The following is a 56,034-nucleotide window of genomic DNA, read 5'->3' on the forward strand; positions in this document are numbered from 1 at the left end:
GCTGGCCTGGCGCTGGTTTGGCGGACCTGTTCACGACGTCGCGCACGCACTGGCCTTCGTCAACCAGGTCCATGCTCAGCCGCAAGGGGGCTATGCCTGGGTGCTGGACTGGCACGGCGGCCGCGCCACGGTGCTCGACGGCACCAACCATTGCTACGGCCTGGCCTTCGTGCTGTTGGCCAACTCGCACGCCACGGAAGCCGGCGTGCCCGGCGCGCGCGAAGGCATCGCCGCCACCTTCGAACTGATGGACCAGCACTTCTGGGAACCCGCCCACGGCCTCTACGCCGACGAGGCGACGCCGGACTGGGGCATCGGTCCCTACCGCGGCCAGAACGCCAACATGCACGCCTGCGAAGCCATGCTGGCCGCTCACGCCGCCACCGGCGAATCTCGCTACCTCGACCGTGCGCTGACCCTGGCCACGTCCATCGCCCAACGCCAGGCGGCGCTCGCGGGCGGCCTCGTCTGGGAGCACTACAACACCGACTGGACACCCGACTGGGACTACAACCGCGACGACAAGACCAACATCTTCCGGCCCTGGGGCTTCCAGACCGGCCACCTCACCGAGTGGGCCAAGCTGCTGCTGATGCTGGATCGTCGTCTGGGCGCAGCGGCGCCCGGCTGGCTGGTGCCGACGGCGCGCCACTTCTTCGACACCGCCATGCAGCGCGGCTGGGACGGCGTTCACGGCGGCCTCGTCTATGGCTTCGCGCCGGACGAATCATGGCGCCCCCCGCCCGCGGGTACGCAGCCGTCTCCCCGAGGGGGACACGTCGGCCTTGGGAGCGGCCCGGCGCCCGACATGAAGGTGTGCGACGCCGACAAATACTTCTGGGTCCAGGCCGAAAGCCTTGCCGCCGCCGCCTGGCTGGCCGTACGCACCGGCGACGACGCCTACTGGGCCTGGTACGACCGGATCTGGGCCTACGCCTGGCAGCACTTCGTCGACCACAAGCACGGCGCCTGGTATCGCATCCTCGCGCCCGACAACAGCAAAGTCACCGACGAGAAAAGTCCCGCCGGCAAGACCGATTACCACACCATGGGTGCCTGCCAGGACGTGCTGGCCGCGCTCCGCGTGCAACCGCCGGCACGGAGCTGACGCCATGACTCGCCTTGCCACTGCCCTGCTGATCGCGCTGCTTGCCGCCTGTGGTGGCGGAGGTGGTGGTGCCGCCGCCGAACCGGCACCGTCCACGCCCGCAGACCCCTGGGCCGCCTACCCGATCACGCCGTCCGGGACACCGCCCGGCGCCTCGGCACAGGCCCGCACCGCCGCCGCGGCGCTGGGCGGCGGCATCAACTTCGGCAGCATGCTGGAAGCGCCCAGCGAAGGCGCCTGGGGGCTGAAGGTCGAAGACGAATTCATCCAGCTCGTCGGCCCGAGCGCCAGCCCGTCTTACAGCCAGGCGGTGCGCCTGCCGGTGCGCTGGAGCAACCACGCCAGCCTGGATGCCGCAGCCACCATCGACGCGGCCTTCATGACCCGCGTCGAAGGCATCGTCACCAAGCTGCTCGCGCGCAATGTCACCGTCGTGCTGAACATGCACCACTACCACCAGCTCGATGGCGATGCCGTCGAGTCGGGTGAAGCCAGCGTCGCGGCCGATGTCGTGCAGTTGCGCTTCCTGGCCATGTGGCGCCAGATCGCTGAGCGCTTCGCCAATGCCGGGCCGGGCCTGGTGTTCGAGCTCTACAACGAGCCGCACAACAAGCTCGAGGCCGACTGGAACACCCTGGCCTCGCGCGCCCTGCGCGTGGTGCGCGCCAGCAACCCGAGCCGCGTCGTCATGATCGGCCCGGTGCAGTGGAACAGCCCCTGGGCCCTGTCCAAGCTGCAGCTGCCGGCCGATGCCAACCTGCTGCTCACCGTCCACCATTACGAGCCGTTCACCTTCACCCATCAGGGTGCGGAATGGGTCAGCCCCTCGCCGCCCGTGGGCGTGGATTGCTGCGACGCCGCCCAGCTGGCCAAGATCCGCGAAGGCCTCGACCTGGCCGCCAACGAAGGCAAGCGCCTGGGCTACCCCGTGGTGGTCGGCGAGTTCGGCGCCTACAGCCGCGCGGCACTCGGCGCCCGGGTGCGCTACCTGAAGGCGATGCGCGCCGAGATGGCTGCCCGCCAGCTGCCCTGGATGTACTGGGAACTGGCCGCGGGCTTCGGCCTCTATGACCCGCAAGCCCATGCCTGGCGGACCGACCTGGTCCAGGCGCTGTACGGCACCACCCTGACGAAGGACTGATCCATGAAGCTGCGACACCTCGCCACCACCTGCCTGCTGGCGTCCCTCGTCCAGGGCGCCTGCGCGGCCGAACTGCTGCCCTGGCGCGGCATCAGCCTGTCCAGCGCCGAATGGGGCGAGAAGCTGCCCTTCCCCGGCATCTATGGCAAGGACTTCGTCTACCCCAGCGTCGCCAGCACGGCCTACTTCCAGGCCAAGGGCATGAATCTGATGCGCATCGCCTTCCGCTGGGAGCGCCTGCAGCCGGTGTTGAACGGCGAGTTCGACCCGACGGAACTCGCTCGCCTGCGCGAGTTCGTCGACGGCACGACCGCCCGCGGCCTGCATGTGCTGCTGGACCCGCACAACTACGCCGCCTACAAGGAGGTGCATGTCGGCAAGCCCGAGGTGCCCATCGCCGCGTTTGCCGACTTCTGGCGGCGCCTGGCCCTGCAGTTCAAGGACAACCCGAAAGTGCAGTTCGGCCTCGTCAATGAGCCGCGCAACATGCCGACCGAGACCTGGGGCCAGGCCGCCCAGGCCGCCATCGATGCCATCCGCAAGACCGGCGCGACCAACCTCATCACCGTGCCCGGCAACGGCTACACCGGTGCCTGGAGCTGGTTCGAGTCCAAGTGGTACGGCACGCCCAACGCCGAGGTCATGGGCCAGGTGCGCGACCCGCTGGACCGCATGGTCTTCGAGGTGCACCAGTACTTCGACAAGGACGGCTCCGGCACCAGCCCCGAATGCGTCAGCCCCGAGATCGGCGCGGAGCGGCTCAAGCGCTTCACCGAATGGCTGCGCAAAAACAAGCGCCGCGCCATCCTGGGTGAGCTGGGCGGCGGCGCCAATGCCGTCTGCGAGCAGGCCGTGGCCGGCGCGCTCAAGCATCTGCAGGCCAATGCCGACGTCTGGGACGGCTGGCTGTGGTGGGCCGGTGGCCCGACCTGGGGCGACTATTTCCTGTCCCTGGAGCCCACCGCCGAGGGCCGCGACAAGCCGCAGATGCGCTGGCTGGCGCCTTTCCTCAGCCCAATTGCAGTTCAACGTCCCTGAGCGACTGAAGGAAGTCCTTGGCGTCGAAGGCTTCACCCAGGGCCAGCGCGCCGCTGCGCTTGAAGGACGGCTGCAGCATGCGCTCGGCCGCTTCGACCACCAGCGGCGCCGACACCGCGTAGATGTCCTGGCCACGCGCGACGGCCTTTCTCGCGCTCAGGCCCTCGCCGGCCTGCACGACCATCTCGAAGCGCTGCGCTGAACGGCCCTGCGCGTCACTGGCCTCGGGCGGCGGCGTGGTGGTGTCGCGGATCTCCTGCAGGGACGACAGCGTCAGCCACGAGCGCAGGTTCTGCACGCGCAGGTGGCGGGCGATGGTGATGACCTCGCTGAAGGGCAGTTCGACCATGGCCTGCTCGCCGTGCTCCGCACTGAAACGCCAGTCGCGCTGGGCCGCCGGCGTCGGCATGCGCACGATCTGGCCGCCTTGCAGCACAACGCGCGGCACCTGGTTGCGCTCACCGGTCTTGCGGGTGCCCTCGGTGGGCCACCAGTGGTCCAGCGCGATGGCGATGGCCAGGTCGTGCACGGCGCCGTCGCCCATCAGCGCCGTCGCCAGCAGGTCAGCCAGCCCGCCATAAAAACCCGCCGCCGGAATGATGGCGACGCCAGCCACGCGAGCCCGGGCATCGAAGTTCTCGAAGACGGCTTCAGCGCTGGCCTGCTCGGCGGTCACGTCGATATAGCCGCAGCCAGCGCGCAGGGCGGCCTCGATGACCGGCGCCGCCGTGTCGAGAAACGGCCCGGCACAGTTGATGACCACGCCGCAGCCCTGCAGTGCCGCGTCCAGCGCGGCCGCGTCGTCAATGGTCGCGACCCGCGCCTCCACGCCAGCCGGCAGTCGCGACGCATCCCGCCCGATCGCCACAACCTTCAAGCCACGCCTCAGCGCCTCGTTGACGACGAATCGCCCGGTGTGCCCGCCGGCACCGTAGACCGCGACCGCCTTCTTGCCCAAATCCTTGCTCATGATCATCCTTTTGAAACGAGACAGACCTGTCTGTTCTTTGAACGATACAGAATGGTCTGTATCGTGTCAACACCGAATCGACCGCCGTGATGAACATGCCTGCTGAAACTGCCCCCGAAGCCCAGAACGTCCGCGAGCGACTGCTGGGCGTGGCGTCCGAGCTGTTCTACAAGAACGGCGTTCGCGCGGTCGGCATCGATCTGGTCATCGAGCAGGCCGGCGTGGCCAAGAGCAGCCTGTACCGCCACTTCCGCACCAAGGACGACCTCATCGTGGCCTTCCTGGAGCGCGAGGATGTGGACTTCTGGGCGACCTGGGACCGGGTCGCCGCGGAGAACGCGAGCGACGCGAAGGCCGAGCTGGAAGCGCACATGCGCTGGATCGGCGAGCGCCTGGGCCGCGCCAACTACCGGGGCTGCCCGCAGATCAATGTGGCGGCCGAGTTCGCCGAGCAGGATCACCCGGCACGCGGCGTGGCGCGAGCCCACATGCAGGCGCTGCGGTCACGCCTCACAGTCATCGCCCAACGCCTGAAGGCACGCGCGCCGAAGGCACTCGCCGCTCAGCTGGCCTTGCTCGTCAATGGCGCCTTCGTCAGCGCCGAACTGCTGACGCCGGATGAAGCGACGGATGTGCTGCTGGCCGCGATGCGCGCCCTCGTCGAAGCCGGCCGCTAGTCTTCCTTCATCTGCGCCGCCTTGGCCACTGGTGCCAGGCGGGCTTTCTCGGCTGCCAGAAACTTGCGGAAGTCCTCGCGGCTGCCGCCCGTCGGGTCGATGGCCAGCGGGATGAGCTTGGCGCGCAGCTCGCTCGTCTTCAGCGCCGCATTCACGGCCGCATTGAGTTTGTCGAGGATGGCCTCGGGCGTGCCCTTGGGCGCGAACACGCCCGACCAATGGCCAATGAAAACGTCGTTGAAGCCCTGCTCCTGGGCGGTGGCCAGGTCGGGCAAAGCCGCGATGCGACGGTTCCACGTCGAGGCGATGGCCTTGAGCTTGCCGGCCTTCACCATCGACAGCACGACGGGGCTGGCCTCGGAGGTCGCATCGACCTGGTTACCGACAACGGCCGCCATGCCTTCGGAGCCGCTCTTGAAGGGCACGATCTGCAGCTTGGCGCCAGCCTTGAGCTTGAGCATCTCGGCCACGAAATGCGGCGTGCTGCCGGTGCCGGCCGTCGCGAAGTTCAGCCCCTGGCCTTTCCTGGACGCCGCGATCAGGCCCTTCAGATCCTTGATGGCCGAGTCGCCCGGCACGACGACGACCGAGGGGCTGACGGCCATCATGACGACGGGCACGAGGTCGTTCTCGGCATAGGGCATGCGTGTCTTGATCAGCGCATTGGTGATGACACCGGCCGCCGGCGTCAGGAAGGTGTAGCCGTCCGGCGCGGCCTTGGCCACATAGGCCGCGCCGATCATGGAGCCGGCACCGGGCTTGTTCTCGATGATGATCGGCTGCCCCAGCTGCTTGGCCGTGGCTTCGGCCACCGTGCGCGCCACGATGTCGTTGGCGCCGCCGGGGCCAAAGGGCACGACGAAGTGCAGGGGCTTGGACGGCCAGGCCGTTTCCTGGGCATTTGCGGTCAGTGCAAGCAGCAGAGCTGCGACGGGAACAAGGCACTTCGGCACGGGCGTCTCCTGAAGGTGGTACAGCCCAGCCTAACGCCCTGCGGCGCGCCCGCGAAACGTGAGAACCCGCACAGGCATGAGCTCATGACAAAAGCTTTGTTGGGTTTTGTGTCATCGGCCTGCAGACTTGCAGCGTTGCCACCCGTACCGACAGCTTCCGCCACCACCGATGTGTGAGCTTTTCGCCCTCAACAGCCGCCAGCCGGCCGCCGCCACCTTCTCCCTCAGCGGCTTCGCCGCTCGCGGCGGGCGCACCGCAGACCATGTCGACGGCTGGGGCGTGGCCTTCCACGACGGCGAGCGCTGCCAAGTCACCGTTGAGGACAGCCCGGCGGCCGAATCCGAACTGGCGCGTCATTTCGGCCACCACCCGGTGCAGGCACGCAACATCCTCGCCCACATCCGCAAGGCCACCCAGGGCGCCCGCACCCTGGAGAACTGCCACCCCTTTCGCCGCGACTGGGCAGGTCGCACCTGGGTCTTCGCGCACAACGGCGACCTGAAGGACTTTCACCCCCAGCTGGACGGGAGCTTCACGCCGGCCGGCCAGACCGACAGCGAACGAGCCTTCTGCTGGTTGATGCAGAAGCTCCAGCAGCGCTTCGGCAGCCAGCCGCCCGACTGGCAGCAACTGGCCGAAACGCTGACGCCCTGGATCCACGAGATCGCCGAGCACGGCCGCTTCAACCTGCTGCTGACCGATGGCCGCGCCATGCTGGCGCATGCGTCAACCAAGCTGCACTGGCTGCAGCGCCGCCCGCCCTTCGGCCACGTCTCCTTGCGCGACGGCGACCTGAGTGTGGACCTGGCCACCGTCAACAACCCGGCTGACCGCATGGCGCTGGTCTCCACTGAGCCGCTGACCCATGGCGAGGCCTGGCAGGCGTTCGCCGCTGGCGAGGTGCGGGTGTTCAGGGACGGCGAATGCGTGTTCGTCAGTGAAGGCGTGGCCGAACTCGCGGCTGCTTGATCAAACCGCAGCCAGCGCCTCATCCACCACACTGCGCGCCTCCTGCAGCAACTGCTGCAGATGCGCCTCGTCGCGGAAGCTCTCCGCGTAGACCTTGTAGATGTCCTCGGTGCCCGACGGCCGCGCGGCGAACCAGCCACTGGCCGTGCACACCTTGATGCCACCGATCGGCGCGCCGTTGCCCGGCGCACTGCTCAGCACCGCAGTGATGGGCTCGCCTGCCAGTGAAGTCGCCTGCACGTTCGCAACCGTCAGCGCGGCCAGCCTGGCCTTCTGCTCGCGCGTGGCCGGGCCTTCGACGCGGTCGGCGTGCGGTGTGCCGAGGGCCGCCGTCAGGCCCTGGTAATACACCCCCGGGTCGCTGCCGGTGCGCGCCGTGATCTCGGCCGCCAGCAGCGCGGCGGCGATGCCGTCCTTGTCGGTCGTCCACACGCGGCCATCACGGCGCAGCATTGATGCGCCCGCGCTCTCCTCGCAGCCCAGGCCCAGGCTGCCTTCAGCCAGGCCCGGCGCAAACCATTTGAAGCCGACGGGCGCCTCGAACAGCGGGCAGCCCAGGCGCCGCGCAATGCGGTCGATCAGCGCCGTCGTGACGACGGTCTTGCCGACGGCCGCGTTCGCGCGCCAGCCGGGCCGGTGGCGGAACAGATAGTCCACGGCGACGCTGAGGTAGTGGTTGGGCGGCATCAGACCGGCACTGCGGGTGACGATGCCATGGCGGTCATGGTCGGTGTCGCAGGCAAAGGCCACGTCGAAGCGATCGCGCAGGCTCGTCAGCCTTAGCATGGCCCAGGGCGATGACGGGTCCATGCGGATCTGGCCGTCCCAGTCCAGCGTCATGAAGGCGAACCGCGGATCCACCTCGTTGCTGACAACCGTCAGTGGCAGGCGGTAGTGCTCGGCGATCGCAGGCCAGTAGGCCACACCCGCGCCACCCAGTGGGTCCACGCCCAGCTGCAGGCCGGCTGCACGGATCAGGTCGAAGTCGATGACCTGCCCCAGCGCCGCCACATAGCTGCCGAGGAAGTCGTACTCATGGCAGGCCGACGTGCCGAGTGCCCGCTCGGCGTCCTTGCGCAGCACGCCCTTGAGCGACTGCTTCAGATGCTCGTTGGCAGCCCCCTGGATGCCCGTCGTGACATCGCTGCCCGCCGGCCCGCCATGTGGCGGGTTGTATTTGAAGCCGCCGTCACGCGGTGGGTTGTGCGACGGCGTCACGACGATGCCGTCGGCGCGCTGCCAGCCTTCGCGGCCGCGGTTGTATTCAAGGATAGCCAGCGACACGGCCGGTGTCGGCGTGAACTGGCCCGCCGGCGCCAGCATCACGTCCACGCCATTGGCGACCAGCACCTCCAGTGCGCTGAGCACAGCGGGCTCGGACAGCGCATGCGTGTCGGCGCCCAGAAAGAGCGGGCCCGCGATGTCGCTCTGCTTCCTGTGGTCGCAAATGGCCTGCGTGATGGCCAGCACATGCCATTCGTTGAACGAGCCATCCAGAGCCGAGCCGCGGTGGCCCGAGGTGCCGAAGCTGACCTGCTGTTCGGCGCAGCTCGGATCGGGCTGGCGCGAAAAATAGGCTTCGCGCAAGGCCTCGACGTCGATGAGGACATCGGGTGGCGCGGGCTTGCCGGCAAGGGGGTGGCGTTCAGCACTCATCGTTCGGGGCTCTCCCGTTCTTCGGTGAGACCATACTGCCAGCATGGCGCGACCACGGTGCCGGACATCGGCACACAGGCTTGCAGGCCCCGACCTACAGGCAACGCAATTGCCGCGCGGCGTCTCAGCGGCCAGACCGCTTCCTGATCCGCTCAATGCCGGTCTTGGCAAAACTCACCGAGCGCTTGGCCGCATCCTGGACTTGGGCTGCGGCGGGCAGCTTGTCCTGAGCCCATGAGGCGGCCTTTTGCACGGACTGCTGGACCTGCGTCGCGGCTGTATCGGCCGCGGCCTGCAACTGCTCGGCTGAGGGCAAGCGCTCACGTGTCCAGTCAGCGGCGTCCTTGGCCGACGTGCCCAATTGCTCAGCCCCCGACCTGGCGCCATGCCACGCCTTGGTCGCTGCGGTGCCGGCCGCGGCCTGCAGCTCCTCGGGCGAAGGCAGGCGCTCGCGCGTCCAGCCGGCCGCCTCCTTGGCCGAAGCGCCCAGCTGTTCGGCCGCCTTGCCCGCGCCCGACCTGGCGGTGACCCAGGCCTTGGTGAGCGGGCCGTCAGGCTCTTGCAGCAACAGCGTCAGGCTGGCTGCCAATGCCGCCTCCTCGGCCTCGGACAGCGGCCCGCCGGCTTCCAGCAGCCGGCGCAGGAACTGGCCGAGATCGGCGGCGATGGCCTTGTGGTTGCAGTCGGGGTTGGCATGCAGGAAGGCCGACAGCTCAGCGGCCACCTCCTCGACCGAGCCTTGCATCACGCCCGGCTCGATCTGCGCGATGGCCCGCGTGACGAAGCTGGCGTCCAGGCCCCAGTCGTCCACCAGGTGTTGCACCAGCGCTTGCCGCTCGGCAGGCTCGATGTGGCCATCCACCGCGGCCAGCCGCAGCGCCAGCGGCGCGATGAGGTCGAAGAGGGCCAGGCCCAGCGTGTCCAGCGGCGTGTTCAGGAACTTGGGGATCTCGATGACACGCGCGCCCTTGGTGTCACCCAGCCACCGGTACAGGCCGTAGCAGGCGCCGCCCGAGGCCAGCGCGGCCAGCGCCACCCAGCCAATGGGCGTGGCTGCGGCACCGATGCCCAGCACACCCGACTTCACGACGGCGGCGCCCGCGCCCGCGGCGCCCAGCACGTCCCAGACCTCGCGGGTGCGGTTGATCATGCGCAGGGACTTGTAGGCGTTCTCGCCGATGGCGAGCTTGGCCTTGAAGCGCAAGGGCTCGGCGACTACCTGCGTCACGCCTTCAAGCGCGGTTCCGGGTTCGGCTGGGTCCACTGTCGGTTGCTGCTGGGTCGTCATGGCGACCAAGCATAGAACGAGAGGGTGCACATCGTGGACGGCGCGGTCTTCGGGCCGAGCGCCGGGCCGCTCCCTAGCCGGCCCGGTTGGCGATGTGCTCGCGGCTCGATGCCGCGAGCATCGCCGTCCCCTCGGGGGCTGAGGCCGGACACATGGCGCCCAGTGGGCGGCATGTGCCTGCCGAAGAGCTGCGGCGCGAGCCGCAGCGCGGTCTGCAAGACCGACTGGGCTTGCCCGCGTTTAGCAGGGCAAGACTGGGCGAGGGGCAGCGTTATTTCAGGTGACAGGCGCGGGGTTGAACAGCACCAGGCTGTTGTGCAGCTTCCAGTGCTCGGCCCAGGTCTTCTTGCGGCCACTGGCGACGTCCAGCAGCAGGCGGAACATCTCCCAGCCGGTCTCTTCAATCGTCGCCTCACCATCGGCRATGCGGCCGGCGTTGATGTCCATCAGGTCGTGCCAGCGGCGGGCCAAGTCGGTRCGCGTGGCGACCTTGAYSACCGGGCATTCGGCCAGGCCGTAGGGYGTGCCGCGGCCGGTGGTGAASAYRTGCARATTCATGCCGGCGGCGAGCTGCAGCGTGCCGCAGATGAAGTCGCTGGCCGGCGTGGCGGCGTAGACGAGGCCGCGCTGGTCCTGCCGCAGCTTCTCGCCGGGCGCCAGCACGTGCGAGATGGCCGAGCTGCCGSWCTTGAYGATGGAGCCCATSGCTTTYTCGRCGATGTTGGACAGGCCGCCSKYCTTGTTGCCGGGCGTGGTGTTGGCGGAGCGGTCGACGCGGCCACGGTCGAGGTAGCGGTCGTACCAGCCGAGTTCACGAATGATGGCGTCGGCGACTTCCGGCGTCGCCGCACGGCTGGTGAGCTGATCGACGGCGTCGCGCACCTCCGTGTTCTCGCTGAACATGATGGTGGCACCGGCGCGCACCAGCAGGTCGGCGCAGAAGCCCACGGCCGGGTTGGCCGTCACGCCCGAGAAGGCATCGCTGCCGCCGCATTGCACGCCGACGACCAGCTCAGCTGCAGGCACGGTCTCGCGCCTGCGGGCGTTCAGGCGCTCCAGGTGAGGCTTGGCACTTTGCAGGATGTCTTCGAGCATGGACATGAAGCCCACGTGCACGTCGTCTTGAAGGCAAATGGTTTCGGGGCCGCTGGCCGGGTCGCGTTCGTCGGTGATCGGGAATGAGCCTGGCGGCAGCAGGCGCGCGGGCTGCAGCTTTTCGCAGCCCAGGCTGACGACCATGACCTCGCCGCCGAAGTTCGGGTTCAGCGAGATGTTCTTGAGGGTGCGGATGGGGATGACGGCATCCGGCGCGTCGATGGCCACACCACAGCCATAGCTGTGCTCCAAGCCGATGACGTCGTCCACGTTCGGGTAGCGCGGCAGCAGCTCGGCCTTGATACGCGCGACCGCCTGGGCGACGACGCCGGCCACGCACTGCACCGTCGTCGTGATGGCGAGGATGTTGCGCGTGCCGACCGAGCCATCCTTGTTGCGGTAGCCCTCGAAGGTGTAGCCGTCCAGTGGTTCAACGACAGCAGGCTTCACGGTGGCGATGGGCAGGCCTTCCAGCGCACGTGCGGCGGGCATCTGCAGCAGGCGCTCGTGCACCCAGCTACCGGCGGGAATGGCCTTCAACGCATAGCCGATGGGCACGGCATAGCGCAGCACCACTTCTCCCTCGGCGATGTCACGCAGCGCGACCTTGTGGCCCTGCGGCACCTTGTCGCGCAGCGCCAGCCCCGCGCCTGGGATGCCGTCCGGCAGCACGGTGCCTTCGGCCAGGCCGCCGTCGTTGGCAACGATGGCGACGTTGTCCTCAATGCGCATGCGCAGCGTCAGGGGCGGACGGGGGGAAACAGCAGTCATGGTTTGCCAAGGCGTTGCTACAGTTGAAGTTGTTGTACGTCGTCTAGTTGTCGTACAACTTCCGTCACTTTAGACGGCGCAATCATTTCAAAACTCCGGGAAAACCCGCGAATGCACGCCCCCCTCGCCCGCCGCCGGCCGCGCACGCTGGCCCTCGAACTGGTTGACTCGCTCGGAGACCGCATCCGGGCCGGCCAGTTGCAGGCCGGCGACAAGCTGCCGACCGAGGCGGCCATCATGGGCGAGTTCGAGGTCAGCCGCACCGTCGTGCGCGAGGCCATCTCCAAATTGCAGGCGGCTGGCCTGGTCGAGACGCGGCACGGCATCGGTACGTTTGTGCTCGGGCCTGGCGACGGGCCGTCATTCAAGATCACGCCGGAACAGTTCAGCACGCTGCAGGACGTCATCGCCGTGCTGGAACTGCGCATCGGCCTCGAGACGGAGGCGGCCGGCCTGGCAGCGCAGCGGCGCACCGCCGACAACCTCATTGCCCTGCGCAAGGCGCTGGACGCAGTTATTGCCGCCGTCGAAGCCGGCCAGGACTCGGTGGCCGCCGACTTCCAGTTCCACTTGGAGATTGCCCGCGCGACGCAGAACAGCCACTTCACCGACCTGATGGCGACGCTGGGGGCCCAGATCATTCCGCGTGCCCGGCTGGAGCCGGTGGCGGACATGAGTGCGGAGCGGCTGGCCTATATGCGGCGCGTCAACGCGGAGCACGAAAGCATCCTCGACGCCATCACCAGCCAGGATGCCGAATCGGCTCGTGCGGCCATGCGCACCCACCTCTCCAACAGCCGCGAACGCCGCCGCAGGGCCCAGGCCGAAACCGGCTGACCATTAAAAATGGTTTCCAAGGGTTATCCCTAGTGATTGTGGATTTGAACCCAGTTGTACGATGACCTACAACTTCAACCATCCCAACACCGAACGGAGACCCGCCCATGTCGCCCCAAGAACTCAAAGCCGTCCTCGAAGCCGGTCTGCTGTCCTTCCCGCTGACCGACTTCGACGCACAGCTGAACTTCGCGCCCAAGCCTTACGCCGAGCGCCTGGAGTGGCTGCAACCTTACGGCGCCTCGGCGCTGTTCGCGGCGGGCGGCACGGGTGAGTTCTTCTCGCTGGAGCCGGGCGAGTACAGCGACATCATCAAGGTGGCCCTGGACACCTGCCGCGGCCGCACGCCCATCCTGGCCGGCGCCGGTGGCGGCACGCGAGTGGCCGTCCAGTACGCGCAGGAAGCTGAGCGCCTTGGCGCCCAGGGCGTGCTGCTGCTGCCGCACTACCTGACCGAAGCCAGCCAGGAAGGCCTCATCAATCACGTCGAGGCCGTCTGCAAGAGCGTCAAGTTCGGCGTCGTCGTCTACAACCGTGGCGCCTGCAAGCTGACGCCGCAGAGCCTGCTGGTGCTGGCCGACCGCTGCCCCAATCTGATCGGCTTCAAAGACGGTCTCGGCGACATCGAGAAGTTCGTCTCCATCCGCCAGACGCTGGGCGATCGCTTCGCCTATCTGGGTGGCCTGCCCACCGCCGAGCTGTTTGCCGGCGCATACAAGGCCATGGGCTGCCCGGTCTACTCGTCCGCCGTCTTCAACTTCATCCCCAAGACGGCGATGGAGTTCTACAACGCCCACGCCGCGGGCGACACCGAGACCTGCAACCGCCTCGTGCGCGACTTCTTCATCCCCTACGTCGCGCTGCGCAACAAGGGCGAGGGCTATGCCGTGTCCATCGTGAAGGCCGGCGCGACGCTGGTGGGCCATACGGCCGGGCCAGTGCGTCCGCCGCTGTCGGACCTGGCTGCAGCCGAGGTCGACGCACTCGGCGCGCTGATCTCCAAGCTCGGCCCGCAATAAGCCATTCCACAAGACCCACTGGAGACAAGCCATGAAGAAACTGCTGACCGCCTTGCTGCTCGGCGCCGCTGCCACCACCGCAGCGCTGGCTCAGGCCTGGCCCGCCAAGCCGGTGACGCTGCTGGTGCCCTTCCCGCCCGGCGGCTCCACCGACGCCATCGCCCGTCTGCTGGGCAACAAGCTGCAGGAGACCCTCGGCGGCAGCTTCGTCATCGACAACCGCGGCGGTGCGGGCGGCACCATCGGCACCGGCATGGTCAAGCGCGCGGCGCCGGACGGCTACACCGTCCTCGTCTCGTCGCTGGGCCCGCTGGTCATCGGCCCGCACCTGCTGAAGAACCTGCAGTACGACCCGACCAAGGACCTGGACTACATCACCGTCGCCGTGCAGGCGCCCAACGTGCTGGTGGTGCCCGCCGCGTCGCCGCACAAGAGCATGGCCGACGTGCTGGCCTATGAGAAAGCCAACCCCGGCAAGATGAGCTTCGGCTCCAGCGGCAACGGCAGCAGCGACCACATCACCGCCGAGCTGTTCTGGCTGCAGACCGGCACGTCGGGCCTGCACATCCCCTACAAGGGCGGCGGCCCGGTCATGACCGACCTGCTCGGCAACCAGGTGGATGCCAGCTTCATGAACATCAACACCGCGCTGCCGCAGATCAAGGCCGGCAAGCTGCGCGCGCTGAGCATCACGAGCGCCCAGCGCTCGCTGGTGCAGCCCGACGTGCCCACCATGGACGAGCTGGGCATCAAGGGGCTGCAGGTCTACTCCTGGCAAGGCGTGGCCGCGCCCAAGGGCCTGCCCGCCGACATCAAGGCCAAGCTGCATGCCGGCATCGTCAAGACCTTGAACTCGCCGGACATCAAACCGAAGTTGCTGGAGCAGGGTTTCGAGGTCGTCGCCAACACGCCCGAGCAGTTCACCGCCTTCCAGGCGAGCGAGTTCGCACGCTGGAAAAAAGTGATCGAAGAACGCAAGATCACCGCAGATTGAGCCCACCCCCGAGGCGCTGACGCGCCTCCCCCTCAAGGGGGCGCACCCGATGGCCTGGCAGAGCCAGTTCCATGGGTGCCACTTGGTGGGGCACTACATCTTTGAAGTACTGACATGACCTCGACCCCCGTCATCAAAGAGCTGCGCGTTGTGCCCGTCGCCGGGCGCGACGGCATGCTGCTCAACCTCAGCGGCGCGCATGCGCCCTTCTTCACCCGCAACCTGTTGATCCTGACCGACAGCGCCGGCCACACCGGTGTGGGCGAAGTGCCCGGCGGCGAGAAGATCCGCCAGACGCTGGAGGACGCGCGCCAGCTGGTGGTCGGCCAGCCCATCGGTGGCCACCAGGGCGTGCTGCAGAAGGTCAGCCAGTCCTTTGCCGACCGCGACGCCGGCGGCCGTGGCCTGCAGACCTTCGACCTGCGCACCACCATCCATGCGGCCACCGCGATCGAGTCGGCCTTCCTGGACCTGCTCGGCCAGCACCTGGGCGTGCCGGTCGCGGCCCTGCTTGGCGAAGGCCAGCAGCGCGATGCGGTCGAGATGCTGGGCTATCTCTTCTACGTCGGTGACCGCACGAAAACCGACCTGCCGTACAACAGCGAGCCCGGCGCCGACAACGCCTGGAGCCGACTGCGCCATGAAGTGGCGCTGACTCCCGAGGCCGTTGTCAAGCTGGCCGAGGCGGCGCGCGAGCGCTATGGCTTCAACGACTTCAAGCTCAAGGGCGGCGTGCTGCGCGGCGACGAGGAAGTCGAAGCCATCCGCGCGCTGCACGAGCGATTCCCCGACGCGCGTGTGACGCTGGACCCCAACGGCGGCTGGCTGCTGAAGGACGCGATCCGCCTGATGCGCGACATGAGGGGTGTTCTCGCGTATGCGGAAGATCCCTGCGGTGCCGAGGATGGCTTCTCGGGCCGAGAGGTCATGGCCGAATTCCGCCGTGCTACCGGCCTGCCCACGGCCACCAACATGGTCGCCACCGACTGGCGCCAGCTCTCGCACGCGCTGTCGCTGCAGAGCGTGGACATCCCGCTGGCCGACCCGCACTTCTGGACCATGGCCGGCAGCGTGCGCGTGGCCCAGACCTGCCGCGACTGGGGCCTGACCTGGGGCTCGCACTCCAACAACCACTTCGACATCTCGCTGGCCATGTTCACCCATGTGGGCGCCGCCGCGCCGGGCAAGGTCACGGCCATCGACACGCACTGGATCTGGCAGGACGGCCAGCGCCTGACCAAGGAACCGCTGCAGATCATCGGTGGCCACGTCAAGGTGCCGGCCAAGCCGGGTCTCGGCGTCGAACTCGACATGGCTGAGGTGGAAAAGGCCCATGCCCTCTACAAACAGCATGGGCTTGGCGCCCGCGATGACGCGATTGCGATGCAATACCTCATCCCCAACTGGACCTTCAACCCCAAGCGCCCCGCGCTGGATCGGTAAGCATTCATGTTCAAGAACCTCATCAACGGCGAGTGGCTGGACGGCCACGGCGTCTCCCGCAACATCAACCCCTCGGACACGCGCGACCTGGTCGGCGAATACGCCCAGGCCGATGCCGCCCAGGCCGAGCTGGCCATCACGGCCGCCAGCGCCGCCTTCCCGGCCTGGAGCCTGTCGACACCGCAGCAGCGCTTCGACATCCTCGACGCCGTCGGCACCGAGATCCTGGCGCGCCGAGCCGAGCTGGGCGACCTGCTGGCCCGCGAGGAGGGCAAGACCCTGCCCGAGGCCATCGGCGAAGTAGGCCGCGCCGGCTATATCTTCAAGTTCTTCGCCGGCGAGGCATTGCGCCCGGGCGGCGAGAGCCTGCCCTCGGTGCGCCCCGGCGTCGGCGTGGAAGTGACGCGCGAAGCCGTCGGTGTCGTCGGCCTCATCACGCCGTGGAACTTCCCGATCGCCATTCCCGCCTGGAAGATCGCACCGGCCCTGGCCTGGGGCAACTGCGTCGTCTTCAAGCCTGCCGACCTCGTGCCGGGCTCGGCCTGGGCGCTGGCCGAAATCCTGTCGCGCTCGGGCCTGCCCGCCGGCGTCTTCAACCTCGTCATGGGCCGCGGTTCGGTGGTCGGCGAGAAGCTGCTGAACGACCCGCGCGTGGCAGCCATCAGCTTCACCGGCTCGGTCGCCACCGGCCAGAAGGTCGCGGCGGCCTGTGTGGCGCGCATGGCCAAGTTCCAGCTCGAGATGGGCGGCAAGAACCCCATGATCGTGCTCGACGACGCCGACCTGGGCGTGGCCGTCAACGCCGCCGTCAATAGCGGCTTCTTCTCCACCGGCCAGCGCTGCACGGCGTCGAGCCGCCTCATCGTCACCGAGGGCATCCACGACCGCTTCGTTGCGGCCATGGTCGAGAAGATGAAGACGCTGAAGGTGGACGACGCCCGCAAGGCCGGCACCGACATCGGCCCGGTCGTCGACGCCAGCCAGCTTGGCCAGGACACTGACTACCTCGGCATCGCCAAGAGCGAGGGCGGCAAGCTGGCGCAAGGCGGCGAGCGCATCGAGAAGAACGCCGACGGCGCGCCGGGCTTCTACCTGACGCCGGCGCTGATCACCGAAACGACGCCCGACATGCGCATCAACCGCGAGGAAGTGTTCGGCCCGGTCGTCAGCGTGCTGCGCGCCCGCGACTACGAGCACGCACTGGCCCTGTCCAACGACACGCCGTTCGGCCTGGCCGCCGGCATCGCGACAACGTCGCTGAAGCACGCCACCCACTTCAAGCGCCATTCGCAGGCCGGCATGGTGATGGTCAACCTGCCCACCGCAGGCGTGGACTACCACGTGCCCTTTGGCGGCCGCAAGGGCAGCAGCTACGGCCCGCGCGAGCAGGGCCGCCACGCGGCTGAGTTCTACACAACCGTGAAGACGGCTTACACCCAAGCCTGATCCCACCGCTTTGGCACCACCGCCCGGCAAGAGGCGGAGCCGCTGCATTGCCCGGAGACAACCGATGAATACCGCCACCGCCACCCTGGCCCACGCCGCCAGCGCCACGCGAACGAAGAAGCGCTTCGCCATCCTGACGATGCTCTTCATCGTCACGACGATCAACTACGCCGACCGCGCGACGCTGTCCATCGCCGGCCCGGCGTTGTCCAAGGACCTGGGCATCGACTCGGTGACGATGGGCTTCATCTTCTCGGCCTTCGGTTGGTCCTACGTCATCGCCCAGTTGCCGGGCGGCTGGCTGCTGGACCGGTACGGCTCCAAGAAGGTTTACGCCGCCAGCATCTTCATCTGGTCGGTGTTCACGCTGCTGCAGGGCGGCATCAGCTTCCTGACGGCGACGGCGACGACCGCCGTCGTCGTGCTGTTCGCGTTGCGCTTCCTTGTCGGCGCGGCCGAGGCGCCGTCCTTCCCCGCCAATGGCCGCATCGTCGCGTCCTGGTTCCCGGCCGCCGAGCGCGGCACGGCCTCGGCCATCTTCAACTCGGCCCAGTACTTCGCCACCGTGCTGTTCGCGCCGCTGATGGGCTGGATCACGCACAGCTACGGCTGGCCGGCCGTCTTCGTCGTCATGGGCCTGCTGGGCATCGTCGTCAGCGCCGTCTGGCTCAAGACCGTCTATACGCCCAAGACCCACCCCGGCGTCAACCAGGCCGAGCTGGACCACATCGCGGCCGGCGGTGCCCTCGTCAACATGGACCAGCCCGGCACGCAAAGCCGCAGCTTCGCGCCGGAGTCCCCCAAGCTCGGCTACATCAAGCAGTTGCTCTCCAACCGCATGCTGATGGGCGTCTACGTGGGCCAGTACTGCATCACGACGCTGACCTACTTCTTCCTGACCTGGTTTCCCGTCTACCTGGTCAAGGAACGGGGCATGTCCATCCTCAACGCCGGCTTCGTCGCGGCGCTGCCGGCCATCTGCGGCTTCGCCGGCGGCGTGCTCGGCGGGCTGATCTCTGACGGGCTGCTGCGCCGCGGCAAGACACTGACCGTGGCACGCAAGACGCCCATCGTCATCGGCATGCTGCTGAGCACCAGCATGATCCTGTGCAACTACGTGGACAGCGCCGTGGTCGTCGTCGCCATCATGTCGCTGGCCTTCTTCGGCAAGGGCCTCGGGGCGCTGGGCTGGGCCGTCGTGTCGGACACCTCGCCCAAGGAAATCTCGGGCTTGAGTGGCGCGCTGTTCAACACCTTCGGCAACACCGCCGGCATCACGACGCCCATCGTCATCGGCTACCTGATCAAGGGCACGGGCTCGTTCAACGCGGCCCTGGTGTTCGTCGCCGCGAACGCGCTGGTGGCCGTGTGCTGCTACCTGTTCGTCGTCGGCGACATCAAGCGCTTCGAGCTCAGGAAGGACTCCTGACCCACTTGGCGGCCCAGGCGTCGTAGGCCGCGAGCGTCTTCAACGGCCAGGTCCCCCACCAGGTATAGCCGTTGCGCCGCTCCAGGCTGAGGTCGTTGACGTCGTCGTGCAGGCTCTTGTCGCGGTCGCCGAACACCGGCTTGAGCGTGGCCGGGTCGTAAAAGCGCGACCACAGCGGGCCGGCGCCCGGCTGCACCACCAGCCGGCGCGCGTCGTCCACCTTGACGAAGGCGCGGTCGCGCACGGCCAGGGCACGCAGCATGACGATGCCGCCCTTCACCGCGGCGACGACCGCCGGCGACGGGTCGGGCAGGCTCATCAGATAGCCCAGCGCCCGCGCGCTCTCGCCGCTGCTCAGTGCCGGCGGCTCGTAGTTGCGCGCCGAGGCCGGCGCCAGCGTCAGCGCGTCGTGCTGCTGGGCCCACAGCGTCGGCTTGCCGTCGACGCGGATCTGCGTGGCCAGCAGCAGCTGCACGGCGCGCGCCTGTGCCGCCGCGGCGTCGGCCTTCAACGCGGCTGGCAGGAAACCCAGGTCGAGCTCACCGCGTGCGGCGGCCCCCATCAGCTCGGCCACTTCGACGACGGCGTCGTCGTTCAGCGTGATGGCGTCGTGGTAGCCGCCCTGCAGCGGCCACACCTGGGGCCAGCCGCCGTTGGGAAACTGCGCCGCCAGCAGGTAGCGCAGGCCGCGCTCGGTCGCCTGGCGGTAGGCGGCACCAGGCGCGCCGGGCTGCTGGGCCGCCACGCGGGCGAGGAAGCGGATCTCGGTGATGGTCGCGTCGTTGTCGATGGTGCCCACATAGCTCCACTGCGCGTCCTGGGCCAGGTCGAAGTCGCCCGGCGTTGCCCGCTTGGAGTTGTTGTCGGCCACAAACGCCTGGCCGGGCAGGCGCGGCGCGCGGTCGCGCGGCTGGTTCTTGCCCCAGCCGCCGGCGGGTGTCTGGAAGCTCAGGACGTTGCGGGCCACGGCCAGGGCCGCGTCGCCCGCGTACCAGGCGGCCGGCTTGTCCAGCGGCATGCTGGCCTCGGCATGACCGCCCTCGGGCGGCGCGGGCCAGGCCGTCAGCCCCTTGCGCTCGGCCGCCAGCGCGGCGCGGTCGGCGGTGCGCTGAGCGTCGGAGCGGGCCAGATAGGCCACCCATGGCCCGCGTTCAGTCGCCGGCAGCGCCGCGACCCGTTCGGCCGTCAACGGCTGGGCCGGCGGGATGACACCGATCTGCGCTGACCAGGCCGACGAGCAGAGGGCCAAGGCAAGCAGGGTGAAACGGCAGGCAAGGGGCATGACGGGCGCCGAAGTTTGGGGGTGGCCGGCAATCTACCGGCTCGCGCGGGCCGCGAGGGCGCTAATCTCGCGCCGCTCACACAGTTGATCGAGACATGATTCATTGCGCGCGTTTCCCGTGGCTGGCCGCCCTGTTCGTGCTGGCCGGTTGTGCCAGCCCTCCTCCACCGCTGCCCGCTGCGGCGCCGCCGGTTGGCCTGCAGCAAGCCTGGGTGCAGGCCGTCGCCGGGCCAGCCTGGGCGGTACGTGCGCTGACGGGCGAAGCCAGCTGCCCCACGCTGCGCTGGGGCAGCAGCGTCACCGCCATGCAGGAACGCAGCGCCCCCGGCGACGAGCCGCCGCCCGCGGGCAACAAGGAGCCCGAGCGCAAGCCGACGCACTTCACGCTGCGTGCCTGCGAGGCGCCCTGGCCCGCCGATGCGGCCAGCGTGCAGGTGGACGACATCGTGCTGCATGCCCCCACTGCCGAAGCCCGCCGCATCGTCGTCATCGGCGATACCGGCTGCCGCCTCAAGGCCTCGGACCGCGACTTCCAGGGCTGCAACGACGCCTCGGACTGGCCCTTCCCACGCGTGCTGGCCCTGGCCCTGAGGCTCAAGCCCGACCTCGTCATCCACGTCGGCGACTACCACTACCGCGAAAGCCCTTGCCCGCCCGGCATGGCCGTCTGCGCCGGCAGCCCCTGGGGCTATGGCGACGATACCTGGCAGGCCGATTTCTTCCACCCCGCCAAGGCCCTGCTGGCCGCCGCACCCTGGGTCTTCGTGCGCGGCAACCACGAGGCCTGCGCCCGTGCCGGCCAGGGCTGGCTGCGCTATCTGGACGCCGAAACCGGTCCGGCGCGTGCCTGCCAGCCCGCCGGCCCAGGCGTCAACGAGGGCGACTTCACCGCGCCCTTCCCCGTGCCGCTGTCGCCGCGCAGCCAGCTCATCGTCTTTGACTCCTCGGAGATCGGCAGCCGCACGCCGCCCCGGGATTCCCCCGCCTGGGCCCGCTGGCGCCAGCAGCTCGACCGCGTCGCAGAGCTGGCCCAGGGCAGCGCCCAGAGCCTCTTTGCCAGCCACCATCCCAGCCTGGCCTTCAGCCCCAGCCCGATCGGCGCGCCCCGCGCCGCCCGATCGGGCCTGACGCCCCTGCTGCAGGACGCGGCACCCGGCCGCCTCTTCCCGCCAGGCGTGCAGGCCACACTTCATGGTCACATCCACATGCACCAGGCCCTGGGCTTCGCGAGCAATCATCCGGTCACCCTCGTCGTCGGCAACGGCGGTTCGGCCGCATCAGGCCACGTCAACGACGCCGCGGCCCTGAAGCACGAACTGCTGCCCGGCGCCCGACTGGAGACGGTACGCATCCACACGGACTTCGGCCTGTCTCTGCTGACGGCCACGCCCGAGGGCTGGCAGCTGCAGGCGCTGGACGCCCTGGGCCAGCCGCTGTCGACCTGCCGCCTGGCCGGCCAGAAGCTGAGTTGCTGATGGGCACGCCTCGTAACGAGTGCCTTTCGTCAGGGCGCACGAGAAGTAACGCCCGCGCATTCCATCACTGCGCACCCGATTTGAAGGGTTTCCAGCAGGTAAATCGATACAGCATCAAAAGCCCCCCCGGCTAAACTGGCCGCACCTGTCAAGCTGTTTTTGGCGGGAACCACGTTGATAGAGGACTCGGCTACATGAGCTCCAGATTGAAAGTCGCCGGTTGGGTTGCCCTCGGTGCCGTCGCAGGTGCACTCACCACCATGCAGCTGCAGGCCAATGCGCGCAGTACCCTGTCCCCCCTGCCGCTGGACGAAATGCAGCAGCTCGCGGCCGTCTTCGGCCTCGTCAAGAGCGACTACGTCGAATCCGTCGACGAAAAGAAACTGATCAACGACGCCATCGCCGGCATGGTGTCTGGCCTGGACCCCCACTCCCAGTTTTTTGACAAGAAGACCTTCAAGGAATTCCGTGAAGGCACGACCGGCAAGTTCGTCGGTGTCGGCATCGAGATCGGCATGGAAGACGGCCTGGTCAAGATCGTCTCCCCCATCGAAGGCTCGCCCGCCTTCCGCGCCGGCCTCAAGAGCGGCGACCTGATCAGCCGCATCGATGACACCGCCGTGCGCGGCCTCACCATCGACCAGGCCGTCAAGAAGATGCGCGGCGACCCGTCGACCAAGGTCAGCCTCACCATCTACCGCAAGGCCGAGAACCGCACCTTCCCCGTGACCATCGTGCGCGAGGAGATCAAGGTCCAGAGCGTGCGTGCCAAGGTCATCGAGCCGGGCTATGCCTGGATCCGCGTCAGCCAGTTCCAGGATCGCACCGTCGACGACTTCGCCAAGAAGCTCGAAGAGATCTACAAGCAGGAGCCCCATCTCAAGGGCCTGGTGCTTGACCTGCGCAACGACCCGGGCGGTCTGCTGGATGCCTCCATCGCCATCTCGGCGGCGTTCCTGCCCAAGGACGTCGAGGTCGTGTCGACCAACGGCCAGATCGCCGAATCCAAGGCCAGCTACAAGGCCAGCCCCGACGACTACCGCCGCCGCAGCAGCGACGACCCGATCAAGCGCCTGCCCGCCGCGTTGAAGAACGTGCCGCTGGTGGTGCTCGTCAACGAAGGCTCGGCCAGCGCCAGCGAGATCGTCGCCGGCGCCCTGCAGGATCACCATCGCGCCACCGTCATGGGCGCCCAGACCTTCGGCAAGGGCTCGGTGCAGACCGTGCGCCAGCTGGGCCCGGAAACGGCATTGAAGATCACGACGGCGCGCTACTACACGCCGAGCGGCCGCTCCATCCAGGCCAAGGGCATCGTGCCCGACGTGCTGCTGGACGAAACCGCCGAGGGCAATGTCTTCGCCGCGCTGCGCATGCGTGAGGCCGACCTCGAAAAGCATCTGAACAACGGCCCCGAGGACGAAAACGAAGCCCGCCAGAAGGCCCGCGAGGAAGCGCGCCAGAAGCTGGAAGCCGAGTACGCCAAGCGCGCCGAGCCGCCCAAGCCCCTGCCCGAGTTCGGCTCGACGGAAGACTTCCCGCTGATGCAGGCGCTGAACAAGCTCAAGGGTCAACCGGTCATTGCGTCCAAGTCGGCTGTCGAGCGCAAGGCCGAAGCCAAGACGACGGAATAACTACAAAGAGTCCTGACTTCAAAAAGCACAGGGGCCTCTCGCGAGGCCCTCTTTTTTTGCCCAACCGGTGCCACGCCCCTCCTCAGCCGGCAGGGGCGAGATGGGTCAGCACGCAGCGCCACTGTCCCTGCACCTGGCGGTAGACATCGGTGATCCATTCATCGGCGCTGATGGGCTCGCCCCTGAAAGTGCCGGTGTTGCTGCCCCGCCCGGTGACGACCGCCATGTCGCCGTACACGCTGGCCCGCACCACCTGCTTGGTCATCGAATCGTGCGTCAGCATGCCGCTGGCTATGGCATGGAGGATGGCCTCGCGCGAGATCGGCCCCTTCTCCGGCGTCACGAGGGTCCAGTCCTCGGAGATGCATTGGGCGATGCGCTGGACGTCGTTGCTGACCATGGCATCGTTGAAGCGGTCTTCGAGCGCCTGGAATGCCCGCAGCACCTCGCCATCGGCGGGCGCGGTTGTCATGACGGGCTCCCCGCGACCATCGCGTCCCAGCGGCGTTGCATTTCGTCGACGCTGACCTCCTCCGCCTTGCTCGCAACGAACCAGCTGTAGCCGAAGGGATCGGCGATCAGACCGCTGCGGTGGCCATGGAACTCGAGCTTGACGGCACGCAGGACGGTGGCGCCGTGCCGCACGGCGTTCGCAACGAATGAGTCGGCATCGGCCACGTCGAGGTGGAACTTGACCGGGGAGCCGCCGATCGTCTCGGGCCCGACGGCCCCGAAGTCAGGATACTCGTCGGCAATGAAGACCCGTGTGGCGCCGAACAGCAGCTCGGCATGGCCGATGCGTCCATCGGACGGATCGATCAGCTTGAAGTCCAGGCTGGCGCCCAGGGCCTGGACGTAGAAGTCGATGGCGGCCTGAGCACCCCGAACCACAAGGTAGGGCGACAGGTTGTCGGGTGAAGTGCCGACTGCGGGCATGATGAATCTCCGGTGGTGTCGAATTAGATTACGATACGTCACGTAATGAGTCAAGCAACCGATCCGACACCACCGCGCAAGCCCGGCCGCCCGCCCAGCGAGGAGGCGCGCCGCCTCGCGCTGGCGACCGCCTACCGCATCCTGATCGAGGAGGGCCTGGGCCGGCTGACGATCGAGCGCGTGGCGGCCGAATCGGGCGTCAGCAAGCCGACGATCTACAGAACCTGGACCAATGCCCAGGACCTCGCGATGGCCGCCTTCATGGCGCACCCGGCCTCGGATGAACCGGTCTCACGGGCGAACTCCGTGCAGGCCGGCCTGCGGGCGCATCTGCGTGGCGTCATCGCCACCTTCGCCACGCCGCGCGGTCGCCAGATCACGCTGACCATGGCCTCCGCCGACCCCGACAGCGAACTGGCCAAGGCCTTTCGCAACCAGGTGATCCTGAAGAGCCGCGAGGCCGGCCGCCAGCTCATCGAGCGCGGCATGTCGCTGCACGAGATTCAATCCGGCATCGACATCGACGTGGCGCTCGACATGATCTACGGGCCGCTGTTCTTCCGGCTGCTCGTCGGCCACCGGCCGTTGTCGCTGCAACTGGCGGAGCAACTGGTCGAGACGCTCTTCAACGGAGTGGCGTCGGCGCAAGATGCGCTCGGCTGACGCTCATCGCCGCCGGGTCACGGCCAAGGCGCCCAGGGCCGCCACCGCGCCGAGGGCCGGTACTGCCCGCCAGCCCAACGATGCCAGCAGGGCCGAGCCCAACGCCGCGCCGCTGGCCATGCCGACGAACATCGTGCTGACGAGCACGGCATTCAGCCGGCTGCGTGAAGCCGGGTCCAGGCTGTAGACCACGCTCTGGTGCGACACCAGCGCGGCCTGCACGCCCAGGTCAAACACCACGGCCACGCCCACCAGCAGCCACAGCGAGGCCGGTGCCAGCGCCTGCACGGTGAAGGCGATGAACACCAGCAGCGCGCCGACGCGGATGACGGCCTGCGGGCCGCGCTTGTCCGCCACGCCACCGGCCAGCGGTGCTGCCAGCGCGCCCGCTGCACCGGCCAGGCCGAACGCCCCGGCCACCGCGCTGCCCTGGCCGAAATCCGGCCCCGCCAACACCAGGGCCAGCGTCGACCAGAAGGCACTGAAGGCCACGCTCAGCAGGCCCTGGGCCAGCGCAGCCCGGCGCAACGGGGCATGCCGGGCCCACAGTCCCGCCATCGACAGCAGCAGCGAGCCATAGCCCGCCGACGTCGCCGGCACGAAGTGCGGCAGGCCGCGCCACAGCAGCGGGATCAACGCCGCCACGGCCAGCGCCGCCACCGCGTAGACGGCGCGCCAGCCGGCCACCGCCGCCAGCGAGCCGCTGGCCACGCGTGACAGCAGGATGCCCAGCAGCAGGCCCGTCATGACCTGGCCCACGCGCTTGCCGCGCTCGGCCTCGGGCGCCAGCGTGGCCACTGCCGGCACGATGTCCTGGGCCAGCGTTGCCGTCAGGCCGATGGCCACGCTGGCGATGCACAAGGCTGCAAAGCCCGGCGCCAGCGCAGCGCAAGCCAGGGCGGCAACCAGGGCGACGGACTTGACCGCAATGATGCGGCGCCGATCGAAACGATCGCCCAGCGGCGACAGCAGCAGAATGGCCGCCGCATAGCCGAGCTGGGTCAACGTGGGCAGCAGGCCGATGGCCGCGCTGCCGACGCCGAACTGCTCGGACAGCAGGCCCAGCAGCGGCTGCACGTAGTAGAGGGAGGCAACGGCCAGGCCGGTGGCGGTGGCAAGCAGCAGCGTCAGCGCGGGGCTGAGCGGGGCGACATGGGGCGCGGACTTCATCCCGCCAGTGTCGCGAGGGCCGGCAAATCCTGCGCTGCCAGGGCTATCCTGACGCCATGAACGACGACGACCTGTTGCGCTATTCCCGCCATCTGCTGCTCGACGAGATCGGCATCGAGGGCCAGCAGCGCTTGCTTGACGCCAGCGCCCTGGTCATCGGCGCCGGCGGCCTGGGCTCACCGGTGGCCCTCTATCTGGCTTCGGCCGGTGTCGGCCGCATCACGCTGGTCGACCATGACACCGTGTCGTTGACGAATCTGCAGCGCCAGATCGCCCACGACATGAGCAGCCTCGACAAACCCAAGGTCGACTCGGCCGCCGCCCGCATGGCCGCGCTGAACCCTGGCGTGCAGGTGCGCGCCCTCGCGCAGAAGGCCGATGCCGCCCTGCTCGACGAGGAAGTCCCGCGCGTAGACGTCGTCCTCGACTGCACCGACAACTTCGCCACCCGCCACCTCGTCAACGCCGCCTGCGTGCGCCACGGCAAGCCGCTGGTCTCGGGTGCGGCCATCGGTTTCGACGGCCAGATCAGCGTCTATGACAGCCGCTCGCGAGAGCAGCCCTGCTATGCCTGCCTGTTCCCACCCGAATCCGGCTTCGAGGACGTGGCCTGCTCGACCATGGGCGTGTTCGCACCGCTGGTGGGCATCATCGGCGCCATGCAGGCCGCCGAGGCGCTGAAGCTGCTGGCCGGCGTGGGCGAGCCTTTGGCCGGGAGGCTGCTGATGCTGGACGGCCGGCGCATGCAGTGGAGCGAGATCGCCATGCAGCGCGACCCCGAATGCTCCGTCTGCGGCGGATGAAATCCCGCGAACGCCTCTGAATGGGGCGGAAAATTCCGTCCCGACCTGCCCACAATCCTTTTTCCCCATGAAGCCCACCGACGTCCCGACGCGCAACTTCCCGACCGCCAAGGAAGAGTGCCGCGACCTGCCCCCTCACCCCGACTACGACGGCCCGGGCGCCGCCTACAACCTGGCCTTCAAGGACGAGACCTTCCTGCTGCGCCAGGACATGCGCGCCGTGCGCATGCAGCTGGAGCTGATGAAGCCCGAGCTGATGCAGAACGAGCAGGGCGTCAAATCCACCATCGTCATCTTCGGCAGCGCCCGCATCCTGTCGGCAGAGGCCGCCCAGGCCCTGCTGACCGTGGCCGAGGACCGCGGCGACGAAGCCGGCGCGGCACGAGCGCGCCGCCATCTGGCGATGAGCCGCTATTACGAGGAAGCGCGCCGCTTCGCGCAGATCGCCACCGCCGCTTGTACCGAGCGCGGCAATCATGTCGTCGTCGCTACCGGCGGCGGCCCCGGCATCATGGAGGCCGGCAACCGCGGCGCCTACGACGTCGGCGGCAAGAGCGTCGGGCTGAACATCGTGCTGCCGCACGAGCAGTACCCCAACCCCTACATCACGCCGGAGCTGTGCTTTCGCTTCCATTACTTCGGCCTGCGCAAGATGCACTTCCTGATGCGCGCCGTCGCCCTGGTGTGCTTCCCCGGGGGCTTCGGTACGCTGGATGAACTGTTCGAGACGCTGACGCTGATCCAGACCAAGAAGAGCCGGCCGCGTCCCATCCTGCTGGTCGGCCGCGAGTTCTGGACCAAGCTGATCAACATCGAGCTGCTGATCGAGACCGGCATGATCAATCCCGTCGACGCACAGCTCTTTCACTACGTCGAGACGGCCGAGGAAGCCTGGGCCATCCTCGAATCCGCTCCTGAACTCGCCAGCCCCTCAACGCCATGACCAAACTCAGAAACGTCTCCCTCATCGGTGTGCCGACCGACATCGGCGCCGGCGCCCGCGGCGCGAGCATGGGCCCCGAGGCCATGCGCGTGGCGGGCCTGGCCGAGGCGCTGCGCGCCCGCGGCGTGGACGTCATCGACCGCGGCAACCTGGCCGGCCCGTCCAACCCCTGGCTGCCGCCGACCGACGGCTACCGCCATCTGCAGGAAGTCGTCGCCTGGAACCAGGCCACCCACGACGCCATCTACGCCGAACTCAAGACCGGCCGCCTGCCCATCATGCTGGGCGGTGACCACTGCCTGGGCCTGGGTTCCATCAGCGCCGTGGCCCGCCACTGCCGCGACACCGGCAAGAAGCTGCGCGTGCTCTGGCTGGACGCGCACGCCGACTTCAACACCAGCGAGCTCACGCCCAGCGGCAACATCCACGGCATGCCCGTGGCCTGCCTGTGCGGCTTCGGCCCCAAGGAACTGGTCGAGATCGGTGGCCATGTGCCGGCCATCTCACCGAAATGGATCCGCCAGATCGGCATCCGCAGCGTCGACGAGGGCGAGCGCGCCTTCGTGCACGAACACGACCTGGAAGTGTTCGACATGCGCTTCATCGACGAGATGGGCATGCGCCACACCATGGAGCTGGCGCTGGCCACGCTGGACGACAACACCCATCTGCACGTCAGCTTCGACGTCGACTTCCTCGACCCCGTCATGGCGCCCGGCGTCGGCACGACGGTCGGCGGCGGCCCGACCTACCGGGAGGCGCATCTGTGCATGGAGATGATCGCCGACACCGGCCGCATGGCTTCGCTGGACCTCGTCGAGCTCAATCCGGCGCTGGACGAGAAGAACAAGACGGCGCTGGTGGCGGTGGACCTGATCGAAAGCCTGTTCGGCAAGAGCACGCTGATGCGCAAGTAGGCGCGAGATGAAGCCCCCACGCTCGCTTCGCTCTCTGCCCCCCGAGGGGGTGTGTCAACGCCTTCGGACGGCCGGGCGGCGCTGACAAGTATGGACGCCACGCCCTATCTGCTGGTCCAGCTCAGCGACCCGCACATCACCCATCCGGGCCGGCTGATCTCCGGCCGCGTCGACACCGCCGCGGCGCTGCGCCACGCGGTTGAACGTGTGCTGCAGATCCGCCCGCGCCCGGTGGCCGTGCTGGTCAGCGGCGACCTTGTCGATGCCGGCCACCCGGCAGAGTACGCGCAGCTGCGCGAGCTGCTGATGCCGCTGGTCGATGCGGGCCTGCCGCTCGCGCTGCTGCCCGGCAACCACGATGCACGCGGCCCGCTGCAGGAGGCTTTCGCGGGCCTGGCCCGCGTGCACCGCGGTGAACCCGGCGCGACGGCCATCCAGTACGCGCTGGACCTGCCCGGCCCGCTGCGACTCGTCGTGCTCGACAGCCTGATGCCCGGTCGGCCCGAAGGCGGTTTCGACGATGCGCGCCTGGCGCAGGCCCAGGCCCTGCTGGCCGAGCGGCCCGACATGCCCACGCTGGTCGCCCTGCACCACCCGCCGCACGCCACCGGCCTCGCGGCCATGGACGCGATGTCGCTGCAAGCGGGCCTCGCCAGCTTCGAGGCACTGGTCGCTGCCCACCCGCAGGTGCAGCGCGTCGTCTGCGGCCATCTGCACCGCATGACCTTGGGCCGCATCGCCCATGCCGCGGTCATCAGCGCGCCTTCCACCGCCCACCAGGTCGCACTGGACCTCGCGCCCGACGCACCGCTGGCCCTGGCGCTGGAGCCCGCCGGCTGGCTCATCCACGCCTGGGGGCCGGGCCTGCCTCTGGTCAGCCATCTTGCGCTGGCAGGGGACCACGAGCGCATCGCCGACCTGTGAGGCCGCCCGCGCATGCGAGGATGCGGCGCATGAAAAGGCCACTCGCGCTGCTCGCGCTTTCACTCGCCCTGCAGGCCCTCGCGCAAGCGCCGCCAGTGCCGGGCGACACCGAGCGCTACACCCTCTTCAACGCGCCCGTCACCCTGCTGCGAAATGCCCAGCTGTTCGACGGCACGGGCGGGGCACCGCGCGAGCACATGAGCGTGCTCATCCGCGACGGCCGCATCGCCTCGGTGGCCCCGGACGCCGAGCTCAAGACCCCGGCCGGCGCGCTGGTGAAGGACCTGGCCGGCGGCGCGCTGATGCCCGGCTTCGTGCTGCTGCACGAACACCTCTTCTACCCGACCGAGCGCGGCAGCTACGGCGCCTTCTTCCAGAGCTTCCCACTGTTGTATCTCGCCGGCGGCGTGACGACGATGCGTACGGCCGGCAGCATGAGCCCCTATGCCGACCTCAACACCTGGAAGGACATCAAGGCCGGCACCGCGCCGGGCCCCGACCTCGACGTGACGGCGCCCTTCCTGAATGGCATCCAGGCCTTCGTCGCGCAGGTGCCGCGGCTCGCATCGGCCGATGACGCCGTGCGCCAGGTGGGCTACTGGGCCGATGTCGGCGCGACCTCGTACAAGGGCTATATGCACCTGACGCGCGAGCAGCTCGACGCGATCGTCAAGGCTGCGCACGAGCGCAAGGCCAAGGTCACGGCCCACCTGTGTGCGGTGACCTACGCTGAAGCCACGGCCATGGGCATCGACAACCTGGAGCATGGCTTCTTCGCGGCCAGCGATTTCGTCGAAGGCAAGCAGGCCGACGCCTGCCCGAGCGGCGACGCAGTGCCGAAGTCCCTCGACGCGCTGGCCGTCGACGACCCGCGCATGGCCGCCCTGCAGCGCCAGATGATCGAACGCAAGGTGGCTCTCACCTCGACGCTGACCATCTTCGAGACCTTCTCGTATGGCCGCCCGATGGCCCCGGCCGCGGCGCTGGACCTGCTGATGCCGCAGCTGCGCGAGCAATACGTGCTGCGCTACACCGCCATCCAGCGCGGTGGCCCCAACCCGCATGGGCGCATCCTTGCGAAGAACATGATTTGGGAGAAGCGCTTCCACGACGCTGGCGGCCTGCTCGTCGCCGGCACCGATCCGACGGGCTATGGCGGCGTCATTCCCGGCTGGTCGTCATTGCGGCAGTTCGAGCTGCTGCGCGAAGCCGGCTTTGACGCCGCGACGGCGGTCAAGGTCATGACATCCAACGGCGCGACCTATCTGGGCCGCACGGCCGATGTCGGCCGCGTGGCCCCTGGCCTGCGCGCCGACCTCATTGCCTTCGTCGCGCCGCTGGATGCGGCCAAGCCAGCTTTGCCTGAAGTGGCGTGGACGATGAAGGCCGGGCGGGCGTGGGACCGGGCCAAGATCCTGAATGCATGGAAGGGGCAGGTCGGCTTGCGATGAGGCCTTTCGCGCTCGCACCGGCGCTGGGACTCTGCCAATGCGCCCGGGCGGCGTTTCCATGCCTCCTCGACTCGCTGCCCGGCTTTGTTGCCTGCGAGGTGCTTCATCTGCACTCGCGACCGGCACGCCGATGCCGGTGCGGGCGGGCTACTTTGCCGAGCCTTCGTCGTACCGCCTGGGCAGCAGGATGCGGAAGGTCGTGCCGACACCGCCCTGGGATTGCAGCTCGGTGGTCGCATCCAGAAGATCGCACAAGCGCTTGACGATCGACAGCCCGATGCCTTCGCCCGGCTGCTGCTGGACCGGCCGCGCGTCTTCCGGCGAGGGATGCACGTCAGCCAGGTCCACGCTGACATGCGTGATCGCGCCCGTGGCGTGGTCGGCCACGACCTGCTTGGCCTGGTCGGTCGCTTCCTCCAGCGCGCCCGCCAACTGCGAGCCGGGCCCGGCGTGAAAGCCCGGCCCGGTATCGCTGACCTCGAGAAACCAGCGTTCCATGTCGCCAGACGCACAGTCTCCGCAACTGACCGTGACGCCGCCACTGCGTGTGTACTTGATCGCGTTGATCACGAGGTTCTGGGCGATGCGCCGGGTCTTGACCGCGTCGCCCTCCACGGGCAAGGCGGCGACCCCGTTGAACTTCAGGTAGAGCCCGCGCTCCTGTGCATGCGGCTGCAGGTCTTCGCACAGCGCGCCGAGCACCGCGGCGGCATCGACGAGTTCCAGGTTGCGGTGTTCGAGGCCGCCCTGCAAGCGGGCGAGGCTGGTCACGTCGTTCAGCAGATGGCTGAGCGAGCCGACATTGCGGTCAAGCAGGCGCAAAAAGCCGCCGCGCATCGGCTCGGACGCCTTTGGCGACGCGAGGCCCGCGGTGACGGTGGCCACGACGCCGAGGCTGCCGCGCAGGTCATGCGCCGCCTGCTGCCACAGGCTGGCGCGCTCCTGCTCCAGCTCGCGCAAGGACTGCAGGGCCTGTTCGAGATCGCGGATATGGCTGCTCGCCTCGATCTGCTGCAGCTGGAAATATTGCGACACGCTGGCGCTGATGGCGTCACCGCATTGCTGCGCCCAGATCCTGCGCGCCTCGGTCATCGCCGCAGGGTCCAGTCCAGGGTGCCCATTGGCATAGGCCTCCAGCTCCAACACGACGCACTCGTTCAAGCGCCCAAGTTCGCGCGTGACCTCGGCGAGGTCGAAGCCCTGCTGCCAGCGGTGCAGGCCATGGGCCGCGGCGTCGCCCTCGTGAAGTTCCCGGTCGTCAGCGCCCACGACCATCTCGCCGCCGGCCAGCTTGCGCTCGAAGTCGACCAGCAGCGCTGGAATGTGGTCATGAAGCTGCGCCCTGGGCAGCGCGGCCCCACTCGTCAGCGCCGGGTCGGACGTCACGGCGGTGCGCCACGCCTGCAAGATGGCACCCCGCCGCCGCTTCAGATAGGCGCCCAGGGCTGCGTGGTCTAAGGCTTGCATCGATGCACCCCCTGTTTGCCGCGAGGCAACCAAAGCCGCATTCTGAGTGACGAGTCCAGTTCGCGGTGCGACCTGCCTGAGCAAGGCCTCAAGCGCTGGCGATCCACCCCTCCAGCGCATCCACCCCAGCCGGCCAGCCGTAGCGCGGCTGCTGCGCGGCCCAGGCCGCCTGCAGCATTGCCAGCACCGCGTCCAGGCTGTCGCCGCTCGCATCGGCAACCAGGTCGTCGCGCTGTGCATGGCTCAGCTTCAAGCGCAGGCCCAGCCGCGTGCGGCCCTGTTCCAGGCCCTCGACGATGTCCTTGCGCGCGATCAGCCGTTCCGGCGTCTGCGCGGCCTTGGTGTCGCTCTTGTAGGAGCGCCGGCCGATCAGCTCGCGCGCCAGCAGCCCCGGGTAGGCCTCCAGCGCCACGCGGGTCGGGTCGCCCGTCAGATGACCCGGCAGATGCACGCCCGCCGCAATCAGCCGCGGCACGCCGGCATGCAGCATCCAGGCCACCGGCGGGTTGACCCATTTCATGCTGGGGCTGGCGCCGGCCGGGCCGTCGCAGGCGCGGTGGGCGAACTTGGCGCCGGCCGGGCGCGCGTCGCAGAAGGCGGCAAAGCTGTCGCGGATGTCAGCCCGCGCGAGGCCCGCGTAATGGGCCATCAGCGCGGCATAGTCGGTCGGCCAGCCGAGGTGGTCGACGAGTTCACGCGGCAGGCCGAAAGGCAGGTCAAAACCGGCCACCCAGGGCCCCGGCCGGGCCAGCCAGCTGGAAAACTCGTCCAGGCTGTGTAGCGCTACCAGGCCAGCAAGGCGGACGACGGCGCCATGCCGCTGGCCGCCGGCGACCCGGATTGGCTTGGCTGCCCGAGGCGCACTCGTGAAGTCAACCCCGAAAACAGCGATGTCCGTCATGCCCGGCATTCTGGGCCTAGGCAGAATCGGCTGGTTCCATGTCAGCCCTCCTCGACCTCCCCGCCCTGCCTGCCGAAGACCGCGGTTTTGACGCCGCCGCATTCGACGAGGCCTTTGCCGCCGCACGCCTGCGCGCCGCAGCCGGGGCTTATGAAACGTCCAGCGAGGCGCTGGAGCAATTGCTGCTGACCTGCCCGCCGGCCCAACAGCGCCGGCGCGCCGAAACCCTGGCCCTGCTGGCGCACCAATATCCGCGCCTGGGCAAGCTGACGGCGAGCGCGCGCTGCTCGACGGAGGCGCTGGCCCTGGCCGAACGCCTGGACGACGACGGCTTGCTGGCCGACGCACTGACCAGCCAGTGCTATGTCTACGGCCAACTGCTGATGGGCCGCGAGGCGCTGGAGTCGGGCATGAAGGCGCTGGCCGCCGCACGCCGCGCCGCCGACCCGGTGCGCGAAGCCTGGGCGCTGAACCGCGTCGGCGTCGCCTATTCCAGCCTGGACAACCCCGTCCAGGCCTGTGCATCGGCCGGGCAGGCGCTGGAGATCGCCGCCCGCACCGACTGTGCCGAGGTGCTGTTCTCCTGCCACAACAACCTGGCCTATTTCTGGCTGCGCCGCGTCGAGGAGGCCCGGACCCTGGGCGACGCCACAGCCCTGGCCGACGCCGTAGCCAGCGCCCGCCGCACCGCGGACCAGGCCACCGTGCTGGCCCGCCAGTCCGGCAGCCCCTTCCAGGTGGCGGTGGCCGTGTCCAACTTGGTCAACGCGCTGCTCGCGGGCGGCCTGTTGAACGACGCCCTGCCGCTGCTCAACGAATTCGGCCATCTCGCCCACGACCACGGCTACCGCACGCTGGCCGTCGAAGCCGACGCGCAGCGCGCCGTCTTCCTGCGCCTGAAGGGCGAGCCCCTGCAGGCCGCGCGCATCCTGGAGGCGCTGCTGCAGGCCGCCGCGGAGCCGCCGCCGAAGCTGCGCCGCCTGCTGATCCGATCGCTGTACGAGACCTACAAGGCCTGCGGCCAATACCGCGAGGCCCTGGTCTGGCTGGAGGAACTCGTCGGCCTGGACCGCCAGATCTCGCGCGACAACCTCGTGCTGCAGACCGAGGTCATCCTGATCCGCGACCAGGTCGAGCAGGCCCAGGCCCGCGCCGACAGCGCCACCGCCGACGCCCGCCGCGAACGCGCCCGCGCCGTGCATCTCGAGACCGAGCAGGCGCGCCTGCGCGAGCACGCCATGGCCCTGGACCGCGCCGCCCACGAGGACGTGCTGACCGGCCTGCACAACCGCCGCCACGCCGAGTTCGCCCTGCCTCTGCTGGTGGAGGGTGCGCGCATGGCCAACCAGGTCATCAGCGTCGCTGCGCTGGACGTCGACCATTTCAAGCGCATCAACGACACCCATGGCCACGCCGTCGGCGACGCCGTGCTGCAGCAGCTCGCCCAGCTGCTGCGCCATCGCCTGCGCAGCGCCGATCTGCTGGCCCGCATCGGCGGTGAAGAGTTTTTAGCCGTGCTGGTGGGTATCGCCCCCCAACAGGCCGCCGAGATCTGCGAGCGACTGCGCCTGGCCGTCGTCGAACACGACTGGGCCGCCGTCACGCCCGGCCTGCTGGTGCGCATCAGCGTCGGCATCTCGGGCGGCGCGCCGCAACAGCATCAGGGCGACAGCCTGCTGCTGCGGGCGGACCAGGCGCTGTATGCGGCCAAGCGGAGTGGGCGCAATCGGGTGCACGTGGATTGAAGGCGCCAGTCGTCAACGCTGCCCCTCCGAAGGCAGGGGTTGTTGGTTCAATCCCAACTGGACGCATCAGAAACAAAGAAGGCACGGCAAGCCTCTCTCAGCGTTGCGGCCTGTTCGCGTGCTCCCTTCCGAGCCGACAAGGAATCTAGCCGGACGGGGCGCGTGCGCTAGTCGAATCTCTGCCTGATCCGCAGGCGCTGTTAGCGTGCTCGAAGCGACGATCATGCCCAACACATTGCCAACTGAAAGATTGCTATGAATGGAAATGCGCAGCGCAGCTGTTGGTATGGCATCGCGTGGGCACTGCTTCTAGTCATGGGCCCAATTCGACTTGCCGCGGCTGACCAGAACGTTCAAGGGTCACGGGCCACCCTGCAGACGTATGTCGAAGGAGGTGATTTCTCCTTCATTGGCAAGGACACGCGCACCGTTTTGGAGGAGCTGCCCTATGACAGCATCTCGCTGGAACGCACAGCCTGCTATGGCAGCTGTCCAGTCTATGTAGTGACGTTTTTCAAGGACGGCAAAGCAGTTCTTGAGGAAAAGGATTTGCGTGACAACCGCAGAACGCGGTACGTGGGAGAAATGTGGATTGGTGAGTATGTGAGATTGACCCAAATGGTCGAACTGGCAAGGCGCTCCGCTCAACAGACCAAGTACGCCGGCCGATGGACCGATGACTACACGGCAATAGTCCGCGCCACGTCCAAGGGTGAAACCTGGAGCGTCTCCGACTATGGACGCGTCGCCCCGGTCGAGGTATGGGCCTTGGAGACGCTGCTTCATAACTTCAAAGAGCAGGGCAAATGGAAGCCAGCGGCCCCTCGTTGAGGCCCCGGCAATCTGAGCATCCATCTCGGTGGCCGACCTGGCCGTGGCGATTGCCGACGAGCTCGAGCAGCCGCGCCATGTGCGCCAACGCTTCACCCTCGCCGCGACACCCTGACCCTGAGCTCGTCATCGTGGCAGCTGCCGCGCAAGCAGCGCGGCGACCCAATCGATGAAGACCCGCAGCCGCGCGCTGACATGGGGGTTGGGCCGGTAGGCCAGGTACAGCGGCATTGGCGCGAGGCGCCAGTCCTCGAAGACGGGCCGCAGCTCACCGGCGGCGACGTGCGCATCGGCCATGTAGCGCGGCAACCAGAGCAGGCCGATGCCGGCCAGCCCGGCGGCGAGGTAGGCATTGCCGTCGTCCACCGTCAGCGTGGCTCGGCCGGCGACTTCCACGGTCTCGTCGCCGTGCGTCATCGCGTACATCAGCGGGCGGCCGGCGCGGGCGCCGCGATAGCCCACGACGCGGTGGTGCGTGCCCTCCAGCTCGCGCGGGTGGGAAGGCACGCCCGCGCGCGCCAGGTACGCCGGTGCCGCAAACACGCCGAGCTGCAGCTCGCCAACGCGGCGCGCCACGAGCGAGGGGTCGGCCAACTCGCCGCCACGCACGACGCAGTCCACGTTGTCGCCGATCAGGTCGACGAAGCGATCGCTGACGCCCAGCTCCAGTTCGAGCTCCGGGTAGCGCGCGTGAAAGCCCGGCAGTGCCGGCACCAGCACCAGCCGCGCCAGCGGGCTGGGCACGTCGACACGCAGGCGCCCGCGCGGCACGCCCGACGCGCCGGCGAGGCTGCTCTCCACCTCGTCCAGCTCGGCCAACAGGCGCACCGCCTGCGCGTAGTAGGCGGCACCGTCCGCGGTTGCCTGCACGCGCCGGGTGCTGCGGTTCAGCAGGCGCACGCGCAGCCGCGCCTCCAGCTCCTGCACCAGCTGGGTCACCCGCGTGCGGCTGAGCTGCAGCGCTTCGGCCGCCTTGGTGAAGCTGCCGGCCTCCACCACTCGCACGAACGCCTGCATGGCATCGAAGCGGTCCATCGCGCCCTCCTTGGGTCGCGATTGTCCAATGCGGCAAAACAGTGGTGTCCGCCGCAGCGTCTAGCTCGAAAGAGAGCCGTTGCCTAGAGTGCAGTCATCGTTTTCTTACGGAGATTGCCATGACCCGACGCGACGTCGTCTTCCCCGCCGGCCGCCAGGCCCTGTACGAGCACAACCGCTATTCGCCGGCGGTGCGTGCCAACGGCCTGCTGTTCGTGTCGGGCCAGGTGGGCAGCCGGCCCGATGGCTCACCCGAACCCGACCTCGAGACCCAGGTGCGGCTGGCGTTCGACAACCTCAACGCCGTGCTCGCCGCTGCCGGCTGCAGCTTCGACGACGTGCAGGACGTGACGGTCTACATCGTCGACCCCGAGGCCAACTTCGAGAGGATCTGGGCCATCGTGCCCGAGTATTGGGGTGAGGCGCCCTACCCCACGCTGACCGGCATCGGTGTGACCTGGCTGTACGGCTTCAAGTTCGAGATCAAGGTGGTGGCCAAGCTGCCGGAAGCTGCGCAGGCGGTTTAGGCTTGCGCCTTTGCCTACCGTCCGAGCGGCCCATGAACCCCGTCCTCATCGAAGTCCTACGCGGCAGCACCGTCGAGTCCCGCCATGCCGGCGCCCTGGCCATCGTCGACGCCTCGGGCGCCGTGCACACGGCCCTGGGCGATATCGACCGGCCCATCTTCCCGCGCTCGGCAGTCAAGCTGCTGCAGGCTCTGCCGCTGGTGGCAAGCGGCGGGGCCGAAGCCTTCTCGTTGACGGATGCTGAGCTCGCGCTGGCCTGCGCCTCGCACAGCGGCGAGCCCGAGCATGTGGCGACGGCCGCCGGCGTGCTGGCCAAGTTGGGGCTGACGGCCGACGCGCTGGAATGCGGCACGCAATGGCCCAGCCGCGAGCCGGTGCTGCGCGGCATGGCGGCGCGCGGCGAGGTCGCGACGCCGCTGCACAACAACTGCTCGGGCAAGCACAGCGGCTTTGTCTGCGTGGCTTGCCTGATGGCGCGCAATGCTGGCGCCGAGCCGGCCGAATTCGCGCGCGGCTATGTCGCGGCTGAACATCCCGTGATGCGCGAGGTGTCTTCCGCCTTGTCAGCCGCAACGGGCGTGGACGTCGAGCAGGCCCCGCGTGGCATCGACGGCTGCTCCATCCCGACCTTTGCCTTGCCGCTGCGTTCACTGGCACTGGCATTTGCGCGCTGCGGCACCGGCCAGGGGTTGTCCGACGTGAACGCCCGCGCCGCGCGCAGGCTGCGCCAAGCGGCCGCCGTGGCTCCCTTCATGGTGGGCGGTACGGACCGTTTCGACACCCGCGTCATGCAAGCCTTCGGCGAGCGCGTCTTTTGCAAGATCGGCGCCGAGGGCGTCTATTGCGCGGCCTTGCCGGAGCTGGGCCTCGGCGTCGCGCTGAAGATCGACGACGGCGCCGCCCGTGCGGCCGAAGCGGCTTTTGCCGCGGTCGCACAAGGCCTGCTGAAGACCGAAGACGAGCTGTTACGCAGCTACAGCCACTTGCAATTGAGCAACTGGCGCGGCATCGACGTCGGCGCGCTGCGGCCGGCGCAAGCGCTCACCCAAGCGCTCGCACCTTAGCCCTGCCACTGACCGCTGACCGCTGACCGCCTCAGTGGCGGTCGCGGCGCGGCGGCAGTGCCTGATCGGCGTTGTTGTTGTTGCTCGACGTATCGGTCGTGGTCGTCGTGGTCGTGCTCGACGTCGTGGTGTCGGTGCTGCTTGGGTAGGCAGGCGTGCTGGGCTGCGTCTGAGCCGGCATGGGCGGTGCGGCGCTGACATCCGTCGCCGGCGAGATCGGTGGCGAGGCCTCGCTGGTCGTTGTCGTGGCAGGCTGCGGCTCGATGCTGGCCACAGGCGCCGCAGGAGCCGGGGTCTCAGCGGGCATCGCTACTGTCGTTGTCGTGTCCACCGGATTGGGCTGGCTCGTCGTGTCCAGCGGATTGGTGGGCGTGGCCTCGGCCAGGGTCGGGGTCGTATCGGCGTCGCGCGACAGGCCGGCGGTTTCATCGCTGGAGCGCGTGGACGCGCAGCCGGCGACACCAATCACCAGGGCGGCCGTCGCCAGCGCAACGGTCGTCGACAAGGGGTTGAATTTCCTGCTCATGATGAACTCTCCAAGGTTGATGAAGCGGTTCACGCTGCCATCACCTGGCAGCGCGGCGCGGCCGACGCCRCCTGTGCAGGCCGGCAAAGACCGTTCCCGTGCCGGAAGCACCCCCTGCCGGCAGAGTCCATCTGATGCCTTGCTTGGCGTGCCGTCAGTCGCCAGCCGATAAAAAACGATACAAAACGCGACCAAGCAAGCGCTTGGTTGGCTTTACAGTCCAGCCCCATGCGTGCTGTGAATCCCCCCTCGTCCGCACCCTTGCCGCCGCGCGAGCGCCTGCTGCGGGAGGCCATGCGCCTGTTCGGCGAACGCGGCTTCGACGCCGTGCCGACGCGGGAGATCTGCGCCGCCGCGGGCGTCAACCCGGGTGCCATCCACTATCACTTCGTTGACAAGGACGGTCTCTACCGCGAGGTGCTGCGCCTGCCGGTGCAAGAGTTGCAGCAACAGCTCACCGGTTTCGATGACCCGGGGCTGGACCTGCACGAGGCCATCCGCCGCTTCCTGCAGCCCTTCCTGTTCGACGATGGCGCCTGCAGCGCCCAGATGTTCTTCCGCGAGATGCAGGCGCCCAGCCCGATCTTCATGCAGACGGTGGCGCAGGAAGTCGGGCCCATCTTCGACCGCTTCGCCCGCCTGCTGGCCCGCCATGCGGGCCTGGACGAGCCGACGGCCGCCATCCACCAGCTCGCCATGGGCCTGCAGGCCATGGCTCACGACTACTCCATGACCCGACCCATGCTGGACGCCTTCCACCCCGAACTGCTGGCCGACGACCCCCTGCTCGAGCACACCTGCGCCCGCCTCGCCGACTGGGGCTGCGCCCTGGTCGCCTACGAACGCGCCAAACATGAAGCCCCTCGTCCAGCCGCACACCGCTGAACGCGGTGCGTCTGACCGGTCCCCCATGGGGACGGCGATGCCCGCGGCGTTGAGCCGCGAGCACATCGCCAGCGCGGRCCGGCTCGGGAGCGGCCCAGCGCTCGGCCCGGAATACCCCCTCTTCAGGTACCGCGAACACGCAATGGACAACTGAAATGATCCCCCCAAGAAAAATCCTCGCCGCCCCTCTGCTGGCCCTGCTGAGCGCCTGCATGACGGCGCCCACCGCGACGCCGCCGGCCGCCACGGCCATCCCCGCCGCCTGGCGCTCGCCGCTGCCCCACGGCGGCAGTACGGCGGCACTGACCCAATGGTGGGCGGCCTTCGAGGACCCGCAGCTGGCCCGCCTCATCGAGCGCGCCGAGAGCGGCAGCCCGACGCTGGCCCAGGCCGCCGCCCGCCGCCGCCAGGCCGAGGCCAGCGCCACCCAGGCCCGTGCCGCCCTGCTGCCGCAGCTGACGGCCAATGCCCAGGCCCAGCGCGGTCGCAACCTCAACGCCGTCCCCGGCATCAGCAGCCAGGGCAGCGCCCAGTTCAACGCGAGCTGGGAGATCGACCTCTTCGGCGGCCAGCGCGCCGCCGCCGCGGCCGAGAACCTGCAGGCCCAGGCCGCGACGTCGGACTGGCATGCCGCCCGCGTCAGCCTGGCCGCGGACGTGGCCCAGGCCTATGTGCAACTGCGCCTGGCCCAGGGCCACGAGGAATCGTCCGAGCTGGACCTGCGCTTTGCCGAACAGATCACCACCTGGGCACGCGAGCAGCAGAAGGCTGGGCTGATCAGCGCCAGCGATGCCGCCTTGCTGAACACCGACCGCGCCATCGCGTCGGCCGCCCGCAGCCAATGGCGGGCCGAGGCCCAGATCGCGCTGCAGACGCTGGCCCTGCTGTGCGGCGAGCAGGCCCAGGCCCTGGCCAAGGAGCTGGCACCGCCGGCCATCGCCGACGAAAAGTTCGAGCTGCGCCGCAGCCAGCCCAAGGCGCCGGGCTTTGACGTCAGCACCCTGCCCGCCCAGTTGCTGGCCCAGCGCCCCGACGTCGCCGCCGCCCACCAGCGCTGGCTGGCCGCCACCCAGCAGCAGCGCAGCGTCGAGGCCCAGCGCTGGCCGCAGCTCAGCCTCGGCGCCCTGGCCGGCGAGTCGCGGCTGCGCGTCGGCGGTACCAGCAGCAGCGCTTCGATGTGGGCCGTCGGCCCGTCCCTGAGCCTGCCGCTGTTTGACGGCGGCCAGCGCAAGGCCCGTGCCGAAGGCGCCCAGGCCGCCGCCGACGAAGCCGCCGCGGCCCTGCAATCCCGTTGGCAGACGGCCGTCGCCGAGGTGGAGGAGGCCCTGCAACGCGTGGCCGCCGGCGCCGAGCGCGAGCGCGAGGTGGACGCCGTCAAGCGCGAATGGGAGGGCATCGCCCGCCGCTCCTTCTCGCAGGCCCAGGCCGGCCTGCAGAGCGGCGTGCAGCGCAACACCACCTTCCGCAACGCGCTGGCCGCCTACGACGCCGTGCTCAGCGTGCGCGCCGAGCACGCCCTCGCCTGGATTCGCCTCTATCGCAGCCTGGGTGGCGGCTGGACCGCCGACGCCCCCACGACGAACACGAACACCGCCTCCGCGCGCTGAACGCCATGAAGATCCGCATTCCTTTCCTGACCACCGCACTCACCGTCGCCCTCGCGGCGGCCTTTGTCGCCGCCCTGTCCAGCCCCGCCTTCGCCGCCGACGCCGCCAGCGCGGCGCCCAAGGCGGCGCTGACCGTCAAGCGCGTCGTCGCCCAGGCCGGCACCTGGCCTCAGACCCTCGCCGGCACCGGCTCCATCGCCGCCTGGCAGGAGGTCGTCATCGGCGCCGAGATCGGCGGCCAGCGCCTGGCTGCGCTGCTGGTCGACGTGGGCGACCGCGTCAAGAAGGGCCAGTTGCTCGCCCGCTTGAGTCCCGGCACGCTGGAGACGGATCTCGCCGCCAGCAAGGCCGCGCTGCTGGAGGCCGAGGCCTCGGCCCGTGAGGCGCATCAGACCGCCGAGCGCGTGAAGACGCTGCAGGGCAGCGAGGCGCTGTCGCCCCAGGCCATCGACCAGGCCCTCGCAGCCGACGCGGCCGCGCAGGCCCGCGTGGCTGCGGCCAGGGCGCGCGTGCAGGCCGACCAGCTGCGCCTGTCGTACACGCAGATCACGGCGCCCGACGACGGCGTCATCAACGCCCGCATCGCCACGCCCGGCGCGCTGGTGCAGCCGGGCCAGGAACTGTTCCGCCTGCAACGCCAGGGCCGCCTGGAATGGCGCGCCGAGGTGCCCGGCGCCGAGCTGGCCCAGCTCAAGGTCGGCCAGACGGTGCGTGTGCAGCCCAGCGGCGCTCAGGCCGTGGAAGGCCGCGTCCGCCGCGTCGCGCCGCAGATCGACCCGCAGACGCGCAACGGCCTGGTCTATGTGGACCTGAAGGCCGGCGAGGCTTTGCGTGCCGGCCTGTTCGCCCGCGGCGACTTCGTGCTCGGCGAGAGCCAGGGACTGACGCTGCCGCAGACAGCCGTGCTGCTGCGCGACGGCTTCAGCTATGTCTTCCGCCTCGACGGCAGCAAGGTGCGCGAGCAGAAGGTGCAGGTCGGCCGTCGCGAGGGCAACCGCGTCGAGGTGAAGGCTGGCCTGCCCGCGGGCACGGCCGTCGTCGAGTCGGGCGTGGGCTTCCTCGCGGATGGGGACACCGTTCGCGTGGCGAACGGTGGGGGCGACACCGTCCCCGCGGCCAAGTAAGGAGACATGACGATGTTCAACGTCTCCCGCTGGTCCATCGCCAACCCGGTGCCGGCCATCATGTTCTTCATCATGCTGACGGCGGCCGGGCTCTACGGCTTCAAGCAGATGAAGATCCAGCAGTTCCCCGACATCGAACTGCCCACCATCGTCGTCAGCGCCTCGCTGCCAGGCGCAGCACCCGCGCAGATGGAAACCGAGGTCGCCCGCAAGATCGAGAACTCGGTCGCCACGGCCCAGGGCGTCAAGCACATCTACACCAAGGTGCAGGACGGCATCGCCACCGTCACCGTCGAGTACCGCCTCGAGAAGCCGCTGCAGGAAGCCCTGGACGACACCCGCGACGCCGTCGCCAAGGTGCGCGCCGACCTACCGGCCGATTTGCGTGACCCGGTCATCACCAAGATGAATCTGTCGGGCATGCCCATCCTGACCTACACGGTCTCAAGCAACCGCATGGACGACGAGGCCCTGTCCTGGTTCGTCGACAACCAGGTCACAAAGCGCATGCTGTCGGTGCGCGGCGTGGGCTCGGTGGCCCGCGTCGGTGGCGTCAGCCGCGAGCTGCGCGTGGAGATCGACCCCAGCCGCCTGCTGGCCCTGCGCGTCAGCGCCGCCGATGTGTCGCGCCAGTTGAAGCAGGTGCAGCAGGAGGCTCCCGGCGGCCGTGCGACGCTGGGCGGCTCCGAGCAGTCGCTGCGCACCATCGCCACCGTGCAGACGGCCGCCGAGCTGGCCGCGCTGAGCATCCCGCTGCCGGACGGCCGCCACGTGCGGCTGGACCAGGTCGCTGCCGTGACCGACACCCTGGGCGAGAAACGCGCCGGCGCCTTCCTGAACGGCAAGTCCGTCGTCGGCTTCGAGATCGTGCGCGCCAAGGGGGCCGGTGAGGTCGACGTGGCCGAGCGCATCCGCGCCGCGCTGGAGGAGCTCAAGGCCGCCCACCCCGACATCACCGTCACCGAGGCCTTCAACTTCGTCGATCCCGTCATCGAGAACTACGACGGCAGCATGAAGCTGCTGCTGGAAGGCGCGGCGCTGGCCGTGCTGGTCGTCTTCCTGTTCCTGCGCGACTGGCGCGCGACGTTTGTGAGCGCCGTGGCCCTGCCGCTGTCGGCGATTCCGGCCTTCCTCATCATGTACTGGATGGGCTTCACGCTGAACGTCGTGACGCTGCTGTCGCTGTCCCTCGTCATCGGCGTGCTGGTGGACGACGCCATCGTCGAGATCGAGAACATCATGCGCCATCTGACGATGGGCAAGACGCCGCTGGAAGCCGCTCGCGAGGCGGCCGACGAGATCGGCCTCGCCGTCATCGCCACCACCTTCACGCTGATCGCCGTCTTCCTGCCCACCGCCTTCATGAGCGGCGTGGTCGGCAAATTCTTCGTGCAGTTCGGCTGGACGGCCTCTATCGCCGTGTTCTTCTCGCTGGTCGTCGCCCGCATGCTGACGCCGATGATGGCCGCCTACATCCTCAAGCCCCCGAAACACGAGCACAAGGAACCGTTCTGGATGGCCCGCTACCTGAAGGCCGCACGCTGGGCCTTCACGCACAAGGGCAAGACGCTGGCCATCGCCGCGGTCTTCGGCGTGGCCGCCTGCACGCCGCTGTTCATGGGCGCCATCCCCGGCGCCTTCATCCCGCCGGACGACCTCAGCCAGACGCAGATCAGCATCGAGCTGCCGCCCGGCAGCACCTATGAGCAGACGGCGGCAATCGCCGAACAGGCGCGTGCCGCCGCGGCCGCGCACAAGCAGGTCAAGCTGGTCTACACGGCCGTGGGCGGCGGCAGCGCCGGCGGCGACCCTTTCGCCATGAGCGGCGCGGCCGAGGTCCGCAAGGCTACGCTGACACTGAACCTGACGCCGCGCCACGAGCGCCGCGGCATCAGCAAGCAGCAGATCGAGCGCGAGCTGCGCGAGAAGCTGGAGAACATCGCCGGTGCGCGCATCAAGGTGACCTTCGGCGGCTCCAACGACAAATACCAGCTCGTGCTGGCCGGCGAGGACGGCGAGGCGCTGGCGGCCCATGCGGCCAAGGTCGAGAAGGAGCTGCGCGCCCTGCCCGGCATCGGCCAGGTGACGAGCAGCTCCAGCCTGCAGCGCCCCGAGCTCATCGTGCGCCCCGACGCGGCGCGCGCGGCCGACCTGGGCGTGTCCACCGCGGCGATTGCCGACACGCTGCGCATCGCCACGGCCGGCGACTACGACCAGTTCCTGCCCAAGCTCAACCTCAGCCAGCGCCAGGTGCCCATCGTCGTGCGCCTGCCCGACGCGGCGCGCGCCGACCTGGCCCTGCTCGGCCAGCTGACGGTGCCCGGCACACACGGCCCGGTGCCGCTGCAACAGGTGGCCGAACTGACGCTGACCAGCGGGCCGGCCCAGATCGACCGTTTCGACCGCCTGCGCAACGTCAACTTCGAGATCGAACTGAACGGCATGCCGCTCAGCGAAGTGCAGGCGGCCGCCGCGGCCCTGCCCAGCATCGCCAACCTGCCGCCGGGCGTGAGCAAGGCCGAGATCGGCGACGCCGAAGCCTTTGCCGAGCTGGGCCAGGGCTTCGCGCTCGCCATGGGCACGGGTGTGGCCTGCATCTACATCGTGCTGGTGCTGCTCTTCCACGCCTGGGTGCAGCCGGTGACCATCCTGGGCGCCCTGGTGCTGTCCATCCCGGGCGCCATCCTGGCGCTGTTCGTGACCGGCACCGACCTGTCGATGCCGGCCATGATCGGCATGATCATGCTGATGGGCATCGCGACGAAGAACTCCATCCTGCTGGTGGAATACGCCATCGTCGCCCAGCGCGAGCAGGGGCTGACGCGCCTGGAGGCGCTGCTGGATGCCTGCCACAAGCGCGCCCGGCCCATCGTCATGACGACGCTGGCCATGGGCGCAGGCATGATGCCCATCGCGCTGGGCTTCGGCACCGACCCGAGCTTTCGCGCGCCGATGGCCATCGTCGTCATCGGCGGACTGATCACCAGCACCTTCTTGAGCCTGCTGGTGATTCCGGTGCTCTACGAAGTGGTGGACGACTTCATCCAGCGCTTCAGTCGCAAGAAGAAGCCCGCGCAGCCCGCAGAAGGCGTGATCAGCTCAACTTGAACACCGCCACCGACTCCGACAGCTCGTCGGCCTGCTGCTGCAGGCTCTGAGCAGCGGCCGCCGACTCTTCCACCAGAGCGGCGTTCTGCTGCGTCATCTGGTCCAGCCGCGAAATCGCCTGGCCGATCTGGCCGATGCCGGTGCTCTGCTCACTGGTGGCGTGGCTGATCTCCGCGACGATGTCGGAGACGCGGGCGATGGAGGCGTTGATCTCCTTCATCGTCTCGCCGGCCTGGGACACGAGGGCAGCACCGCTGTCGACGTTCTCGGTGCTGCGCGTGATCAGGCCCTTGATCTCCTTGGCGGCTTCAGCCGAGCGCTGGGCCAGCGTGCGCACCTCGGCCGCGACGACGGCGAAGCCGCGCCCCTGCTCGCCAGCCCGCGCCGCTTCCACGGCTGCGTTCAGCGCCAGGATGTTGGTCTGGAAGGCGATGCCGTCGATGGTGCCGATGATGTCGCTGATCTTGTGAGATGAGCTGCTGATGCGGCCCATGGTGGCGACCACCTCGCTGACGACCGCGCCACCGCGGCGCGCCACCTCGGCGGCGTCGCCAGCCAGCTTGTCGGCCTGCCGCGCCGACTCGGCGTTGTGCGTGACGCTGGCGGTCAGCTCCTCCATCGCAGAAGCCGTTTCCTGCAGGTTGGACGCCGCCTGCTCGGTGCGTGAGCTGAGGTCATGGCTGCCGACGGCCACCTCTCTGGATGCGGTGGCGATGCTGTCGGTGGCACCGCGCACCTGGCGCACGACGGTCACAAGGGAGTTCTGCATCGCCGCCAGGCCGTGCATCAGCTGGGCCGTCTCGTCACGGCCTCTGGCCTGCACGTCGCCGGTCAGGTCCTGCCGCGAGATCCGTTCGGCCGCCGCAACGGCGCGCTGCAGCGACGTGAGGATGGACTTGGAATTGGCGTGCAGCAGCAGGGCCAGCACGGCGATGGCCACCACCAGCAACACGATCAGCCCGGTGCGAGACGACGCGAAGCGCGCGTCGATCTGCGCGATCTGCTCCTCGGAGTTCTTGTCGATGAGCTGGGTCAGGGCGCCCAGTTCCTTGTCCAGCGCACGCACCGGGCCCTTGATGGGTTCCATGCCCTTGTTGGCTTCGGCGGTATCGGGAAACTCGCCCTTGGCGACGCGCTCGGCGAAGGGCCTGAAACCCTCGCGGTAGGCCGCCAGCGCGCGCTGCGACTCGCCGACGGTGGCGAGGATTTGCGCATTCAGCTGCAGCGTCGCCACCTTGTCCATCGCGGCGTGCGCCTTTTGCTCGGCCTCGTCCCATTCCTTGCGGTACTTGCCGACCGCCTGGGCGTCGGCAATGTTGATCAGCATGTCCTTCTCGTAGCGACGCAAGTTGCCGACAGCCGCGCGGGCGTTGGACAGCTGGCCCTGGGCTTCAACGTCGTTGTCGACGAAGCGCTTGAGCTGGCCGCTGGCGTCGGACTGGGCCAGCAGGCCCGACCCGCCGATCAGCAACATGCCCAGACCAGCCAGCACGCCCACGGCGGCCAGCCTGGCCCGGATCGGAAACTGGTTCATGTCGATCATGGCACCCTCCTCGCCCCCCGTTGGGCAAGGCCGAGATTAGCCATTTCCGGCCGATTTGGGCTAATTAGTGGCCCAAAGCTCGCGCATGGCCGCCTCGAAAGCATCTCCCACCCGGGCCGGGGCCCGCCATGGCCGGGCCCGCCCAGCCACCCACACGGACTGCCAGGGCGAACCGTTGCTGCCGAAGACGACGGCGTCCAGCAAGGCTTCGTCGGGCAGCCCGCGCAGTGCATCGGCCTCGCGGTTCAACACCAGGGCGTCGGCGCGGGCACCGGGCGTCAGGCCCCAAGCCGCGAAGCCGGCAGCACGGGCGCCACCGTGGACGGCGGCGTCGAAGAGCCTGGCCGCGCTGGACGGCTGGCTGTCCGGCGCCGACGCGACATTGCGCTGGCGCAAGGTCAGGCGCTGGCCGTACTCCAGCCAGCGCAGCTCCTCCACCCAGCCGCGCGTGACCTGGCTGTCCGAGCCCACCGTCAGCGGCACCCCACCCGCCAGCCAGCGCGGCAGGTCGGCCAGGCCGTCACCCAGGTTGGCTTCGGTGCCGGGGCAGATGACGATGCCGGCGCCGCTGCGGGCGACGGACTCGATCTCGGCCGGTTCAGCATGGGTGGCATGGACCAGCTGCCAGCGCGGATCCAGATGACCCTCGTCCGCCAACCACTGGATGGGGCGGCGGCCGGTCGCAGCGAGGCAGTCGGCCACCTCGGCCGTCTGCTCGGCCACGTGGATGTGGATGGGCAGGTCGGCCGCGCCGGCCAGATCCCGCAGGCGGGCGATGTCGCGCGGCGAGGCGCCGCGCAGCGAATGCAAGGCCACGCCGGCATTCACGCGCGGCAGGCCGGCGGCCAAGACGCGCTGGCTGGCGCGCCAGACCCAGTCGGCATCGGCGGCAAAGCGGTGCTGGTCGGGTCTCAGGTCCGTGTTCGACGCATTCACACCGAAACCGCTGCGCGTGTAGACGACCGGCAGCAGCGTCAGGCCGATGCCGACGTCCTCGGCCGCCTCGGCCAAGGCCCAGGCCATCGCCAATTCGTCTTCGAAGTGCTGGCCTTGCGCGGGGTGGTGCAGGTAATGGAACTCGCAGACCTGGGTGTAGCCACCGCGAAGCATTTCGGCATAGAGCTGGCTGGCGACCGCGCGCAGCTGCTCGGGCGAGATGCGCAGGGCCAGGGCATACATGCGGTCGCGCCAACTCCAGAAGTCGTCCTGCCCGGCGTCGCGGCGCTCGGCCAGCCCGACGAAAGCACGCTGGAAGGCGTGGCTGTGGGCATTGACGAGGCTGGGAATGACCGGGCCGCCGAGCTTCTCCGCGTCTGGCGGTGCCGACAGGTTGACCGTAATCTCCGACCAATGGCCGTTCGCATCGACGCTGAGCAGCACGTCGCGCTGCCAACGGCCATCCACCCAGGCCAGGCTGGCGTGCAGTCGCTTCAAGGCTGCCATGCGAGCATCTCTTTCAACATCTTTTCGATCAACGGCGCCACGTCAGTCGCCAGGGCGTTGTCGTAGGCACCCGAGGGCTCCACTGCCTCATTCATGTAGCAGCGTTGGCACATCTCCAGCTGCACCGCGTGCACCCCGTCGCCCGGTCGGCCATAGTGGCGAGTGATGTAGCCCCCCTTGAAGCGCCCGTTGACGACCTGGCTGAACTGCTGCTGGCCGGCCAGYAACGCGCCCAGCCGCTCGGTGATGGCGGGCGCGCAGGAGGCGCCATCGGCCGTACCGAGGTTGAGGGCCGGCAACTCGCCGTCGAACAGCCAGGGCAGCTCGGAGCGGATGCTGTGGCCGTCAAAGAGCAATGCATGGCCGTGTTCGGCGCGCAGGCGTGTCAGCTCGGCCGCCAGCGCCTCGTGATACGGCTGCCAATAAGCCTCGCGGCGCGCGGCGATCTCGATGGCGTCCGGCTCGGTGCCGTCGACGTAAAGAGGGTCGTCGGTGAAGAAACGGGTCGGCACCAGGCCGGTGCCTCCCGAAGCGCCGGGATAGAGAGGCTGATCGTCGGGTGGCCGGTTCAGGTCGATGACGTAGCGGCTGTAGCGCGGCACGATGAGGCTGGCGCCCAGCGCTGATGCCAGCGGGCCGTAAAGGCGCTCCAGGTGCCAGTCGCTGTCCTCGCTGGCCAGGGCGCGCGGCACCAGGCGCTTGGCCAGCTCGGGCGGAATCTCCGTGCCGACATGCGGCAGGCTGATCAACAGCGGCGCGCGGCCCTGCTGCAGGCGATAGACGCTCATGACCCTCCCTGATTTCCTTGGAAGACCCGTTCTTTCAGCGGGTTATGCCCAAAGCATGCTGCCAGCTCGCGGGGGTGCGCGCTATCCCAGACACAGAAGTCGGCGCGCTGGCCAGCCACGAGCTGACCACGGTCGGTCAGGCCCAAGGCACGGGCGCCGTTGACGGTCAGGCCGCGCAGCGCCTCCTCGGGTGTCAGGCGGAACAGCACGCAGGCCATGTTCAACATCAGCAGCGGCGACAGCGTCGGCGAGCTGCCGGGGTTGTGGTCGGTGGCGATGGCAATGGGCACGCCGGCCTCGCGCAGCGCGGCAATCGGCGGCAACTGGGTTTCGCGCAACGCATAGAAGGCGCCGGGCAGCAGCACCGCGACGGTGCCCGCCTCGGCCATGGCCCGAACACCGGCCGGGCTGAGGAACTCAAGGTGGTCGCAGCTCAGCGCTCGGTAACGGGCCGCGAGCTGGGTGCCGCCCTGGTCACTGAGCTGCTCGGCGTGCAGCTTGACCGGCAGGTTCAGCCGCTGCGCTGCGTCGAACACGCGCGCGACCTGGGCCGGGTTGAAGGCAATGTGCTCGCAGAAGGCGTCGACCGCATCGACGAGGCCGGCCTCATACAGGTCGGGCAGCCACAGGCAGGCAGCGGCGATGTAGTCGTCGGCATCGGCGAACTCGGGCGGCAGGGCATGGGCGGCGAGATAGGTCGTGCGCACGTCGATGCCCAGGCCTTGGAGCTGGCGCGCGACGCGCAGCATGCGCGCCTCGGTGGCGGCGTCCAGTCCGTAGCCGGACTTGACCTCCAACGTCGTGACGCCCTCGCGGATGAGGGCCTGGGCGCGCTTGCGGGCGGCGGCCAACAGCTCGGCCTCGCTCGCCGCACGTGTCGCCGCGACCGTGGAGCGGATGCCGCCACCAGCCTTGGCGATGTCGGCATAGCTCGCGCCATGCAGCCGCTGCTCGAACTCGTTGGCGCGGCTGCCGCCGTAGACGAGATGGGTGTGGCAGTCCACCAGCCCCGGCGTGACAAGGGCACCATGCAGTTCGATGGTCTGCTCGGCCGCAGGAGCCTCGGCGCTCGGGCCGACCCAGCGCAGCAGGCCGTCCTCGACCAACAGAGCGCCGTCGTCGATCAGGCCCCAGCCATGCTCGCCGGCCAGCGTCGCAAGAACCCCGCCGCGCCATAGCTTCATGTATCGGGGCCCCAGGTCAACCACCAGGCATTGCCCTCGCCCGTGAAAACGCAGCTCTGCGCCACCGGGTCCTCACACCAGGCCAGCGTCAACGGCGCCATCGGCATCGCGCGGTGGCCATGCTCGAGCAGGCCGCCGTTGACGGTGAACAGGCCCACCCAAGGCGTCTTGGGCAACAGCACATGGTGGGCCGACTCGACCTCCAGGTTGCCGCGCCTCTCCATCACGTTGAAGACGTCGGTCTCACCCTTGATGAGCTCGGCCTCGGGGGCGAGGCCACCGTCGAAACGCAGCGGCTCGTCGCCGATGCTCTGCGGCCAGTCGAACAGGCGCAGGCCCGCGCCGCCGATGACGGCCAGCCAGCGGTGCACGCCGGGGAAGGCCGAGAACGGCCCGTCACGCTCGACACGCGCGACGCTGACGCGGACTGCCCAGTCATGGGCGTGCGGCCAGGCGAGCAGCTCGCGCGTGGTGCCGCCCGTGTTTTTCCAGGCCTGCGGCTGCACGTCGGCCGCGCTGACCCTGCTCCAACTCATGTTCTTTTCCTTGCGCTCAAGCCCGCTTCACGGGAGTGGAGCATTTTCCGCAGCTCTGTGCGGCGCAGCTCATGCCGCGAAGCTCCCTTGCAATTGGTAACGTGCTCCGGGGTGGGTCAGTTTCACGCTGGTTACGGCAACACCGCGGCTGTAAGTGATGCGTTTGACGACCAGGCAGGGGGCGCGGCGGTTGATGCCGAGCAGCTTGGCTTCAACCTCGCCGGGCAGGGCCGCCTCGATCATGTAGCGCGCTTCGGACAGCGGCGCCACCTCCAGCAGGTAATGCGTCGGCGTGATGCGCGTGAAATCCTGTGAAAGATAGTCGGGCGCACTGGCCGGGTTGACGGCACGCTCCTCGCACTGGATGGCCACGCCGTTCTCCAGGTGCACGATGAGGCTGAGGAAGACGGGCGCACCACGCTTGAGGCCGAGTTCGGCCGCCTGCTGCGGCGTCGCCTTGCCCTTCAAGAGCGCATGCACGCGCGCTTCGTGCATGCCGCCGCGCTCGAGGATCTCCTCATGCACGTCACGCACATTCAGCGTCGACGAGATGCGATGCAGCTGGGCGACGAAGCTGCCCACGCCCTGGACGCGCTCGATCAGCCCTTCCTGCACCAGCTCGCGCAAAGCCCGGTTCACCGTCATGCGGCTGACTTCGAACTGGGCGACAAGAGCGCCTTCGCTGGGCAGCAGATCGCCGGCCACCCAGTGGCTGCTGGCGATGCCTTCGCGCAGATGGTTCTTGACCTTGAGGTACTGGGGTTCGGGGCTGGCCGGGCTTCTGGGCATGGGCGCCATCCTAGTTGACTTGACTTGTATAGACAACTAGAGTTCGCGGCACTTTCAGGAGTACCCGATGTCAGCCCTGCCCCGCCCTGTCAAAGCGCCCACCGGCACCCAGCTCAGCTGCAAGAGCTGGCTGACCGAGGCTGCCTACCGCATGCTGCAAAACAACCTCGACCCCGCCGTGGCCGAGAACCCGGACGCGCTGGTGGTCTACGGCGGCATCGGCAAGGCGGCGCGCAACTGGGAGGCGTTCGACGCGATCTGCAAGTCGCTGCGCGAACTCAACGACGACGAGACGCTGCTGATCCAGTCCGGCAAGCCGGTCGGCGTGTTCCGCACCCACCCGGACGCGCCGCGGGTGCTGCTGGCCAACTCCAACCTCGTACCGGCCTGGGCCACGTGGGAGCACTTCCACGAGCTGGATCGCAAGGGCCTGATGATGTACGGCCAGATGACGGCTGGCAGCTGGATCTACATCGGCAGCCAGGGCATCGTGCAGGGCACCTACGAGACCTTCGCCGAGGCCGCCCGCCAGCATTACGGCGGCGTGGCCAAGGGCCGCTGGGTGCTGACCGCGGGCCTGGGCGGCATGGGCGGCGCCCAGCCGCTGGCCGCCACCTTCGCGGGCTTCTGCTCGCTGAACATCGAATGCCAGCAGTCGCGCATCGACTTCCGCCTGAAGACCCGTTATGTCGACGAGCAGGCCTTCGATCTGGACGACGCGCTGGACCGCATCGCCAAGTACACGGCCGCCGGCGAGGCCAAGTCCATCGCGCTGCTGGGCAACGCGGCGCGGCTGATCCCGCAGCTTGCCGAGCGCTGCAAGCAGGGCACGGCCATCAGGCCCGATCTCGTCACCGACCAGACCTCGGCSCACGACMTCATCCACGGCTATCTGCCGGCCGGCTGGAGCGTGGAGCAGTGGAAGGCCGCAGCAGCCGACCCGGCCCAGCACGCCGAGCTGAAGGCGGCCGCCGCCAAGAGCTGCGCCGACCATGTGAAGGGCATGCTGGCCTTCCAGCAACTGGGCATCCCGACGGTGGACTACGGCAACAACATCCGCYAGGTCGCGCTGGACCAGGGCGTGGCCAACGCCTTCGACTTCCCCGGCTTCGTGCCCGCCTATGTGCGGCCGCTGTTTTGCGAGGGCAAAGGCCCGTTCCGCTGGGTGGCGCTGTCGGGCGACCCCGAGGACATTCGCAAGACCGACGCCAAGCTGAAGGAGTTGTTTCCCCAGCATGAAGCCCTGCACCGCTGGCTGGACATGGCCGCCGAGCGCATCGCCTTCCAGGGTCTGCCCGCGCGCATCTGCTGGTTGGGGCTGGGCGAGCGCCACCTCGCGGGCCTGGCCTTCAACGAGATGGTCAAGAGCGGCGAGCTGAAGGCACCCATCGTCATCGGCCGCGACCACCTGGACAGCGGCTCCGTCGCCAGCCCCAACCGCGAGACCGAAGGCATGAAGGACGGCTCAGACGCCGTATCCGACTGGCCGTTGCTGAACGCACTGCTGAACACGGCTGGCGGCGCCACCTGGGTGTCGCTGCACCACGGTGGCGGCGTGGGCATGGGCTACTCGCAGCATTCCGGCGTCGTCATCGTCTGCGATGGCACCGACGCGGCCGCGAAGCGCATTTCGCGCGTGCTGTGGAACGACCCGGCCACCGGCGTCATGCGCCACGCCGACGCGGGCTACGACACCGCCGTCGACTGCGCGAAGAAGAACGAACTGAACCTGCCTTCCCTGTGAAGTCTTCTATGAAACTCATCCCCGGACAACTGACGCTCGATCAACTCGCCGACATCGCCGCCGGCCGCGCTGCGCTGCAGCTCGACGACTGGCGTGCCGTCGACAAGAGCGCCGCCCTGGTCGCTGCCGCCGCCGCGGGCGATGCGCCCGTCTACGGCGTCAACACCGGCTTCGGCAAGCTCGCCAGCACGCGCATTGCCAAGGACCAGCTCGCGGCACTGCAGCTCAACCTGATCCGCAGCCATGCGGTGGGCGTCGGCGCGCCGATGTCGCCCGAGGTTGTACGCCTGATGCTGGCGACCAAGGCTGGCAGCCTGGCGCGGGGCTTCTCCGGCGTACGCCGCGAGGTCGTGCAAGCCCTACTGGATGCGCTCAGCGCCGGCTTCGTCCCCTATGTGCCCTGCCAGGGATCGGTGGGCGCCAGTGGAGACCTGGCGCCACTGGCTCACCTCACACTCGCGCTGATGGGAGAAGGCGAGGCGCTGGTGGCCGGCAAACGCATTCCGGCGCGCGACGAACTGGCCCGCCTGGAGCTGCGACCACTGACGTTGGCCGCCAAGGAGGGCCTAGCCCTCATCAACGGCACGCAGGCCAGCACGGCCCTGGCCCTGCACGCGCTGCTGCGCTTCGAGGGCCTGTTCGCCACGGCCCTGGCCAGCGGCGCGATGACGCTGGACGCGGCACGCGGCAGTGACGGCCCCTTCGACGCCCGCATCCACGAGGTGCGCGGCCAGCCGGGCCAGATCGAGGTCGCCGGCGTCTACCGCGAGCTGCTCGCCGGCAGCGCCATCCGCCAGTCGCACCGCGAGGGCGACGAGCGCGTGCAGGACCCGTATTGCCTGCGCTGCCAGCCTCAGGTCATGGGCGCCTGCCTGGACCAGGCCCGCCACACCGCCGGCGTGCTGGTGCGCGAGGCCAATGCCGTCACCGACAACCCGCTGGTGTTCGACGACGTGATGATCTCGGGCGGCAACTTCCACGCCGAGCCGGTGGCCTTCGCGGCCGACAACCTGGCCCTGGCCATCGCCGAGGTGGGCGCCATCGCCGAGCGCCGCATCGCCATGCTGATCGACCCGGCCATCTCGCGCCTGCCGCCCTTCCTGACGGCCGACGCCGGCCTGCACAGCGGCTTCATGATCGCCCACGTGACGGCCGCGGCCCTGGCCAGCGAGAACAAGAGCCTGGCCCACCCGGCCAGCGTGGACAGCCTGCCGACCAGCGCCAACCAGGAGGATCACGTGTCGATGGCCACCTTTGCCGCGCGCCGCCTGCACGCCATGATCGACAACACGGCCCACATCGTTGCCATTGAGCTGCTGGCGGCGGCCCAGGGCATCGACTTCCTGCGTCCGCTGCAGAGTTCGGCGCCGGTGGAGGCCCTGCACACGCGGCTGCGCGCCGACTGCGCCAGCAGCCCGGCCGATCACTACCTTGCGCCGGACATCGAGCGCGCGGCCGCATTGGTGCAGGCCGGAGCGCTCAAGGCCGAGCACGCGCCGGGTTTCGCTCAGTAGCGCCCCGCCGCGCCTGCGACGCGCAAGAACACGTAGGCAAACCACACGACGACGGCCTTGTGCAGCAAGGCGCGCAGGCCGGTACCGGCACGCTCGCCGACGCGCTGCGAGACCGCGATGGCGGCCTCGATCTCGCTGGCGAGTTGAACCGCGAAGCCGGCGTCCTGCACGACGACGTTGGCCTCCAGGTTGACCAGCAGTGACAGCGGGTCGATGTTGGAGCTGCCGACCGTGGCCCACTGGCCGTCGACGACGGCGACCTTGGCATGCAGGAAGGCTGGCGTGTACTCGTAGATCTCGACGCCATGGCCGAGCAGGTCCGCATACAGCGCTTCGGCAGCCCAGCCCGCGATCCGGTAATCCAGCTTGCCTTGCAGGAGCAGGCGCACGCACACGCCGCGGTCGGCGGCGCGGCGCAGGGCATGGCGAATGCGTTGACCGGGATAGAAATAAGGGCAGACCACGTCGACGCTCTCGCGGGCGTCGGTGATGGCATCGGCATAGGCATGCTCGATGGTGCGGCGCCGCCGCAGGTTGTCGCGCAGCACGAAGGCGGCGCGGACCGGTTGCAGATGCGACACCGGCTCGCCCAGCCGCTGCGGCCCACGCCAGAGCTGAGTCACCCAGAGGCCGAAACGGCGCC

General features: G+C 68.9%; 49 protein-coding genes and 1 pseudogene (2 of these 50 running past the window's edge). 30 read left to right on the forward strand and 20 right to left on the reverse strand.

What is annotated here, in order from left to right:
• The 3 genes in view from ACXJKM_RS16385 to ACXJKM_RS16395 are tightly spaced (at most 4 nt apart) and all read left to right on the forward strand, a layout consistent with a single transcriptional unit that may run on beyond the window.
• Nucleotides 1-1,108, forward strand: partial view of an AGE family epimerase/isomerase gene (locus ACXJKM_RS16385; RefSeq protein ID WP_457353728.1) — the 3' portion only. 188 nt of this gene lie to the left of the window's left edge; 1,108 of the gene's 1,296 nt are visible here — the last part of the coding sequence; its start codon lies beyond the left edge, outside the window; it ends in the stop codon at nt 1,106-1,108.
• Nucleotides 1,109-1,112: 4 nt separating this feature from the next.
• Nucleotides 1,113-2,249 carry a glycoside hydrolase family 5 protein gene (locus tag ACXJKM_RS16390; RefSeq protein WP_457353730.1) on the forward strand — a complete coding sequence of 379 codons (1,137 nt, stop codon included), beginning with the start codon at nt 1,113-1,115 and terminating at the stop codon, nt 2,247-2,249.
• 3 nt (nt 2,250-2,252) lie between these two features.
• Nucleotides 2,253-3,287 (forward strand): glycoside hydrolase family 5 protein, encoded by a 1,035-nt coding sequence (locus tag ACXJKM_RS16395; protein ID WP_457353732.1) that lies wholly within the window; start codon nt 2,253-2,255, stop codon nt 3,285-3,287.
• Here ACXJKM_RS16395 and ACXJKM_RS16400 read toward each other — a convergent pair.
• A complete protein-coding gene (locus ACXJKM_RS16400) occupies nt 3,259-4,257 on the reverse strand; it encodes a saccharopine dehydrogenase NADP-binding domain-containing protein (RefSeq protein ID WP_457353733.1) in 999 nt (332 codons plus the stop codon). The two genes, ACXJKM_RS16395 and ACXJKM_RS16400, sit on opposite strands and share 29 nt — an antisense overlap.
• Nucleotides 4,258-4,346: 89 nt before the next feature.
• Here ACXJKM_RS16400 and ACXJKM_RS16405 point away from each other — a divergent pair, with 89 nt between their 5' ends.
• Nucleotides 4,347-4,934, forward strand: coding sequence for a TetR/AcrR family transcriptional regulator (locus ACXJKM_RS16405; protein WP_457353735.1), 588 nt, complete (start codon nt 4,347-4,349; stop codon nt 4,932-4,934).
• Here ACXJKM_RS16405 and ACXJKM_RS16410 read toward each other — a convergent pair.
• On the reverse strand, nt 4,931-5,887 hold the full coding sequence (locus ACXJKM_RS16410) for a tripartite tricarboxylate transporter substrate binding protein (protein ID WP_457353737.1): 957 nt from the start codon (nt 5,885-5,887) through the stop codon (nt 4,931-4,933). The two genes, ACXJKM_RS16405 and ACXJKM_RS16410, sit on opposite strands and share 4 nt — an antisense overlap.
• 169 nt (nt 5,888-6,056) lie before the next feature.
• Between ACXJKM_RS16410 and ACXJKM_RS16415 the strand changes: the two genes are divergently transcribed.
• A complete protein-coding gene (locus ACXJKM_RS16415) occupies nt 6,057-6,857 on the forward strand; it encodes a class II glutamine amidotransferase (RefSeq protein WP_457353739.1) in 801 nt (266 codons plus the stop codon).
• On the opposite strand, the gene pgm is transcribed toward ACXJKM_RS16415, so the two are convergent.
• The 3 genes from pgm to garD form a co-directional block, all read right to left on the reverse strand.
• Nucleotides 6,858-8,513, reverse strand: coding sequence for a phosphoglucomutase (alpha-D-glucose-1,6-bisphosphate-dependent) (pgm, locus tag ACXJKM_RS16420; RefSeq protein WP_457353741.1), 1,656 nt, complete (start codon nt 8,511-8,513; stop codon nt 6,858-6,860). It abuts the gene before it with no gap.
• Nucleotides 8,514-8,637: 124 nt separating this feature from the next.
• Nucleotides 8,638-9,801, reverse strand: a complete 1,164-nt coding sequence (locus ACXJKM_RS16425; RefSeq protein ID WP_457353743.1) for a tellurite resistance TerB family protein — start codon at nt 9,799-9,801, stop codon at nt 8,638-8,640.
• A 276-nt stretch (nt 9,802-10,077) separates the two neighbouring features.
• A complete protein-coding gene (garD, locus tag ACXJKM_RS16430; protein WP_457353745.1) occupies nt 10,078-11,667 on the reverse strand; it encodes a galactarate dehydratase in 1,590 nt (529 codons plus the stop codon).
• Between the two features lie 111 nt (nt 11,668-11,778).
• Between garD and ACXJKM_RS16435 the strand changes: the two genes are divergently transcribed.
• The 6 genes from ACXJKM_RS16435 to ACXJKM_RS16460 all read left to right on the forward strand — a co-directional run bounded on the left by ACXJKM_RS16435 (nt 11,779) and on the right by ACXJKM_RS16460 (nt 18,835).
• Complete coding sequence (locus tag ACXJKM_RS16435; RefSeq protein WP_457353747.1) at nt 11,779-12,504, forward strand: FadR/GntR family transcriptional regulator; 726 nt, start codon at nt 11,779-11,781, stop codon at nt 12,502-12,504.
• A gap of 107 nt (nt 12,505-12,611) precedes the next feature.
• Nucleotides 12,612-13,523, forward strand: a complete 912-nt coding sequence (gene kdgD, locus ACXJKM_RS16440; RefSeq protein WP_056204504.1) for a 5-dehydro-4-deoxyglucarate dehydratase — start codon at nt 12,612-12,614, stop codon at nt 13,521-13,523.
• Between the two features lie 31 nt (nt 13,524-13,554).
• Complete coding sequence (locus ACXJKM_RS16445) at nt 13,555-14,517, forward strand: Bug family tripartite tricarboxylate transporter substrate binding protein (protein WP_457353749.1); 963 nt, start codon at nt 13,555-13,557, stop codon at nt 14,515-14,517.
• Between the two features lie 114 nt (nt 14,518-14,631).
• On the forward strand, nt 14,632-15,960 hold the full coding sequence (gene gudD, locus ACXJKM_RS16450; RefSeq protein ID WP_457353751.1) for a glucarate dehydratase: 1,329 nt from the start codon (nt 14,632-14,634) through the stop codon (nt 15,958-15,960).
• Nucleotides 15,961-15,966: 6 nt separating this feature from the next.
• On the forward strand, nt 15,967-17,406 hold the full coding sequence (locus tag ACXJKM_RS16455) for an aldehyde dehydrogenase family protein (RefSeq protein WP_457353753.1): 1,440 nt from the start codon (nt 15,967-15,969) through the stop codon (nt 17,404-17,406).
• 64 nt (nt 17,407-17,470) lie between these two features.
• Nucleotides 17,471-18,835 carry an MFS transporter gene (locus ACXJKM_RS16460; RefSeq protein WP_457353755.1) on the forward strand — a complete coding sequence of 455 codons (1,365 nt, stop codon included), beginning with the start codon at nt 17,471-17,473 and terminating at the stop codon, nt 18,833-18,835.
• Here the strand turns inward: ACXJKM_RS16460 and pelA are convergent.
• A complete protein-coding gene (gene pelA / locus ACXJKM_RS16465) occupies nt 18,819-20,117 on the reverse strand; it encodes a pectate lyase (RefSeq protein ID WP_457353757.1) in 1,299 nt (432 codons plus the stop codon). The genes ACXJKM_RS16460 and pelA overlap by 17 nt on opposite strands.
• A 95-nt stretch (nt 20,118-20,212) precedes the next feature.
• On the opposite strand from pelA, the gene ACXJKM_RS16470 reads away from it, so the two are divergent.
• A complete protein-coding gene (locus ACXJKM_RS16470; RefSeq protein ID WP_457353759.1) occupies nt 20,213-21,592 on the forward strand; it encodes a metallophosphoesterase in 1,380 nt (459 codons plus the stop codon).
• Nucleotides 21,593-21,786: 194 nt separating this feature from the next.
• Nucleotides 21,787-23,223, forward strand: coding sequence for a S41 family peptidase (locus tag ACXJKM_RS16475; protein ID WP_056203945.1), 1,437 nt, complete (start codon nt 21,787-21,789; stop codon nt 23,221-23,223).
• An 82-nt stretch (nt 23,224-23,305) separates the two neighbouring features.
• Here ACXJKM_RS16475 and ACXJKM_RS16480 read toward each other — a convergent pair whose 3' ends face one another.
• Both ACXJKM_RS16480 and ACXJKM_RS16485 read right to left on the reverse strand, forming a co-directional pair.
• Nucleotides 23,306-23,695 (reverse strand): nuclear transport factor 2 family protein, encoded by a 390-nt coding sequence (locus tag ACXJKM_RS16480; protein ID WP_457322576.1) that lies wholly within the window; start codon nt 23,693-23,695, stop codon nt 23,306-23,308.
• Nucleotides 23,692-24,159, reverse strand: a complete 468-nt coding sequence (locus tag ACXJKM_RS16485; protein WP_056203956.1) for a VOC family protein — start codon at nt 24,157-24,159, stop codon at nt 23,692-23,694. The genes ACXJKM_RS16480 and ACXJKM_RS16485 overlap by 4 nt, the downstream gene beginning before the upstream one ends.
• Nucleotides 24,160-24,204: 45 nt before the next feature.
• On the opposite strand from ACXJKM_RS16485, the gene ACXJKM_RS16490 reads away from it, so the two are divergent.
• The gene (locus ACXJKM_RS16490; protein WP_457353762.1) at nt 24,205-24,822 is read left to right on the forward strand and encodes a TetR/AcrR family transcriptional regulator; all 618 of its coding nucleotides are present in this window, start codon (nt 24,205-24,207) and stop codon (nt 24,820-24,822) included.
• Between the two features lie 3 nt (nt 24,823-24,825).
• Here the strand turns inward: ACXJKM_RS16490 and ACXJKM_RS16495 are convergent, their stop codons facing one another.
• Entirely contained in the window at nt 24,826-25,992 is a 1,167-nt protein-coding gene (locus ACXJKM_RS16495) for an MFS transporter (RefSeq protein ID WP_056203961.1), read from the reverse strand.
• 56 nt (nt 25,993-26,048) lie between these two features.
• On the opposite strand from ACXJKM_RS16495, the gene ACXJKM_RS16500 reads away from it, so the two are divergent.
• From ACXJKM_RS16500 to ACXJKM_RS16525, 6 genes and pseudogenes are all read left to right on the forward strand, one after another.
• Nucleotides 26,049-26,795 carry a HesA/MoeB/ThiF family protein gene (locus ACXJKM_RS16500; RefSeq protein WP_457322568.1) on the forward strand — a complete coding sequence of 249 codons (747 nt, stop codon included), beginning with the start codon at nt 26,049-26,051 and terminating at the stop codon, nt 26,793-26,795.
• Nucleotides 26,783-26,815, forward strand: a pseudogene (locus tag ACXJKM_RS16505) (hypothetical protein). Before ACXJKM_RS16500 ends, ACXJKM_RS16505 begins: the two are co-directional and overlap by 13 nt.
• Before the next feature lie 47 nt (nt 26,816-26,862).
• Complete coding sequence (locus ACXJKM_RS16510) at nt 26,863-27,738, forward strand: LOG family protein (RefSeq protein WP_457322566.1); 876 nt, start codon at nt 26,863-26,865, stop codon at nt 27,736-27,738.
• Complete coding sequence (rocF, locus tag ACXJKM_RS16515) at nt 27,735-28,655, forward strand: arginase (RefSeq protein WP_057300882.1); 921 nt, start codon at nt 27,735-27,737, stop codon at nt 28,653-28,655. The genes ACXJKM_RS16510 and rocF overlap by 4 nt, the downstream gene beginning before the upstream one ends.
• A 90-nt stretch (nt 28,656-28,745) precedes the next feature.
• Nucleotides 28,746-29,579 (forward strand): phosphodiesterase, encoded by an 834-nt coding sequence (locus tag ACXJKM_RS16520; protein ID WP_056203975.1) that lies wholly within the window; start codon nt 28,746-28,748, stop codon nt 29,577-29,579.
• Between the two features lie 29 nt (nt 29,580-29,608).
• Nucleotides 29,609-31,030: an amidohydrolase family protein gene (locus ACXJKM_RS16525; protein WP_457322563.1), complete on the forward strand. Its 1,422-nt coding sequence runs from the start codon at nt 29,609-29,611 to the stop codon at nt 31,028-31,030.
• Nucleotides 31,031-31,177: 147 nt separating this feature from the next.
• Here the strand turns inward: ACXJKM_RS16525 and ACXJKM_RS16530 are convergent, their stop codons facing one another.
• On the reverse strand, nt 31,178-32,497 hold the full coding sequence (locus ACXJKM_RS16530; protein ID WP_457353764.1) for an ATP-binding protein: 1,320 nt from the start codon (nt 32,495-32,497) through the stop codon (nt 31,178-31,180).
• 88 nt (nt 32,498-32,585) lie between these two features.
• Nucleotides 32,586-33,398 (reverse strand): DUF429 domain-containing protein, encoded by an 813-nt coding sequence (locus ACXJKM_RS16535; protein ID WP_457353766.1) that lies wholly within the window; start codon nt 33,396-33,398, stop codon nt 32,586-32,588.
• 38 nt (nt 33,399-33,436) lie between these two features.
• Here ACXJKM_RS16535 and ACXJKM_RS16540 point away from each other — a divergent pair, with 38 nt between their 5' ends.
• Both ACXJKM_RS16540 and ACXJKM_RS16545 read left to right on the forward strand, forming a co-directional pair.
• A complete protein-coding gene (locus tag ACXJKM_RS16540; protein ID WP_457353768.1) occupies nt 33,437-35,143 on the forward strand; it encodes a diguanylate cyclase in 1,707 nt (568 codons plus the stop codon).
• 255 nt (nt 35,144-35,398) lie between these two features.
• On the forward strand, nt 35,399-35,974 hold the full coding sequence (locus ACXJKM_RS16545) for a DUF6438 domain-containing protein (RefSeq protein WP_457353770.1): 576 nt from the start codon (nt 35,399-35,401) through the stop codon (nt 35,972-35,974).
• Between the two features lie 126 nt (nt 35,975-36,100).
• On the opposite strand, the gene ACXJKM_RS16550 is transcribed toward ACXJKM_RS16545, so the two are convergent.
• The gene (locus ACXJKM_RS16550) at nt 36,101-37,009 is read right to left on the reverse strand and encodes a LysR substrate-binding domain-containing protein (protein WP_457353771.1); all 909 of its coding nucleotides are present in this window, start codon (nt 37,007-37,009) and stop codon (nt 36,101-36,103) included.
• A 119-nt stretch (nt 37,010-37,128) separates the two neighbouring features.
• Here ACXJKM_RS16550 and ACXJKM_RS16555 point away from each other — a divergent pair, with 119 nt between their 5' ends.
• Both ACXJKM_RS16555 and ACXJKM_RS16560 read left to right on the forward strand, forming a co-directional pair.
• Nucleotides 37,129-37,536, forward strand: a complete 408-nt coding sequence (locus ACXJKM_RS16555; protein WP_457324522.1) for a RidA family protein — start codon at nt 37,129-37,131, stop codon at nt 37,534-37,536.
• A 32-nt stretch (nt 37,537-37,568) separates the two neighbouring features.
• Nucleotides 37,569-38,600, forward strand: coding sequence for an asparaginase (locus tag ACXJKM_RS16560; RefSeq protein ID WP_457353773.1), 1,032 nt, complete (start codon nt 37,569-37,571; stop codon nt 38,598-38,600).
• Nucleotides 38,601-38,631: 31 nt separating this feature from the next.
• Here the strand turns inward: ACXJKM_RS16560 and ACXJKM_RS16565 are convergent, their stop codons facing one another.
• Entirely contained in the window at nt 38,632-39,126 is a 495-nt protein-coding gene (locus ACXJKM_RS16565; RefSeq protein ID WP_457353775.1) for a hypothetical protein, read from the reverse strand.
• Between the two features lie 228 nt (nt 39,127-39,354).
• Between ACXJKM_RS16565 and ACXJKM_RS16570 the strand changes: the two genes are divergently transcribed.
• The 4 genes from ACXJKM_RS16570 (at nt 39,355) to ACXJKM_RS16585 (ending at nt 45,850) form a co-directional block, all read left to right on the forward strand.
• Nucleotides 39,355-40,011, forward strand: coding sequence for a TetR/AcrR family transcriptional regulator (locus ACXJKM_RS16570; protein ID WP_457353777.1), 657 nt, complete (start codon nt 39,355-39,357; stop codon nt 40,009-40,011).
• Nucleotides 40,012-40,166: 155 nt separating this feature from the next.
• Nucleotides 40,167-41,618 carry an efflux transporter outer membrane subunit gene (locus ACXJKM_RS16575; protein WP_457353779.1) on the forward strand — a complete coding sequence of 484 codons (1,452 nt, stop codon included), beginning with the start codon at nt 40,167-40,169 and terminating at the stop codon, nt 41,616-41,618.
• A gap of 5 nt (nt 41,619-41,623) precedes the next feature.
• On the forward strand, nt 41,624-42,742 hold the full coding sequence (locus tag ACXJKM_RS16580) for an efflux RND transporter periplasmic adaptor subunit (RefSeq protein WP_457353781.1): 1,119 nt from the start codon (nt 41,624-41,626) through the stop codon (nt 42,740-42,742).
• Nucleotides 42,743-42,754: 12 nt separating this feature from the next.
• Nucleotides 42,755-45,850 (forward strand): efflux RND transporter permease subunit, encoded by a 3,096-nt coding sequence (locus ACXJKM_RS16585; RefSeq protein ID WP_457353783.1) that lies wholly within the window; start codon nt 42,755-42,757, stop codon nt 45,848-45,850.
• Here the strand turns inward: ACXJKM_RS16585 and ACXJKM_RS16590 are convergent.
• The 6 genes from ACXJKM_RS16590 to hutC form a co-directional block, all read right to left on the reverse strand.
• Complete coding sequence (locus tag ACXJKM_RS16590; RefSeq protein WP_457353785.1) at nt 45,837-47,393, reverse strand: methyl-accepting chemotaxis protein; 1,557 nt, start codon at nt 47,391-47,393, stop codon at nt 45,837-45,839. The two genes, ACXJKM_RS16585 and ACXJKM_RS16590, sit on opposite strands and share 14 nt — an antisense overlap.
• Before the next feature lie 60 nt (nt 47,394-47,453).
• On the reverse strand, nt 47,454-48,836 hold the full coding sequence (hutF, locus tag ACXJKM_RS16595; RefSeq protein WP_457353787.1) for a formimidoylglutamate deiminase: 1,383 nt from the start codon (nt 48,834-48,836) through the stop codon (nt 47,454-47,456).
• Entirely contained in the window at nt 48,824-49,624 is an 801-nt protein-coding gene (gene hutG / locus ACXJKM_RS16600; protein ID WP_457353789.1) for an N-formylglutamate deformylase, read from the reverse strand. Before hutG ends, hutF begins: the two co-directional genes overlap by 13 nt.
• Complete coding sequence (hutI, locus tag ACXJKM_RS16605; protein WP_457353791.1) at nt 49,621-50,808, reverse strand: imidazolonepropionase; 1,188 nt, start codon at nt 50,806-50,808, stop codon at nt 49,621-49,623. Before hutI ends, hutG begins: the two co-directional genes overlap by 4 nt.
• Nucleotides 50,805-51,344, reverse strand: coding sequence for a HutD/Ves family protein (locus ACXJKM_RS16610; RefSeq protein WP_056204036.1), 540 nt, complete (start codon nt 51,342-51,344; stop codon nt 50,805-50,807). Before ACXJKM_RS16610 ends, hutI begins: the two co-directional genes overlap by 4 nt.
• A 69-nt stretch (nt 51,345-51,413) precedes the next feature.
• On the reverse strand, nt 51,414-52,133 hold the full coding sequence (gene hutC, locus ACXJKM_RS16615) for a histidine utilization repressor (RefSeq protein ID WP_056204511.1): 720 nt from the start codon (nt 52,131-52,133) through the stop codon (nt 51,414-51,416).
• Nucleotides 52,134-52,200: 67 nt separating this feature from the next.
• Here hutC and hutU point away from each other — a divergent pair, with 67 nt between their 5' ends.
• Nucleotides 52,201-53,877 (forward strand): urocanate hydratase, encoded by a 1,677-nt coding sequence (hutU, locus tag ACXJKM_RS16620; protein WP_457353793.1) that lies wholly within the window; start codon nt 52,201-52,203, stop codon nt 53,875-53,877.
• 8 nt (nt 53,878-53,885) lie between these two features.
• Nucleotides 53,886-55,391 (forward strand): histidine ammonia-lyase, encoded by a 1,506-nt coding sequence (gene hutH, locus ACXJKM_RS16625; RefSeq protein WP_457353795.1) that lies wholly within the window; start codon nt 53,886-53,888, stop codon nt 55,389-55,391.
• Here hutH and clsB read toward each other — a convergent pair.
• Nucleotides 55,385-56,034, reverse strand: the 3' portion of a protein-coding gene (gene clsB, locus ACXJKM_RS16630) for a cardiolipin synthase ClsB (RefSeq protein ID WP_056204043.1). Its footprint extends 613 nt past the window's final position; 650 of the gene's 1,263 nt are visible here — the last part of the coding sequence; the start codon falls outside the window, past its right edge; it ends in the stop codon at nt 55,385-55,387. The genes hutH and clsB overlap by 7 nt on opposite strands.

It is taken from the genome of Roseateles sp. P5_D6 (assembly GCF_054049415.1).

What these genes read in the sequence shown, in the direction of transcription:
- kdgD (WP_056204504.1), top strand. Translation starts at nt 12,612, where the DNA reads ATGTCGCCCCAAGAACTCAAAGCCGTCCTCGAAGCCGGTCTGCTGTCC.
- ACXJKM_RS16490 (WP_457353762.1), top strand. Translation starts at nt 24,205, where the DNA reads ATGAGTCAAGCAACCGATCCGACACCACCGCGCAAGCCCGGCCGCCCG.
- ACXJKM_RS16575 (WP_457353779.1), top strand. Translation starts at nt 40,167, where the DNA reads ATGATCCCCCCAAGAAAAATCCTCGCCGCCCCTCTGCTGGCCCTGCTG.
- ACXJKM_RS16590 (WP_457353785.1), bottom strand. Translation starts at nt 47,393, where the DNA reads ATGATCGACATGAACCAGTTTCCGATCCGGGCCAGGCTGGCCGCCGTG.
- ACXJKM_RS16585 (WP_457353783.1), top strand. Translation starts at nt 42,755, where the DNA reads ATGTTCAACGTCTCCCGCTGGTCCATCGCCAACCCGGTGCCGGCCATC.
- ACXJKM_RS16405 (WP_457353735.1), top strand. Translation starts at nt 4,347, where the DNA reads ATGAACATGCCTGCTGAAACTGCCCCCGAAGCCCAGAACGTCCGCGAG.
- ACXJKM_RS16610 (WP_056204036.1), bottom strand. Translation starts at nt 51,344, where the DNA reads ATGAGTTGGAGCAGGGTCAGCGCGGCCGACGTGCAGCCGCAGGCCTGG.
- hutI (WP_457353791.1), bottom strand. Translation starts at nt 50,808, where the DNA reads ATGAAGCTATGGCGCGGCGGGGTTCTTGCGACGCTGGCCGGCGAGCAT.
- ACXJKM_RS16460 (WP_457353755.1), top strand. Translation starts at nt 17,471, where the DNA reads ATGAATACCGCCACCGCCACCCTGGCCCACGCCGCCAGCGCCACGCGA.
- ACXJKM_RS16560 (WP_457353773.1), top strand. Translation starts at nt 37,569, where the DNA reads ATGAACCCCGTCCTCATCGAAGTCCTACGCGGCAGCACCGTCGAGTCC.
- ACXJKM_RS16455 (WP_457353753.1), top strand. Translation starts at nt 15,967, where the DNA reads ATGTTCAAGAACCTCATCAACGGCGAGTGGCTGGACGGCCACGGCGTC.
- ACXJKM_RS16475 (WP_056203945.1), top strand. Translation starts at nt 21,787, where the DNA reads ATGAGCTCCAGATTGAAAGTCGCCGGTTGGGTTGCCCTCGGTGCCGTC.
- ACXJKM_RS16540 (WP_457353768.1), top strand. Translation starts at nt 33,437, where the DNA reads ATGTCAGCCCTCCTCGACCTCCCCGCCCTGCCTGCCGAAGACCGCGGT.
- ACXJKM_RS16565 (WP_457353775.1), bottom strand. Translation starts at nt 39,126, where the DNA reads ATGAGCAGGAAATTCAACCCCTTGTCGACGACCGTTGCGCTGGCGACG.
- ACXJKM_RS16535 (WP_457353766.1), bottom strand. Translation starts at nt 33,398, where the DNA reads ATGACGGACATCGCTGTTTTCGGGGTTGACTTCACGAGTGCGCCTCGG.
- ACXJKM_RS16485 (WP_056203956.1), bottom strand. Translation starts at nt 24,159, where the DNA reads ATGCCCGCAGTCGGCACTTCACCCGACAACCTGTCGCCCTACCTTGTG.
- ACXJKM_RS16415 (WP_457353739.1), top strand. Translation starts at nt 6,057, where the DNA reads ATGTGTGAGCTTTTCGCCCTCAACAGCCGCCAGCCGGCCGCCGCCACC.
- ACXJKM_RS16545 (WP_457353770.1), top strand. Translation starts at nt 35,399, where the DNA reads ATGAATGGAAATGCGCAGCGCAGCTGTTGGTATGGCATCGCGTGGGCA.
- ACXJKM_RS16480 (WP_457322576.1), bottom strand. Translation starts at nt 23,695, where the DNA reads ATGACAACCGCGCCCGCCGATGGCGAGGTGCTGCGGGCATTCCAGGCG.
- pelA (WP_457353757.1), bottom strand. Translation starts at nt 20,117, where the DNA reads ATGCCCCTTGCCTGCCGTTTCACCCTGCTTGCCTTGGCCCTCTGCTCG.
- ACXJKM_RS16520 (WP_056203975.1), top strand. Translation starts at nt 28,746, where the DNA reads ATGGACGCCACGCCCTATCTGCTGGTCCAGCTCAGCGACCCGCACATC.
- ACXJKM_RS16425 (WP_457353743.1), bottom strand. Translation starts at nt 9,801, where the DNA reads ATGACGACCCAGCAGCAACCGACAGTGGACCCAGCCGAACCCGGAACC.
- ACXJKM_RS16550 (WP_457353771.1), bottom strand. Translation starts at nt 37,009, where the DNA reads ATGGACCGCTTCGATGCCATGCAGGCGTTCGTGCGAGTGGTGGAGGCC.
- hutF (WP_457353787.1), bottom strand. Translation starts at nt 48,836, where the DNA reads ATGGCAGCCTTGAAGCGACTGCACGCCAGCCTGGCCTGGGTGGATGGC.
- hutC (WP_056204511.1), bottom strand. Translation starts at nt 52,133, where the DNA reads ATGCCCAGAAGCCCGGCCAGCCCCGAACCCCAGTACCTCAAGGTCAAG.
- ACXJKM_RS16530 (WP_457353764.1), bottom strand. Translation starts at nt 32,497, where the DNA reads ATGCAAGCCTTAGACCACGCAGCCCTGGGCGCCTATCTGAAGCGGCGG.
- ACXJKM_RS16395 (WP_457353732.1), top strand. Translation starts at nt 2,253, where the DNA reads ATGAAGCTGCGACACCTCGCCACCACCTGCCTGCTGGCGTCCCTCGTC.
- ACXJKM_RS16500 (WP_457322568.1), top strand. Translation starts at nt 26,049, where the DNA reads ATGAACGACGACGACCTGTTGCGCTATTCCCGCCATCTGCTGCTCGAC.
- ACXJKM_RS16510 (WP_457322566.1), top strand. Translation starts at nt 26,863, where the DNA reads ATGAAGCCCACCGACGTCCCGACGCGCAACTTCCCGACCGCCAAGGAA.
- ACXJKM_RS16555 (WP_457324522.1), top strand. Translation starts at nt 37,129, where the DNA reads ATGACCCGACGCGACGTCGTCTTCCCCGCCGGCCGCCAGGCCCTGTAC.
- ACXJKM_RS16390 (WP_457353730.1), top strand. Translation starts at nt 1,113, where the DNA reads ATGACTCGCCTTGCCACTGCCCTGCTGATCGCGCTGCTTGCCGCCTGT.
- ACXJKM_RS16495 (WP_056203961.1), bottom strand. Translation starts at nt 25,992, where the DNA reads ATGAAGTCCGCGCCCCATGTCGCCCCGCTCAGCCCCGCGCTGACGCTG.
- gudD (WP_457353751.1), top strand. Translation starts at nt 14,632, where the DNA reads ATGACCTCGACCCCCGTCATCAAAGAGCTGCGCGTTGTGCCCGTCGCC.
- ACXJKM_RS16570 (WP_457353777.1), top strand. Translation starts at nt 39,355, where the DNA reads ATGCGTGCTGTGAATCCCCCCTCGTCCGCACCCTTGCCGCCGCGCGAG.
- ACXJKM_RS16470 (WP_457353759.1), top strand. Translation starts at nt 20,213, where the DNA reads ATGATTCATTGCGCGCGTTTCCCGTGGCTGGCCGCCCTGTTCGTGCTG.
- ACXJKM_RS16435 (WP_457353747.1), top strand. Translation starts at nt 11,779, where the DNA reads ATGCACGCCCCCCTCGCCCGCCGCCGGCCGCGCACGCTGGCCCTCGAA.
- pgm (WP_457353741.1), bottom strand. Translation starts at nt 8,513, where the DNA reads ATGAGTGCTGAACGCCACCCCCTTGCCGGCAAGCCCGCGCCACCCGAT.
- hutH (WP_457353795.1), top strand. Translation starts at nt 53,886, where the DNA reads ATGAAACTCATCCCCGGACAACTGACGCTCGATCAACTCGCCGACATC.
- ACXJKM_RS16525 (WP_457322563.1), top strand. Translation starts at nt 29,609, where the DNA reads ATGAAAAGGCCACTCGCGCTGCTCGCGCTTTCACTCGCCCTGCAGGCC.
- ACXJKM_RS16580 (WP_457353781.1), top strand. Translation starts at nt 41,624, where the DNA reads ATGAAGATCCGCATTCCTTTCCTGACCACCGCACTCACCGTCGCCCTC.
- ACXJKM_RS16445 (WP_457353749.1), top strand. Translation starts at nt 13,555, where the DNA reads ATGAAGAAACTGCTGACCGCCTTGCTGCTCGGCGCCGCTGCCACCACC.
- ACXJKM_RS16400 (WP_457353733.1), bottom strand. Translation starts at nt 4,257, where the DNA reads ATGAGCAAGGATTTGGGCAAGAAGGCGGTCGCGGTCTACGGTGCCGGC.
- rocF (WP_057300882.1), top strand. Translation starts at nt 27,735, where the DNA reads ATGACCAAACTCAGAAACGTCTCCCTCATCGGTGTGCCGACCGACATC.